The sequence below is a fragment of the Prescottella equi genome, from assembly GCF_002094305.1.
Lineage (GTDB): Bacteria > Actinomycetota > Actinomycetes > Mycobacteriales > Mycobacteriaceae > Prescottella > Prescottella equi.
In genome coordinates this window covers 287,290-344,960 of sequence record NZ_LWTX01000004.1, presented here as the reverse complement: position 1 = coordinate 344,960, position 57,671 = coordinate 287,290, and the positions used below count along the sequence as shown (strand labels likewise).

47 protein-coding genes (2 of these 47 only partly in view) are annotated in these 57,671 nt (G+C 69.7%); 19 read left to right on the top strand and 28 right to left on the bottom strand.

Annotation, left to right across the window (positions count from 1 at the left end):
* The 6 genes from A6I89_RS13695 to A6I89_RS13670 all read right to left on the bottom strand — a co-directional run.
* Window positions 1–540, bottom strand: the 5' portion of a protein-coding gene (locus A6I89_RS13695) for a hemolysin family protein (RefSeq protein ID WP_022596082.1). The gene continues 549 nt to the left of window position 1, outside the view; 540 of the gene's 1,089 nt are visible here — the first part of the coding sequence; it begins with the start codon at window positions 538–540; its stop codon lies beyond the left edge, outside the window.
* Window positions 533–1,903, bottom strand: a complete 1,371-nt coding sequence (locus A6I89_RS13690; protein ID WP_005513103.1) for a hemolysin family protein — start codon at window positions 1,901–1,903, stop codon at window positions 533–535. The genes A6I89_RS13695 and A6I89_RS13690 overlap by 8 nt, the downstream gene beginning before the upstream one ends.
* Before the next feature lie 288 nt (window positions 1,904–2,191).
* Window positions 2,192–3,628, bottom strand: a complete 1,437-nt coding sequence (locus tag A6I89_RS13685) for a GuaB1 family IMP dehydrogenase-related protein (protein WP_022596080.1) — start codon at window positions 3,626–3,628, stop codon at window positions 2,192–2,194.
* A gap of 38 nt (window positions 3,629–3,666) precedes the next feature.
* Window positions 3,667–4,692: a pirin family protein gene (locus tag A6I89_RS13680; RefSeq protein ID WP_022596078.1), complete on the bottom strand. Its 1,026-nt coding sequence runs from the start codon at window positions 4,690–4,692 to the stop codon at window positions 3,667–3,669.
* 78 nt (window positions 4,693–4,770) lie between these two features.
* On the bottom strand, window positions 4,771–5,646 hold the full coding sequence (locus A6I89_RS13675; RefSeq protein ID WP_022596076.1) for a DMT family transporter: 876 nt from the start codon (window positions 5,644–5,646) through the stop codon (window positions 4,771–4,773).
* 3 nt (window positions 5,647–5,649) lie between these two features.
* The gene (locus tag A6I89_RS13670; protein ID WP_022596074.1) at window positions 5,650–6,996 is read right to left on the bottom strand and encodes a DEAD/DEAH box helicase; all 1,347 of its coding nucleotides are present in this window, start codon (window positions 6,994–6,996) and stop codon (window positions 5,650–5,652) included.
* Between the two features lie 84 nt (window positions 6,997–7,080).
* On the opposite strand from A6I89_RS13670, the gene A6I89_RS13665 reads away from it, so the two are divergent.
* Window positions 7,081–7,581 carry a nucleoside deaminase gene (locus A6I89_RS13665; protein ID WP_022596072.1) on the top strand — a complete coding sequence of 167 codons (501 nt, stop codon included), beginning with the start codon at window positions 7,081–7,083 and terminating at the stop codon, window positions 7,579–7,581.
* 65 nt (window positions 7,582–7,646) lie between these two features.
* Here A6I89_RS13665 and gndA read toward each other — a convergent pair whose 3' ends face one another.
* The 4 genes from gndA to A6I89_RS13645 form a co-directional block, all read right to left on the bottom strand.
* Window positions 7,647–9,107, bottom strand: coding sequence for an NADP-dependent phosphogluconate dehydrogenase (gene gndA, locus A6I89_RS13660; protein WP_022596069.1), 1,461 nt, complete (start codon window positions 9,105–9,107; stop codon window positions 7,647–7,649).
* Window positions 9,108–9,258: 151 nt separating this feature from the next.
* Window positions 9,259–11,538, bottom strand: a complete 2,280-nt coding sequence (locus A6I89_RS13655; protein ID WP_087587185.1) for a DEAD/DEAH box helicase — start codon at window positions 11,536–11,538, stop codon at window positions 9,259–9,261.
* Between the two features lie 241 nt (window positions 11,539–11,779).
* Window positions 11,780–12,739, bottom strand: coding sequence for a M56 family metallopeptidase (locus A6I89_RS13650; protein WP_022596045.1), 960 nt, complete (start codon window positions 12,737–12,739; stop codon window positions 11,780–11,782).
* Window positions 12,740–12,766: 27 nt separating this feature from the next.
* The gene (locus tag A6I89_RS13645; protein WP_022596043.1) at window positions 12,767–13,219 is read right to left on the bottom strand and encodes a BlaI/MecI/CopY family transcriptional regulator; all 453 of its coding nucleotides are present in this window, start codon (window positions 13,217–13,219) and stop codon (window positions 12,767–12,769) included.
* A gap of 133 nt (window positions 13,220–13,352) precedes the next feature.
* Here A6I89_RS13645 and A6I89_RS13640 point away from each other — a divergent pair, with 133 nt between their 5' ends.
* The 4 genes from A6I89_RS13640 (at window position 13,353) to A6I89_RS13625 (ending at window position 18,435) form a co-directional block, all read left to right on the top strand.
* Window positions 13,353–14,660, top strand: coding sequence for an alpha/beta hydrolase (locus A6I89_RS13640; protein WP_022596041.1), 1,308 nt, complete (start codon window positions 13,353–13,355; stop codon window positions 14,658–14,660).
* Window positions 14,657–17,200, top strand: coding sequence for a bifunctional lysylphosphatidylglycerol flippase/synthetase MprF (locus A6I89_RS13635; RefSeq protein WP_022596039.1), 2,544 nt, complete (start codon window positions 14,657–14,659; stop codon window positions 17,198–17,200). Before A6I89_RS13640 ends, A6I89_RS13635 begins: the two co-directional genes overlap by 4 nt.
* Before the next feature lie 84 nt (window positions 17,201–17,284).
* Complete coding sequence (locus tag A6I89_RS13630) at window positions 17,285–17,818, top strand: hypothetical protein (RefSeq protein WP_022596037.1); 534 nt, start codon at window positions 17,285–17,287, stop codon at window positions 17,816–17,818.
* Window positions 17,815–18,435: an RES family NAD+ phosphorylase gene (locus A6I89_RS13625; RefSeq protein WP_044990995.1), complete on the top strand. Its 621-nt coding sequence runs from the start codon at window positions 17,815–17,817 to the stop codon at window positions 18,433–18,435. Before A6I89_RS13630 ends, A6I89_RS13625 begins: the two co-directional genes overlap by 4 nt.
* A 42-nt stretch (window positions 18,436–18,477) precedes the next feature.
* Here the strand turns inward: A6I89_RS13625 and A6I89_RS13620 are convergent, their stop codons facing one another.
* Entirely contained in the window at window positions 18,478–19,173 is a 696-nt protein-coding gene (locus A6I89_RS13620) for a helix-turn-helix transcriptional regulator (protein ID WP_022596033.1), read from the bottom strand.
* Window positions 19,174–19,245: 72 nt separating this feature from the next.
* On the opposite strand from A6I89_RS13620, the gene A6I89_RS13615 reads away from it, so the two are divergent.
* From A6I89_RS13615 to A6I89_RS13605, 3 genes are all read left to right on the top strand, one after another.
* Complete coding sequence (locus tag A6I89_RS13615) at window positions 19,246–19,989, top strand: alpha/beta fold hydrolase (RefSeq protein WP_022596031.1); 744 nt, start codon at window positions 19,246–19,248, stop codon at window positions 19,987–19,989.
* An 84-nt stretch (window positions 19,990–20,073) separates the two neighbouring features.
* Entirely contained in the window at window positions 20,074–20,685 is a 612-nt protein-coding gene (locus tag A6I89_RS13610) for an AAA family ATPase (protein ID WP_022596029.1), read from the top strand.
* A 118-nt stretch (window positions 20,686–20,803) separates the two neighbouring features.
* The gene (locus A6I89_RS13605; RefSeq protein WP_022596028.1) at window positions 20,804–22,699 is read left to right on the top strand and encodes an alkyl/aryl-sulfatase; all 1,896 of its coding nucleotides are present in this window, start codon (window positions 20,804–20,806) and stop codon (window positions 22,697–22,699) included.
* A 6-nt stretch (window positions 22,700–22,705) separates the two neighbouring features.
* Here A6I89_RS13605 and A6I89_RS13600 read toward each other — a convergent pair whose 3' ends face one another.
* The 3 genes from A6I89_RS13600 to A6I89_RS13590 form a co-directional block, all read right to left on the bottom strand.
* Complete coding sequence (locus tag A6I89_RS13600; protein ID WP_013416087.1) at window positions 22,706–23,554, bottom strand: ABC transporter ATP-binding protein; 849 nt, start codon at window positions 23,552–23,554, stop codon at window positions 22,706–22,708.
* Window positions 23,551–24,546: a FecCD family ABC transporter permease gene (locus tag A6I89_RS13595; RefSeq protein WP_226347398.1), complete on the bottom strand. Its 996-nt coding sequence runs from the start codon at window positions 24,544–24,546 to the stop codon at window positions 23,551–23,553. The genes A6I89_RS13600 and A6I89_RS13595 overlap by 4 nt, the downstream gene beginning before the upstream one ends.
* Before the next feature lie 104 nt (window positions 24,547–24,650).
* The gene (locus A6I89_RS13590) at window positions 24,651–26,129 is read right to left on the bottom strand and encodes a FecCD family ABC transporter permease (protein WP_022596026.1); all 1,479 of its coding nucleotides are present in this window, start codon (window positions 26,127–26,129) and stop codon (window positions 24,651–24,653) included.
* A 171-nt stretch (window positions 26,130–26,300) separates the two neighbouring features.
* Here A6I89_RS13590 and A6I89_RS13585 point away from each other — a divergent pair, with 171 nt between their 5' ends.
* Complete coding sequence (locus A6I89_RS13585; RefSeq protein WP_022596024.1) at window positions 26,301–27,032, top strand: hypothetical protein; 732 nt, start codon at window positions 26,301–26,303, stop codon at window positions 27,030–27,032.
* Between the two features lie 290 nt (window positions 27,033–27,322).
* On the top strand, window positions 27,323–27,784 hold the full coding sequence (locus tag A6I89_RS13580) for a PaaI family thioesterase (RefSeq protein ID WP_022596022.1): 462 nt from the start codon (window positions 27,323–27,325) through the stop codon (window positions 27,782–27,784).
* Between the two features lie 11 nt (window positions 27,785–27,795).
* On the opposite strand, the gene A6I89_RS13575 is transcribed toward A6I89_RS13580, so the two are convergent.
* From A6I89_RS13575 to A6I89_RS13565, 3 genes are all read right to left on the bottom strand, one after another.
* Entirely contained in the window at window positions 27,796–29,169 is a 1,374-nt protein-coding gene (locus A6I89_RS13575; protein ID WP_005513131.1) for an NAD(P)/FAD-dependent oxidoreductase, read from the bottom strand.
* Between the two features lie 151 nt (window positions 29,170–29,320).
* Window positions 29,321–30,694, bottom strand: coding sequence for an MFS transporter (locus A6I89_RS13570; protein ID WP_005513132.1), 1,374 nt, complete (start codon window positions 30,692–30,694; stop codon window positions 29,321–29,323).
* Window positions 30,695–31,197: 503 nt separating this feature from the next.
* Window positions 31,198–32,223: a tyrosine-type recombinase/integrase gene (locus tag A6I89_RS13565; protein WP_013416082.1), complete on the bottom strand. Its 1,026-nt coding sequence runs from the start codon at window positions 32,221–32,223 to the stop codon at window positions 31,198–31,200.
* A gap of 431 nt (window positions 32,224–32,654) precedes the next feature.
* Here A6I89_RS13565 and A6I89_RS13560 point away from each other — a divergent pair, with 431 nt between their 5' ends.
* Window positions 32,655–32,888: a hypothetical protein gene (locus A6I89_RS13560; protein ID WP_013416081.1), complete on the top strand. Its 234-nt coding sequence runs from the start codon at window positions 32,655–32,657 to the stop codon at window positions 32,886–32,888.
* A gap of 1,152 nt (window positions 32,889–34,040) precedes the next feature.
* Here the strand turns inward: A6I89_RS13560 and A6I89_RS13550 are convergent.
* Genes A6I89_RS13550 through A6I89_RS13535 form a run of 4 tightly spaced genes read right to left on the bottom strand, consistent with a single transcriptional unit; the run spans window position 34,041 to window position 37,955 of the window.
* Window positions 34,041–36,431: an ATP-binding cassette domain-containing protein gene (locus A6I89_RS13550; RefSeq protein WP_022596019.1), complete on the bottom strand. Its 2,391-nt coding sequence runs from the start codon at window positions 36,429–36,431 to the stop codon at window positions 34,041–34,043.
* Window positions 36,432–36,480: 49 nt separating this feature from the next.
* On the bottom strand, window positions 36,481–37,092 hold the full coding sequence (locus tag A6I89_RS13545) for a VOC family protein (RefSeq protein WP_022596017.1): 612 nt from the start codon (window positions 37,090–37,092) through the stop codon (window positions 36,481–36,483).
* A gap of 1 nt (window position 37,093) precedes the next feature.
* Complete coding sequence (locus tag A6I89_RS13540) at window positions 37,094–37,504, bottom strand: VOC family protein (protein WP_022596015.1); 411 nt, start codon at window positions 37,502–37,504, stop codon at window positions 37,094–37,096.
* 10 nt (window positions 37,505–37,514) lie between these two features.
* Complete coding sequence (locus A6I89_RS13535; RefSeq protein ID WP_013416077.1) at window positions 37,515–37,955, bottom strand: helix-turn-helix transcriptional regulator; 441 nt, start codon at window positions 37,953–37,955, stop codon at window positions 37,515–37,517.
* A gap of 86 nt (window positions 37,956–38,041) precedes the next feature.
* Here A6I89_RS13535 and A6I89_RS13530 point away from each other — a divergent pair, with 86 nt between their 5' ends.
* Complete coding sequence (locus tag A6I89_RS13530; protein WP_022596013.1) at window positions 38,042–40,570, top strand: glycoside hydrolase family 65 protein; 2,529 nt, start codon at window positions 38,042–38,044, stop codon at window positions 40,568–40,570.
* 9 nt (window positions 40,571–40,579) lie between these two features.
* The gene (locus tag A6I89_RS13525) at window positions 40,580–41,536 is read left to right on the top strand and encodes a universal stress protein (protein ID WP_013416075.1); all 957 of its coding nucleotides are present in this window, start codon (window positions 40,580–40,582) and stop codon (window positions 41,534–41,536) included.
* Here the strand turns inward: A6I89_RS13525 and A6I89_RS13520 are convergent.
* On the bottom strand, window positions 41,528–42,379 hold the full coding sequence (locus A6I89_RS13520; protein WP_005513141.1) for a universal stress protein: 852 nt from the start codon (window positions 42,377–42,379) through the stop codon (window positions 41,528–41,530). The genes A6I89_RS13525 and A6I89_RS13520 overlap by 9 nt on opposite strands.
* A 212-nt stretch (window positions 42,380–42,591) precedes the next feature.
* Between A6I89_RS13520 and A6I89_RS13515 the strand changes: the two genes are divergently transcribed.
* Entirely contained in the window at window positions 42,592–43,560 is a 969-nt protein-coding gene (locus A6I89_RS13515) for an Acg family FMN-binding oxidoreductase (protein WP_022596011.1), read from the top strand.
* On the opposite strand, the gene A6I89_RS13510 is transcribed toward A6I89_RS13515, so the two are convergent.
* The 3 genes from A6I89_RS13510 to A6I89_RS13500 form a co-directional block, all read right to left on the bottom strand.
* A complete protein-coding gene (locus A6I89_RS13510; protein WP_022596009.1) occupies window positions 43,557–45,038 on the bottom strand; it encodes a bifunctional aminoglycoside phosphotransferase/ATP-binding protein in 1,482 nt (493 codons plus the stop codon). The genes A6I89_RS13515 and A6I89_RS13510 overlap by 4 nt on opposite strands.
* A gap of 13 nt (window positions 45,039–45,051) precedes the next feature.
* Entirely contained in the window at window positions 45,052–45,222 is a 171-nt protein-coding gene (locus A6I89_RS13505) for a hypothetical protein (protein WP_005513144.1), read from the bottom strand.
* A gap of 100 nt (window positions 45,223–45,322) precedes the next feature.
* Window positions 45,323–45,655 (bottom strand): hypothetical protein, encoded by a 333-nt coding sequence (locus A6I89_RS13500; protein ID WP_022596007.1) that lies wholly within the window; start codon window positions 45,653–45,655, stop codon window positions 45,323–45,325.
* A 170-nt stretch (window positions 45,656–45,825) separates the two neighbouring features.
* Between A6I89_RS13500 and A6I89_RS13495 the strand changes: the two genes are divergently transcribed.
* Window positions 45,826–46,164, top strand: coding sequence for an RNA polymerase-binding protein RbpA (locus A6I89_RS13495; RefSeq protein WP_005513150.1), 339 nt, complete (start codon window positions 45,826–45,828; stop codon window positions 46,162–46,164).
* Between the two features lie 66 nt (window positions 46,165–46,230).
* Here A6I89_RS13495 and A6I89_RS13490 read toward each other — a convergent pair whose 3' ends face one another.
* Window positions 46,231–47,469 (bottom strand): lipase family protein, encoded by a 1,239-nt coding sequence (locus A6I89_RS13490; RefSeq protein ID WP_044990991.1) that lies wholly within the window; start codon window positions 47,467–47,469, stop codon window positions 46,231–46,233.
* 426 nt (window positions 47,470–47,895) lie between these two features.
* On the opposite strand from A6I89_RS13490, the gene A6I89_RS13485 reads away from it, so the two are divergent.
* The 4 genes from A6I89_RS13485 to A6I89_RS13470 are packed head-to-tail and all read left to right on the top strand — an operon-like array spanning window position 47,896 to window position 52,328.
* On the top strand, window positions 47,896–48,267 hold the full coding sequence (locus A6I89_RS13485) for a chorismate mutase family protein (RefSeq protein WP_022596002.1): 372 nt from the start codon (window positions 47,896–47,898) through the stop codon (window positions 48,265–48,267).
* A 7-nt stretch (window positions 48,268–48,274) separates the two neighbouring features.
* Window positions 48,275–50,410, top strand: a complete 2,136-nt coding sequence (pabB, locus tag A6I89_RS13480) for an aminodeoxychorismate synthase component I (protein WP_022596000.1) — start codon at window positions 48,275–48,277, stop codon at window positions 50,408–50,410.
* Window positions 50,407–51,333: an NAD-binding protein gene (locus A6I89_RS13475; protein ID WP_022595999.1), complete on the top strand. Its 927-nt coding sequence runs from the start codon at window positions 50,407–50,409 to the stop codon at window positions 51,331–51,333. Before pabB ends, A6I89_RS13475 begins: the two co-directional genes overlap by 4 nt.
* Window positions 51,330–52,328 carry an AurF N-oxygenase family protein gene (locus A6I89_RS13470; RefSeq protein WP_022595997.1) on the top strand — a complete coding sequence of 333 codons (999 nt, stop codon included), beginning with the start codon at window positions 51,330–51,332 and terminating at the stop codon, window positions 52,326–52,328. The genes A6I89_RS13475 and A6I89_RS13470 overlap by 4 nt, the downstream gene beginning before the upstream one ends.
* A 28-nt stretch (window positions 52,329–52,356) precedes the next feature.
* Here the strand turns inward: A6I89_RS13470 and A6I89_RS13465 are convergent, their stop codons facing one another.
* Together A6I89_RS13465 and A6I89_RS13460 are read right to left on the bottom strand one after the other, a co-directional pair.
* A complete protein-coding gene (locus A6I89_RS13465; RefSeq protein ID WP_022595995.1) occupies window positions 52,357–52,743 on the bottom strand; it encodes a hypothetical protein in 387 nt (128 codons plus the stop codon).
* Between the two features lie 125 nt (window positions 52,744–52,868).
* Window positions 52,869–57,671, bottom strand: the final stretch of a protein-coding gene (locus tag A6I89_RS13460; protein WP_044990988.1) for a non-ribosomal peptide synthase/polyketide synthase. The gene runs 22,002 nt beyond the window's last position; the window shows 4,803 of its 26,805 coding nt (coding positions 22,003–26,805); its start codon lies off the right edge, out of view; its stop codon occupies window positions 52,869–52,871.

Genomic DNA, 57,671 nt, shown 5'->3' with positions numbered 1-57,671 from the left:
CACCGTGGCGTCGAGCTCGTCCTTCGGTTCCACGCGCAGCATCTTCAGGATGCCGTTGGCGCTGATGTTGTAGAACGCGATGAGCGGCCTGGCGAGCTTGATGAACGCCAGGTGCGCGGGCACCAGCAGCATCGCGGTCTTCTCCGGTCCGGCGATCGCGATGTTCTTGGGGACCATCTCGCCGAGCAGGATGTGCAACACGACGACCAGACCCAGCGCGATCGTGAACGCGATCGGGTGGAGCAGGGCGTCGGGTACGCCGAGCGCGTCCATCGGGGCCTCGATGAGGTGCGCGATGGCGGGTTCGCCGACCTTACCGAGCAGGATCGAGCAGATCGTGATGCCCAATTGGGCCCCGGCGAGCATCAGCGACAGGTTCTCGCCGGCCTTGATGACGGTGGCCGCACGCTTCTTGCCCTGCGCGTGCAGCGCGTCGAGCCGGTCCCTGCGGGCGGTGATGAGCGCGAACTCGGCGCCCACGAAGAACGCGTTGCCGGCCAGAAGGACGACGGTGAGCAGAACACCGAACAGGTCACCCATGGTGCGTCACCTCCCGCGCCGGCTCGATCGCCGGCACCGGGGTGAGCAAAACCCGGTCGATGCGGCGACCGTCCATCGTCAGGACCCGGGCGATCCAGCCGCGGCCGTCGGGGCCGGCGGGCAGGCCGTTCGCGTCCGGCAGTGCCACCTCGTCGCCCTCGACCGGGATGCGGCCGAGCGACGTGAGCACCAGGCCGCCGAGCGTGTCGTACTCGCCCTCGGGAGCGAGGTAGCCGGTGGCACGGCTGACCTCGTCGGTGCGCAGCAGTCCGGAGCAGGCCCAGCTGTGGCCCACCCGCTGGACGTCGATCTCGGGTTCGTCGTGCTCGTCGCGGACGTCCCCGAGGATCTCCTCGATGAGGTCCTCCATCGTCACGACGCCGGCGGTGCCGCCGTACTCGTCGACGACGAGGGCGACCTGCATGCCGTCCGCGCGGACCTGTTCCATCACCGCGTCGCCGTCGAGCGTCGACGGCACCACCGGCACGGCCTGCGCGAGCGAATCCAGCCGGGTGGTGGAACGGCGGGCCGCGGGCACGGTGAACGCGTGCTTGATGTGAACGACACCGATCGTGTTGTCCAGATCGCCGTCGACGACCGGGAATCGCGAGAATCCGGTGCGCGAGGCGGCCTCGAGCAGATCGGTCACCGTGGCGTCGGTATCGAGTGTCTCGATCTTCACGCGGGGTGTCATCAACTCCTCGGCGCTCAGTTCGCCGAAGCGCAGCGATCGGTTCACCAGCAGCGCGGTGCCGGCGTCGAGCGATCCGCGCTCGGCGGACGTGCGGACGAGGGAGCCGAGTTCCTGTGGCGACCGGGCCGATCGCAGTTCCTCGGCGGGCTCGATGCCGAGACGGCGGACCACCCAGTTGGCGGTGCCGTTGAGCCCGTTGATCGCCCACTTGAAGATCAGCGAGAAGCCGGCCTGCAGCCCCGCGGTGGCGCGGGCGGTCGGCAGCGGCCTCGAAATCGCCAGGTTCTTGGGCACCAGCTCTCCGAAGATCATCGAGAACGACGTCGCGATGATCAGCGCGAGGGCCAGCGAGATGCCGCCGGCCGTGGCATCGGACAGCCCGACGCCGGTGAGCAGCGGGGTGATGAACCGCGCGAGCACGGGCTCGGCCAGGTAACCGGTGATCAGTGTCGTGATGGTGATGCCCAACTGGGCGCCGGACAGCTGGAACGACAGCGTGCGATGCGCGTGCTGGACCTGCCGGGCACGCCGATCGCCGCCGCGCGCGTGGGCGTCGACGGTGCTGCGCTCGAGCGCGGTCAGGGAGAATTCGGCCGCCACGAAGAGGGCGGTGCCTGCGGTCAAGGCGATGAAGCCGACCAGGCTGAGGACGGTCAGTGCGACGTTCACGTCAGCACCACCCGACCCGGGGAGGGGGAGTTGCTGGGGGCGCCGGGTTTGTCACCCGGCTCGCTAGGGGAGCCCTCGGACTCGGCGTCCGGGCCCGAAGCGGTCGCGACGGGCTGTGCGTCGGGGGGCGTGTGTATGGGTGCCTCGGGCACCGGCGTCCTCTCTGTCGGGCGGCACATGTCGTCGGTTTCAACCGAAGCAGCGCCGACGATATTTCAGGAAACGAAGCCACCACTATATCGGGCGCGAATCGAACGGGATGAAACAGACATCCCGCTCAGTGCTGGGTCACCACCCGGACGGCAGGGGACGGCCCTCGGCGAACCCGGCCGCCGACTGCACTCCCAGCACGGCCTTCTCGTGCAGTTCGTCGAGCGTGCGAGCACCCGCATACGTGCAGGTGCTGCGGACACCCGAGCAGATGTGGTCGAGTAGATCCTCGACGCCGGGACGGTGGGGGTCGAGGCGCATCCGGGAACTCGAGATGCCCTCCTCGAAAAGGCCCTTGCGGGCGCGGTCGAAAGCGGAATCCTCGACCGTGCGGGCCGCGACGGCGCGCTTCGACGCCATCCCGAAGCTCTCCTTGTAGCGATTGCCGTCCCGGTCGATCCGGAGCTCGCCCGGCGACTCGTAGGTGCCGGCGAACCACGACCCGACCATCACGTTCGACGCCCCGGCTGCGAGCGCGAGCGCCACGTCACGCGGGTGCCGCACACCCCCGTCCGCCCACACGTGCGCGCCCAGTTCGCGCGCCGCGGCCGCGCACTCGGCGACGGCGGAGAACTGGGGCCGGCCGACGCCGGTCATCATGCGGGTAGTGCACATCGCGCCCGGGCCGACGCCGACCTTGACGATGTTCGCTCCCGCGTCGATCAGATCCCGGGTGCCGCGCGCCGAGACCACGTTGCCCGCCACGAGCGGTACCCCGAGACCGAGCGCGGCGACCGCACGCAGGGCGTCGAGCATTCGCTGCTGGTGGCCGTGCGCGGTGTCGAGCACCAGCAGGTCGGCGCCGGCGTCGGCGAGGGCCTTCGCCTTCGCGGCCACGTCCCCGTTGACCCCGACGGCCGCCGCGATCCGCAGCCGGCCCCGCTCGTCGACGGCGGGGGAGTAGATGCCGGCCCGGATCGCACCGGTACCGGTGAGGACACCGGCCAGCATGCCGTCGTCGTCGACGATCACCGCGAGTGGATCGTGCCGCGACTCGAGCAGCCCGAACACCTCGCGCGGGGTCGCGGTGACCGGGGCGGTCGCGAAGTCACGCACCGCCACCGCGCCGACGCGGGTGAACCGGTCGACGTCCGCGCAGGACGACTCGGTGAGCACCCCGATCGGCTTGCCGCCGTCGACGACGACCGCCGCGCGGTGCGCCCGCTTGTGCAGCAGGGTCAGTGCGTCGGAGACGGCGTCCTCGGGGTCGAGGGTGATCGGGGTGTCCGCGACCAGGTGCCGGCTCTTGACGAACTCGACGGTTTCGGCGACCGCGGACGACGGAACGTCCTGCGGGATGACGACGAGCCCGCCGCGCCGGGCGACGGTCTCGGCCATCCGACGGCCCGCGACGGCGGTCATGTTGGCGACGACGATCGGGATCGTGGTGCCCGACCCGTCCGACGTCGCCAGGTTCACGTCGAAGCGTGACGCCACGTCGGTCCGGTTCGGGACCAGGAACACGTCGTCGTAGGTGAGGTCGTACGGCGGGCGCTGCCCTTCGAGGAACTGCACAGTCGCCGAGCGTACTGCCCGGACGGGGAGTGCGCCCGCTATCCGGCGTGTGCCGGATCCGGGCGTTCGACCCGCCCGTCGCCGTAGCGGGCGAAGCGGCCGGCGTCCCGGTCGTGCACAGGCGCGTCGTCCGGCCACGGCCAGCCTCCGAAGCCGGTGCGCCGGTAGTCGTCGTACGCCTCGAGGATCTCGCGTTCGGTGTTCATCACGAACGGGCCGCGGGCCGCGACGGGCTCCCCGATCGGGACGCCCTGCAGCAGCAGCACGGTAGCCGCCGTCTCGGCGCGCACGGTGAGCGCGGCGCCGTCGTCGGGGGCGTACCCCCAGCCGGACTCGACGTCGGTGCCGTCGACATGGACGCGGGCTCCGTCGCCGTGGACGTAGAGCACCCGGCGCGCATCCGGCGACGTGGCCGCGGGCAGCTCGACGACGGCGCCGGGCTCGAGGTCCACGAGCCAGATCGCGACGTCCGAGGTGACGTCGGACGCCCACGAGTTGGCCGGCGGCGCCGGCGCATCCTCGCCCGCGAAGCGTCCCGCGATCACCCGCACCCGCGCACCGTCGAGGGCCACGTCGGGGATGTCCTCGTTCCACTGCATCGTGAACTCGGCCGGTGCGGACTTGTCGCGCGCAGGCAGGTTCAGCCAGATCTGGTAGAGCTCGAAGTCGTTGTCGCCGTCCTGATTCAGCAGCGGAAACATCTCGGAGTGGCTGACGCCGCCGCCGGCGGTCACCCATTGCACGTCGCCACCGCCGTAGCGGGCGGACGCGCCGGTGGAGTCGGCGTGGTCGACGAAACCGCGCCGGACGACGGTGATCGTCTCGAAGCCGCGGTGCGGGTGTGCGGGGAATCCGGGCACCGTGGTGCCGTGGTACATGTTCCAGCCCGACGGGTTGCCGAAGTCCTGGCCGAGCGGGCGGTCGGAGACGTCGACGGCGGGAGTGAGATCCGCGGTCCCCTGCGGGTAGTGGTCGATGTGGTGCACGGCGAACAGGAACGGGTCCAGCGCGGGCCACGGGGTGCCGAGACGAAAGACCTGTGCCGTGCGGGCGGGGGTGCTCACGGTGCCTCCAGGAGACAGATAGTTGAAAGTTTAACTTCTCATGATCTCAACGTCCGGGCGGCGGGCAGGCATTCCCCTTCAGTTCGCGACGGACTCCGCCTCGGGTTGCAGCGTGGCCTGGTCGCGCGAGAGCGCGATCGTGGTCGCCAGCATCACGACGATCGCCGCGGCGACGACGGCCAGACCGATCCCGGAGACCTGCAGGCGCTCGTCGAGCACGGTCATGCCGAGGAAGATCGCGACCACCGGCTCGCCGATCGTCATTGCGGGCAGCGATGCCGACAGCGGCCCCACCTGGAACGCGCGCTGCTGGAGGTACACGCCGACGACCCCGGCGGCGAGCAGGGCGTAGGTCTGCCACGCGCCGAGCAGGTGTCCTACCCCGTGCTCGAGGAGGTCGGTGACGTACTTGGTGAACGCCACCGCGACTCCGTACAGCGCGCCGCTCGCCGTGCCGAGCAGCAGCGCCCGCCACCCCGGATCCATCCGCGGCGACAACCCGAGCGCGGTCGCGCCGGCGACGAGCACCACCACCGTGATCAGCGGCACCGACCACTGCGCCCACGGTGCGTCGGTGCCGCCCTCGGTGGGATTGCCGACGACGAGGAACACCGCGAGCGCGGCCGTCAGTGCGATCGCCAGCGCCCACGAACGTCGGGTGAGCCGGTGCCCGGAGAACTTCGCCGACAGCGGCAGCGCGAACAGCAGCATCGACACCAGCAGTGGCTGCACCACCAGCACCGAGCCGAGTGCGAGCGCGATCACCTGGAACAGGTAGCCTCCGCCGTCCCCGACGATTCCCGCCCACCAGCGTGGGGTGCGCACCAGAGCCGCGATGAGCGATCGGTCCTCGGGAACCTGCGCCGCCGCGGTCTGCTGGGCCACCGACGCGCACGCGAACAGGAACGCGGCGATGAGCGCGCACAGGATCGAGGCGGCGGGCAGCCCGGACATCGGTCAGCTCCCGCCGCGCCGACGGCGGCTCTGCCCGGACTCGGGACGGCCGGTCCCGTCGCGGCGTGGCCCGCCGCGTCCGCGGAACCCGCGCTGCGGACCCGGGCCCCGCCGGTCCGCGGGGGCCTCCTTCTTGGGTGCCGCGGATGCGGTCTCGGGCTCGGGCACCGGGGTTCCGCTGGGCTCGCGGGCGCCGGTCACCGCCTCCCAGCGGCGGTCGCGGCCGCCCACGGTGAGTGGGTCGACGTCCACCCCGGCGGCACGCATCACCTTCGCGGCGGGACCGCGTTCGTCCTCGGTCACCACCGTCACCACGACACCCGACTCCCCGGCGCGGGCGGTGCGGCCCGCGCGGTGCAGGTACGCCTTGGGTTCGGTGGGCGGGTCGACGTGCACGACGAGCGAGACGTCGTCGACGTGGATGCCCCGCGCTGCGACATCGGTCGCCACCAGCACCGGCAGGGTCCCGCCGGCGAACTCGGCGAGCACCCGGGTGCGGTGGCCCTGCGGCTTGTCGCCGTGCAGGCCGCCCGCCGCGATCCCGACCGCCCGCAACTCGTCGGTGAGGCGGTCCACGCCCGCCTTGGTTCGGACGAACAGCAGCGTCCGGCCCTCGCGGGCCGCGATGCGGGCGACGGTGGGGTACTTGATCTCTCGCGGCACGTGCAGCACGTGGTGCTCCATCGAGTCGACGGCGGCGACGGCCTCCGCGGTCGCGTGCGTGACCGGGTCGTGCAGGTAGCGCGCGACGAGCGTGTCCACCTCGCCGTCGAGGGTCGCCGAGAACAGCAGCCGCTGCGCGGTTTCCGGGGTGCGGTCCAGGATCTCGGTGACCTGCGGCAGGAACCCCAGCTCGGCCATGTGGTCGGCCTCGTCGACGGTGGTGATGCGGACGTCGTCGAGCGCGATCGTCCCCTGGGACACGTGGTCGGCGAGCCGGCCCGGTGTCGCGATCACGACGTCGACGGTGCGTGAGAGCTTGACAGCCTGCGCCTTGAACGGAACGCCGCCGACGATCGTGGCCGTCCGTAGACCCAGCGCGAGAGCCGGTTCGTCCAGCGCCTTCTCGATCTGTGCGGCCAGCTCGCGGGTGGGGGCCAGGACCACCGCGCGCGGACGCGACGGCCGACTCGCCCCGCCCTTGAGGCGCACCAGCAGCGGCAGACCGAACGCCAGGGTCTTGCCCGACCCGGTGGGGCCGCGACCGAGAACGTCACGTCCGGCGAGGATGTCGGGAATGGTGGCAGCCTGGATCGGGAACGGCGCCGAAACACCCGCGCGGCCGAGGGCGTGCACCAGTATCGGGGGCAGACCGAGCTGCGCGAAGGTGGGGAGGGGACGGTCGGACATGGGTGGCGCGGGCCTTCCGGTCGTGAAGTCACAGGCTACCGCGGGGTGGGACAATCGCGGTTCCGTGCGAAAGAGGAGGTACTGGTGTCCGAAACGGGAAGTTCCGAACTGGTCAGCGAGGTCGAGTTCCGGCATCTGCAGCGCTGCGTCGAGCTCGCGGCGGAGGCGCTGCTGGCCGGTGACGAGCCGTTCGGGTCGGTGCTCGCGACCGCCGACGGCACCGCGGTGGCGGAGGATCGCAACCGCATCGCCGACGGCGACAGCACGCGGCATCCCGAGTTCGAACTGGCCCGTTGGGCCGCCGAGAACCTGAGCGCCGAGGATCGGGCCGGCGCGACGGTGTACACGTCGGGGGAGCACTGCCCGATGTGCGCGGCCGCGCACGCCTGGGTGGGCCTGGGCCGCATCGTCTACGTCGCCTCCACCGCGCAACTGGTGTCGTGGCTCGATGAGATGGGAGTGCCGCCGGCACCCGTCCGTCCGCTGCCGATCCAGGACATCGCGCCCGGGGTGACCGTCGTCGGACCGATCCCGGAACTGGTCGACGACGTGCATCTGCTGCACCGCCGGCTCCACCAGGGCTAGTCGTCACAGACGGATCGGGGCGGACGCCGCAGCGTCCGCCCCGATCCGTCAGTAGGCAGGGCTGCTCAGGCCTCGATCTCGGAGCGGTCGCCGCTCCAGAGGGTGTGGAACTTGCCCGGCATGTCGACGCGCTCGTACGTGTGGGCGCCGAAGAAGTCGCGCTGGCCCTGGGTCAGTGCGGCCGGCAGACGCTCGGCGCGCAGACCGTCGTAGTACGACAGCGACGACGCGAACGCCGGCACCGGGATCCCCAGCGTGGTCGCCGTGACGACGACCCGACGCCAGCTGTCGATCGCGTTCTCGATGGCCTCACGGAAATAGGGCTCGACGATCAGCGACGTCAGCTCCGGATTGGTGTCGTACGCCTCCTTGATCCGGTTGAGGAAGCGGGCGCGGATGATGCAGCCACCGCGCCAGATCGTGGCCATGTCGCCGGGCGTCAGGTCCCAGCCGTACTCGTCGCTGCCGGCACGGATCTGGTCGAAGCCCTGCGCGTACGCGACGATCTTCGACGCGTACAGCGCGCGGCGGATGTCCTCGGTGAACTGCGCGACATCGGTCGGCTTGGCGCCCAGCTCACCGGACGCCAGTCCCTGCGCGGCCTTGCGCTGCTCGCGCGACCCGGACAGCGCACGGGCGAAGACGGCCTCGGCGATGCCGGTGACCGGCACACCCAGATCCAGTGCGGACTTGACCGTCCAGCGGCCGGTGCCCTTCTGCTCGGCGGCGTCGACGATCACGTCGACGAGCGCCTTGCCGGTCTTGGCGTCCTTCTGGCGCAGCACCTCGGCGGTGATCTCCACCAGGTAGCTCTCGAGATCGCCGCCGTTCCACTCGGTGAACACGTCGGCGACCTGCTCGGCGTCGAAGCCGAGCGCGTCACGGAACAGGTTGTAGGCCTCGCCGATGAGCTGCATGTCGGCGTACTCGATGCCGTTGTGCACCATCTTCACGAAGTGACCGGAGCCGTCCGGGCCGATGTGGGTGCAGCACGGGGTGCCGTCGACGTGCGCCGAGATCGACTCGAGCAGCGGGCCGAGCGCCGCGTACGACTCCTTGGGCCCACCCGGCATGATCGACGGGCCGTTGAGGGCGCCCTCCTCGCCACCGGAGATGCCGGCGCCGACGAAGTGCAGTCCGCGCTCACGCAGCGCCGCCTCGCGGCGGATGGTGTCGGTGTAGAGCGCGTTGCCACCGTCGATGATGATGTCGCCGGGCTCCATCGCGTCGGCGAGCTCCTCGATGACCGCGTCGGTCGCGTCGCCCGCCTTGACCATGATCAGCACGCGTCGCGGCTTCTGCAGCGCGCCGACGAACTCCTCGATGGTCTCGGTGCGGACGAAGTCGCCCTCGTCGCCGTGCTCGGCCAGAAGCGCGTCAGTCTTCGCGATGCTGCGGTTGTGCAGGGCCACCGTGTGTCCGTGGCGGGCGAAGTTGCGGGCGATGTTGGATCCCATGACGGCGAGCCCGGTGACGCCGATCTGGGCGCGGGCAGCCTCGGTGCTGGCAGAAGTCTCTGAGGTCATGGTTACAGCTTCCCCCGAGACCCCACCGTGACGCGAACCGGCCCCGCTGTTCGGGGCGTGACACCGGACACGCATTCGGCCCCGGATGCCCTGCGTAGGGCGGCCGGGGCCGAATGTGGTTCACGGGCGGTCGATCACCTCGACCCGTGCACTATGCGTTGCGGTTGCGGTGCGGACCGTCGAAGCCGTCGTAGCTGCGACGCTCGGTGCGGCTACGGAAACCGTTGCTGCGCTGCTCGGACGGACCCGAGGAGTTGCGTCGGTCGCCGAACGACCGGTTGTCCCGGTCGCCGAAGTCCCGACGCGGGCCGCGGTCGTCGCGGTTCCCGCGGAAACCGCCACCGTCGCCGTCCCGGCGGGGGCCACGGTTGTCGAAGTCCCGGCGGGGGCCGCGGTCGTCGCGGTTGCCGAAGGAACGGTTGTCGCGGTCGCCGCGGAACCCGTTGCTGCGCGAATCGCCTCCACGAGAATCGTTTCCGCGGAAGCCGCCCTCGCTGCGACGGTCGCCGGAATCGCGGCGCGAGCCGCGGTCGTCGCGGTTGCCGAACGAGCGGTTGTCCCGGTCGCCGAAGTCCCGACGCGGGCCACGGTCGTTACGGTCGTCGCGATTGCCGCGGAAACCGCCACCGTCGCCGTCGCGGCGGGGAGCGCGATTGTCCCGGTCGCCGAAGTCGCGGCGCGGGCCGCGGTCGTCGCGGTTGCCGAACGCGCGGTTGTCCCGGTCGCCGAAATCACGACGGGGCCCGCGGTCGTCGCGGTTACCGCGGAAACCGCCACCGTCGCCGTCGCGGCGGGGAGCGCGATTGTCCCGGTCGCCGAAGTCCCGGCGCGGGCCGCGGTCGTCGCGGTTGCCGAACGCGCGGTTGTCGCGGTCGCCGAAGCTGCGCTCGCCCCGGCCACGGTCCCCGAAGTCGCGACGCGGACCACGGTCGTCGCGATTGCCGCGGAAACCACCACCGTCGCCGTCCCGGCGCGGGCCACGGTCGCCGAAGTCGCGGCGCGGACCCCGGTCGTCCCGGTTGCCCCGGAAGCCGCCCTCGCGGCGGGGACCGCGATCACCGAAGGAGCGCTCACGGCGATCGCCACGGCTGTCGCGCTCGCTGCGGAAGTAGCTGTCGCGCACCGGCTCACCGCTCGGCGCCTGCGCGCCCGTGATGGTCGCCAGTTCCTCCGAGCCGGGGAACACCGGGACGGCGGTCGCATTCACCCCGGCCATACCCGTCAGACGGCGGAACATGCGTCGCTGGTTCGGGAGCACGATCGCCGCGACGACGCCCGCCTCGCCCGCGCGGGCGGTGCGGCCGGCGCGGTGCAGGTAGTCCTTGTGATCCTGCGGCGGATCGACATGCACGACGAGGTCGATACCGTCGACGTGGATTCCGCGCGCCGCGACGTCGGTGGCCACGAGCACCGGGGTGCGGCCCGTCTTGAAGCGCTCGAGCACGCGGGTGCGCTGGTTCTGGGCTTTGCCGCCGTGCAGGGCCTCGGCCGCGACACCCTTCTCACGCAGGCGCTCGGTGATGCCCTCGGCGCCCAGCTTGGTGCGCGCGAACATGATCGTGCGGCCGCCCTCGCGGGAGGCGATCTCGGCGAGCACCGCGTCCTTGTCGCCGCGGTCGACGAGCAGCACGTAGTGGTCCATCGTGGTGACCGAGGCGCGGCCGTCCTGCGTCGAATGCAATTCGTGCTCGGGCAGGAACTCCCGCACCAGCGTCTTGACGTCGTTGTCGAGCGTCGCCGAGAACAGCAGGCGCTGGCTGTCGTTCGGCGTGTCGGCGAGCAGCGTGCGGACCTCGGGCAGGAAGCCCATGTCGGCCATCTGATCGGCCTCGTCGAGCGCGGTCATCTCGATCTCGCCGAGGACGCACGTGTTCTGCCGCAGGTGGTCGCCGAGGCGGCCGGGGGTGGCAACGAGGATGTCGACGCCGCGGCGCAGCTGGTCGACCTGCTTGGTGAACGGGGTGCCGCCGACGGCGGCGCGCACGTTGAGTCCGAGCGAACCGGCGTACGGGGTGAGCGAATCGACGACCTGGAATGCGAGTTCGCGGGTCGGCACGAGAACCAGCGCGCGCGGACGCTTGGGCGCCGGGCGGTCCTCGTGGCGAGCCAGGCGTGCCAGCATGGGCAGACCGAACGCGAGCGTCTTACCCGAACCGGTCTGCGCGCGACCGAGGATGTTCTTGCCGGCGATGGCATCCGGGATGGCCATCGCCTGGATCGGGGACGGCACCGTGATCGAGTTGCGGGCCAGCGCGGCGACGACGGGTTCGGGCAGGCCGATCTCGGCGAACGTCACCTCGGCGGTGGCGCCTTCGGTCTCGATGGTTTCAGGAGACTCGTCGACCTCGGGGGATACGGTTTCGACGGAGGCCGGGACGACGATGTCGTCCTGGCTCTCCTGTACCGACGAATCTTGGGCAGCAGTGGTCACGCGGAATTACCTCTCCGGACGTAGGGCGCGTCGCGGAGCGGGCTGTCATGCAGCCGCACGAAGAGACGAGCCAGGGCACATGTCACCTTGGCCATCCGAAACGCGTCTTGCGGGAGAGATGGGGCTGTGTGCCGCACAATTAGTTGATCGGGCCGCGACAGCGGCCGCATTCGAGTGTACGCGACGACGTCGGCAGTGGACGATCCGCGGCGGCAGGTGTGACCAGTGCTACTTCGGTGGCTCAGGGTTGCGCGGCCGAGAACAGCCGGCTGAGCTCCACCAACCAGGGCACCGCGACGGCGATGGTCGGTACCACGAGGATGGCGGCCGCGCAGACGTACGCGGCCGCGGCGATCCGGATGTCGCCGACCGAGTCGGTGAGGCGCTGGACCCGCACCAGTGTGCTGGGCCCGCCGGCCGCCATCGCCCCGCGGGGCGCGGTGGAGCCGGCACACGCGACCAGCGCGCGGGCGAGTGGGCCGGGGCCGGTGACCTTGAGGGCCGAGTCGTCGGCGAGGAGTTCGACGAGCAACTGCACCGAGCCGAGCGCGGACTTCGAGCGCACCACCCGCGGGAAGGCGTGGTGGACGGCGGTGAATGCTTCGAGCACCAGATCGTGCCGGGCCCGCAGGTGCGAACGCTCGTGGGTGAGGATCGCAGTGACCTCGGCGTCGTTGAGCGAATTCAACGTGCCCTCGCTGAGCACCACCCGTTGACGGAGACCCGGAAGGCAGTAGGCGATCGGCTCCGCGGCGTTGAGCACCCGAACGCCCGGGAAGGTTCCGAGCGCGGTCGAGATGTCGCCGCGGTCGAGAAGGTCGACCAGCATGCGGTGGCGGGCACGCCGGCGGCGGGTGTGCACACCCACCCGCACCATCGAGAAGATCAGCTTGGCGCCGATCAGGAGGGTGAGACCGAACACGACGACGTACAGGATCCACAGGGGGAGCCCGAGCGCGTCGATCTCGGCGGTCGGCTCCGTCGTGGGGCGGCCGTCGGGGCCGGGCACCAGTAGCTGGCTCGCGATCGCGAGGCCCGAGCTGAACGCGGACAACACCGCTGCGAGCGCAATCGCCTGCCAGAGCACGAGAGCGGCCCGAGGGGCGCGGAACGGCCACCGCGCGCGACTGAGCAGCGCCGGTACGGGACCGGTGAGAGCGAGCGCGAGCAGCCCGAAGGCCAGCGCCGTGGTGGCGTTCATCGTCGACAGGTCATGGCAGCGGGGGCCTCAGCTCGCTCGCCCGGTGCCCGGGCGCAACCCGGTGGGACGAACGGGATCCCCGACCTGAGTCACCGGCTCGGACTTCGCGTCTTCGGCAGCCTCGAGTGCGGCGAGGGCCTCACGCAGTGCGGCCGCCTCGTCGGCGCCGACCTGGCCCACGAAATGGACCAGCGCGGCAGCACGCTCACCGGACGCGTCGGCCTGCTGCAGGGCGTCGACCATGAGGCTCGCGACCAGTTCGTCGCGGCCGTGCATCGGGAGGTAGCGGTGCGCGCGGTCGTCGCGCTGCTGGATCACCAGGTGCTTCTTGGCAAGTCGCTGCAGCACTGTCATCACCGTGGTGTACGCGAGTTCGCGCCGGGTCGCCAGCGCCTCGTGTACCTGTCGCACAGTCTGAGGCTCCGTCACCGACCACAGATGGTCCATCACCGCACGTTCGAGCTCGCCGAGTCCAGCCATGCTCCGATTCTACGGACCGCCCTCCCGGAATGGTTACTACTGGCGGTAGTAACTTCGGGAAGTTCGGTGTGGTATCGGTCTCACCGCGGCGCCGGGCGGTATACCGGTGGGGAAACGACAGCGCGGAGGTCCGATGTTCGGGTGGCTCGATCGACTGTCGCTGGTCTCCGGGCCGTTGCCGGTCGTCCTCGCGGTCTGCGGAATCGCCGGTGCCGGCTGGTTGCTCGCGAGTCGGCGACGCTGGTTCCTGCGCTGGGCGCTGCCCGCGGCGGTGGTTGGAGCGGTCGCCGCGACACTGCTGCTGTGGGTGATCGTCGAGAAGGTGTGGAAGCCGTTCCCCGACCCCATCGAGACGTCGGTGTACGTGTGGATCGGCATCGGGCTGTGGGCGGCGCTGCTGGCGCTCCCGCGCGCCTTCACCACTCGCAAGTGGTGGGTGCCGATCACGGTGCTCGCGGCGGGGGCCGTCGTGCTCGCGGTCGCCGTGCAGATCAACCTGGTGTTCTACGCCTATCCCACGGTGGGGACCGCGCTGGGGCTGCCGGACCCGGACCGGATCGACTTCGCCGAGGTACCTCCGCCGACGGACCCCGTCGTCACCGGTAGGCCCCTCGAGGATGCGTGGGCGCCGCAGGCTCCCACCGATCTACCGGCCAGCGGCCGCTACACGACCGTGGCCATCCCCGGCGCGACGTCGGGGTTCGCCGCGCGCGACGCCGTCGTCTATCTGCCACCCGCCTACTTCGCGAACCCGCGGCCCCTGCTGCCGGTGCTGGTGATGCTCGCCGGGCAACCCGGATCCCCGGAGGACTGGCTCAACGGCGGCAAGCTCGCGATGACGATGGACGCGTTCGCGCGCGAACACCACGGACTCGCCCCGGTGGTCGTCGTTCCGGACGGCACGGGTTCGCAGCTGGCCAACCCGTTGTGTCTCGACTCGCAGCTGGGGAAGGTCGCCAGCTACCTCGCAGTGGATGTACCGACCTGGATCAAGACGCACCTGCAGGTCGACCCCGATCCGCGGTCCTGGGCGGTCGGCGGATTGTCCTACGGCGGAACGTGTTCGCTGCAGTTGGCGACCAACCATCCCGACGTGTACCCGACGTTCCTCGACCTGTCCGGTCAGGAGGAGCCGACGCTCGGCGACCGCCGACGGACCGTCGACCAGGCGTTCGGCGGTGACGAGGCCGCGTTCGTCGCGGTGAATCCGTTGGATCTGATGAAGTCGCGACGCTATCCGGACACGGCGGGGATCATCGTCGTGGGCACGCGCGACGACGCCTATCGCGGCGGCGCCCAGAAGGTCTTCGCGGCAGCGCGGGACGCGGGCATGGACGTGCAGTACGTGGAGGTGCCGGGCAGCCACAGTTTCGCGGTGTGGTCGGCGGGGCTACGGCAGGAGATGGATTGGCTGGCCGAGAGGATGGGACTGATCTCGTGACAACGCTCCGCCGTTACGCGCGCCGGACATACGAGCTGCTCCGCTACGGAGCTGCCGGAGCACCGGTCAGCATCACCCTGCTCGCCGTCATGTGGGTACTCGGCTTCGCGACCGACTCCATCGTCCACGGTCCCGGTCAGTTCGTCGACCGGCATCTCGCCGTCGGGATCGGTCCCATCGAGCACTGGCGGTTGTGGACCAGTCTCAGTGCGGGTCTGTGGGCACCCGGGCTCGCCGGCTACCTCGGCGCCACCGTGCTCGTCTTCCTGGTCGCCGCCCCGCTCGAGCGCCGGATGGGGTCGGGGCGCTTCGCACTCGCGGCGCTGATCACCCAGGTAGCCGGCGCGCTGGTGGGCCTGGCCGTCGCGTCGGCGGTGAAACTGCTCGACGCCGACTGGGGCTTCCGGCTGCACATCGGGACCGCGGTAGGCCCGACGACATGGATCGCGGGCGCCGCGATGGCGGCGAGCGCCTCGATGGACACGCTGTGGCGCAGACGGATCCGCGTGAGCCTGCTGGCTCTCACGATCACGCTGGTGTTGTTCGCCGGACAGTTGCAGGACGTGATCCGACTCGGCGCGGTGATCGTGGGCCTGTGTATCGGTCCGTGGATCGTCCACCGGTCCGCCCGCGGCGCGCGGATCTCCGGGACCCGGCGCGAGGGCCGGGTCCTGGTCGCGATCGTCGTGGCCGCCACCTCGATCGGCACGATGCTCGCGGCGCTGTCGCCGCACGCGGTCGGGCCGCTGTCGGTGTTGCGTGACCTGTTCCGCGGGGTGCCCTGGACGACCGCCGAGGTCCGCGAGATCTGCGCGGAGTCCTCGTCGTCCCTCGACTGTCGGCGGGGTGAACTCGACCTGCGCCTGTCCGGGCTCGGCCCGACCCTGCTCAGCCTGATGCCGTCGGTGTTCCTACTGGTGCTGTGCGACGGGCTGCGCCGCGGCCGCCGGTTCGCGTGGATCGCCTCGCTCGTCGCGCAGTTGCTGCTGCTGGCGCTGTCGCTGCTGAACTTCGCGGTCCGCTACATCGACGTCGCCGACGAGGAGTCGCTCTTCTACGGCCTCGACGCCCCCAACGTGTACCGGACACTGACGCCTTTCCTGACGCCGCTCGCGCTGCTGGTGCTGCTGTTGGCGACCCGCAAACTGTTCGACGTGCAGGCGCCGTCGAAGACCTATCGCAGGCTCGCCGGCAAACTCGCCGTGCTGATCGCGGGTCTCGGTGTGCTGTACGTACTCGGGGGCCTGTGGGCGCGCAACGGTTTCGACCGTCGCCCCACCGCCTGGACGCTGCTCGCGGACTTCCCGGAGCGGCTGGTGCCGCCGGTGTACCTGCAGATGCTCGACCCGCGTCTGCTGCCCGACGACTGGGCGTCGACACTGCTCTACGAGTGGACCGGCGTCGTGTTCTGGGTCGTGGTGTGCGTGCTCGTCGGCGCCACGTTCCTGCGGCCCGCGCACGGCGCCGACACCGGCGCCGCCGAACGGGCACGGGAGATCCTCGTGCACGGATCGGGTAGTGCGCTGGCCTGGATGACGACGTGGCGCGGCAACTCCTACTGGTTCGGCGCCGGAGCAGACAGCTACGTCGCCTACCGGGTGATCGGCGGTGTGGCGCTCACGACGGGCGGGCCGGTGGGCCGACCGGATCGGGTGCGTGACGACGTCGTCGGGTTCGCGGAGTTCGCGGCGTCGAACGGCTGGGTGCCGTGCTTCTACTCGGTGACCGGGGACGTACGGGACGCGGCGACCGCACAGGGCTGGGTGGGCGTGCAGGTGGCCGAGGAGACGGTCCTCGATCTCGGCTCGATCGCGTTCACCGGCAAGAAGTTCCAGGACGTGCGCACCGCACTGAACAAGGCGGCGAAGTCGGGGATCACCGCCGAATGGGTGAGCTTCCCCACGGCGCCGCTCGCGATCACCGACCAGATCACCGCGATCTCCGAGGAATGGGTGGCCGACAAGGGCATGCCCGAGATGGGGTTCACGCTCGGCGGCCTGCAGGAAATGGACGACCCCGAGGTGCGTTGCCTCATCGCGGTCGACGAGCAGCGCACCGTGCACGGGGTGACGTCGTGGCTGCCGGTGTACCGGGACGGCCGGGTGGTCGGATGGACGCTGGACTTCATGCGTCGGCGCGGCACCCCCGAGGCCTTCCGCCCGGCGATGGAGTTCCTCATCGCGTCGGCGGCGTTGCTCCTCGAGCAGGAGGGCGCCGAGTTCGTGAGCCTGTCCGGGGCCCCGCTGGCGACCGTGCGCGACGGCGAGCAGGCGGACGTGCCTAGCGAGGTGCGGCCCGGGCTGTCGGAGGCGATGGACTCGTTGCTCGACGTGCTCGGCCAGACTCTCGAACCGGTGTACGGGTTCCGGTCGCTGCTGGCGTTCAAGTCGAAGTTCCAGCCGCGGTACGAGCCGATGTACATGTGTTTCCCGGACCCTGTCGCCCTGCCGAGCATCGGCAATGCGATCGGCCGCGCCTACTTGCCGGACGTGTCGCTGGGGCAGAGCGTGCGCCTGGTGCGGACGCTGATCAAGCGCTGACGCACCTCCGATCGGTGGTTGACGTGGTTGACTTGCTGGTGGCAGGGTGAGGTTGACAAGGTTGACGCGCGAGAGGGCTGGGCCATGACGACACGGGCATCGCTGATCGAGCAGGAGCACGAGTTGATGGCGCTGTTGAAGCAGCGGGTACACGACACGTTCGCCGCGGCCGCCGAGGCCGGAGTCCCCGCCGAGACGTTCGCCGATGTCGAGGCGATCGCCGACGCCATGTCCGCGGCGTTGCCCACCAGTCACGTGTACGACCAGATCGTGGGTCCCTTCTACGACACCGCGGGACTGACCCGGTGGTGGCGGGTGAGTCGGCAGGCGGTCAGCAAGAAGGTCGCGACCAACGCGGTCATCGCGTGCCGATTGGACGACGGCCAATGGGTGTACCCGACATGGCAGTTCACCGATGGCGGCGCCGTGCACCCGGCACTCGTCGAGGTGTGGCGCATCCTGCGCGCCGCCGCGGACCCGTGGACGGCCGCGCTGTGGCTGTGCACCCCGCAGTACGGGTTGGACGGCCGGTCCGCGGCCGACTGGCTCACCGGGGGCGGGCCGATCGACCCGGTCCGGGCCGTCGCCCGCGCCGACGCGCAGCGGTGGGCTGCATGACCCGTGAGGTAATCGCGCTCGGCTCGCCCGAAAACCGTTCCCTCACAGGATTCCCCACCTGGTCGTTGACCACCCGCCGGCAGCTGTGGCGTGGACACAAGGCCGGCAACGGTCCGTGGTGGTTCGCGTCGTCGGGGCGAGGCCGCTTCGATCTCGTCGAACCGCGCGGCACCTGCTACGTCGCGTTCGACGAGCGCACCGCGATCCGGGAGACGGTCGGCGAGGTGCTTGCGACCACCGGCATCATCTCCCGCGAGTTCGCCGACGAACGGGTGCTGTCCCGCCTGCGCATCCCCGCCCGCCGGACCCTGGCCGACACCTGCGCCGAGGCGGCCGCGGACTACGGACTCACCCGCGAATTGTGCACCGTCACTCCGTACACGATCCCGCAGCAGTGGGCTGTCGCGCTCGCGCGATCGTGCGACGGCCTGCGCTACCAGACCCGGTTCACCACCGGCACGGCCGCGAACGCGGCCGCACTGTTCGACGACGCGGGCGCGCGGGAAGCCTGGGCTGTGGACGACGCCCCGGAGCCGTTCGCGGCCGCCGCGCGCCGCTGCGGGTTCGCCGTCGGGTCGGTGCCGCGCACCGTACGGATCGTGCAGCCGCCGGGTTGACCGATCGTCCGGCGGGCCGGTCGCAGACGCCGATCGAGCGCCTCACTCACCGTGGCCGTTCACGGGGCGTGCCGTCGGAGGAGGCGTGCCGATCTCGTCGATGCCGTGGCCGCTGCACGGGATGCGGGTTGCGGTGGCGTGCTCGATCCGGGGCACCAGGAACCACCGCATCTCACTGCGCAGTCGGCACCACCCGATCAGGTACCACTGCCCGTTCCTGGCGGCGAACATCACCGGTTCGACGTCCCGGGTGGTCGTGTCGCCGTCGCGGGAGGTGTAGCGGATGCGCACCACATGCTGCTCGGACATCGCTTCCTCCAGCGCCGACTTGATCGTGCGCGGCGTAGGAGGGGCGTCGACCCAGATGCGACCGGCGAGCTCGTCGGCCTTCGCCCGGGTCCGCGGATCGAGTACGTCCATGATCTTTCGGATGCCGGCCGCGGCGAGATCGGCGTAGGGGGCATCGGGGGCGGCGGAGACCGCCGTCAGCAGCGCCACTGCCTGCGCGGGGGACAGGCTCACCGGTGGCAGGGTGCTTCGGGCAACCAGCCCGTAGCCGCCGCCGGGGCCCGGGCGTGACCAGAGCAGCGCGCCACTGTTCTCGAGCGCGGCGAGGTCTCTCTTGACCGTCCGCACGGACACACCGAACTCGGTGGCGAGTCGTTCGGCGGTGCATCCCCGTGGTCCGCTGCGGCGCAGCATCTCGGACAGGGCGTGGAGCCGCTCGGCCCTCTTCACTGCTCAGCCCGACGAAAAATCATGCCAAAATGGTGACATACCGTTGTCCAGCAGGCCTGAGAGCATCGTCGTGTGACGACAAACGCGAATAGCCCGACCCTCATTCTGATCGCCGGCCACTGGCTGGGCGCCTGGGCGTGGGACGAGGTGCTGGAACACCTCACTGCCGATGGCTGGCGCGCCCTCCCGATGACGCTTCCCGGGCTCGACGGACAGGACCCCGACCGTGCATCCAGGACGCTCGACGACCAGGTTGCCGCGATCGAACGGGTTCTGACCCAGGCTTCGGCCTCCACGGCCCGGCCGGTGGTCATCGTGGCGCACAGCGGAGCCAACGCGCCGGTGAGTCTCGTCCTCGATCGGCATCCTGAACTCGTCCGCCGAGTGGTGTGGGTCGACAGCGGCCCCGTCGCCGACGGCAGTGTCTTCGCCCCGGATACGCCCGAAGACCTGACCGAGTTCCCACTGCCGCCGTTCGAGGAGCTCGGCCGGCAGGCCAGCCTCGAGGGCCTGAGCGCCGCGGCACTCGAGCGCTTTCGCGACAGGGCCGTTCCGGAACCGGGCCCAGTGCTGCGCCGACAAGTGACGCTCACCAACGATGCGCGTCTTGCTGTCCCGACCACCCTGGTGTGCTGCTCGATCCCGAGCGCGCAGGTGATGGAGTGGGCCGACGCGGGTCACCCCATGTTCGCCGAGGTGTCGAAACTCGACCACGTCGATGTCGTCGACCTCCCGACCGGGCATTGGCCCATGTGGAGCCGGCCCGGCGACCTCGCCCGCATCGTCGCCGCAGCAGCGACGTCACCGGTCGACTGATCTCAGGCGGCCCATCGCATACGCGGTTCTGCGGCGGTCGTCTCGGTGGGTGGCTCCCCGAACGTCCACCGCTACGCTCGGCCCATGCTGGTGTGGATCAACGGCGCCTTCGGTGCGGGTAAGACGCAGACCGCGTTCGAGTTGCACCGTCGGATCCCGGGCTCGCACGTGGCCGATCCCGAACTCATCGGATTCGCGATTCACAAGATGCTGCCGGCGGCCGCGCGGGACGACTTCCAGGACCGAGCCCAGTGGCGGTCGGCGGTCATTGCCACCCTCGCCGACGCGGTGACCGCGCACGCCGGTCCGGTGATCGTGCCGATGACGTTGGTGAACTCCGACTACTTCGACGAGATCACGACCGGCCTGGCGGCAGAAGAGGTGGACGTCCGGCACTTCACGCTCGTCGCATCGCCCGAAACGCTCCGGCGTCGGCTCCGGACGCGCGGCGGGCACTGGCTCGGGCGCGCCGTCGGCCGAGACGAAACCTGGGCCATGCAGCAGATAGACCGGTGTGTGACCGCACTCGCCGCCGACCGATTCGCAGAGCACGTCGACACCGACACCCGAACCGTCGACGAGATCGTGGAGCACCTGGGCGACAGGCTGAATCTGCAGCTCGAACGCCCTCGCCTGCATCCGGTGCGCTATCAGTTGCGCCGGGCGGCGGTCGGGATCCGACACGTCAGGTTGTGAGATGGGCTGCCGAGCGCTGGACTGCGCCTGTTCACCCGTGCCGGGTGAGGCGTCGACCGCGCCCGAGATGTCACGCTGCGACTGCGTTCGGATACAGCGGTGCGGCGGAAGGGAACTCATGACCGATCAGGGACAGGCCACGGCGACCGTGCAGGCCCGGCACGCGGAGTCGCTGAAGGTGATGCCGTTCGACGAGGACCAGGACTTCGCCGACGCGCAGCGCGGCTTCGTTGCCGCGCTGGAGCCGGGAGTCGTGAAGAACGCCGACGGTGCGGTGGTCTGGGACAGTGGCTCGTTCGCCTTCCTCGACGAGGACTGCCCCGAGACGGTTCATCCGAGTCTGTGGCGTCAGTCCCGGCTCTGCGCGATGCAGGGCCTGTACGAGGTCACCGACGGGATCTATCAGGTCCGGGGCCTGGACCTGTCGAACATGACGCTGGTGGAGGGCGACACCGGGGTGATCGTGATCGATCCGCTGATCTCCGAGGAGACCGCGGCCGCGGGTCTGGCCCTGTACCGCTCGCACCGCGGCGACCGTGCCGTGGTGGGGGTGATCTTCTCGCATTCGCACATCGACCACTTCGGCGGCGTCAAGGGCGTCACCACCGCCGAGTACGTCGCGGCGGGCCGGTGCCCGATCCTGGCCCCGGTCGGGTTCGTCGAGCACGCGGTGGCCGAGAACGTCTACGCGGGCACGGCGATGGGGCGGCGGGCGGCCTACATGTACGGGGCCGCTCTACCGCGCGGACCGCTCGGCGCCGTCGGCGCGGGTCTGGGCCCCACCACCTCCACCGGGACACCGACCCTCCTCACTCCGACCGTGGACATCGACCACACGGGACAGACCGCCACCATCGACGGGGTCCGCATCGAGTTCCAGATGACGCCCGGCACCGAGGCGCCGTCGGAGATGAACTTCTACTTCCCGGACCGCCGGGCACTGTGCATGGCGGAGAACGCCACCCACACGCTGCACAACCTGCTCACGTTGCGCGGCGCACTCGTGCGTGACCCGCACGTGTGGTCGAAGTACCTCACCGAGTCGATCAACCGGTACGCGGCGCACTCGGACGTGCTGTTCGCGTCGCACCACTGGCCGACGTGGGGTACCGAGCGGCTCACCGAGTTCCTGTCGCTGCAACGCGACCTGTACGGGTATCTGCACGATCAGACGCTGCGGGCTCTCAACCAGGGCGCCACCGGTATCGAAATTGCCGAGAACTTGGAGCTGCCACCGGCGGTGGCGCGGGCCTGGCACACGCACGGCTACTACGGGTCGGTCAGCCACAACGTCAAGGCCGTCTACCAGCGCTACATGGGCTGGTTCGACGGCAACCCGGCCACCCTGTGGGAGCATCCTCCCGTCGATGCGGCGAGACGGCACGTCGAGTTCATGGGAGGCGCCGACGAGGTGGTGGCGAAGGCCCGGAAGTCGTACGCGGAGGGCGACTTCCGCTGGGTCGCGCAGGTCCTCAACTACGTGATCTTCGCCCAGCCGGATCATGCCGAGGCGCGGACGCTGCAGGCGGACACCCTGGAACAGTTGGGCTTCGGCTCGGAGAACGGGACGTGGCGGAACTTCTTCCTCATGGGCGCCTACGAGCTGCGCAACGGGCCGGTGGGCACGCCCACGCGGACGGACGCCCCGGACATCGCGGCGGCCCTGTCGGTGGAGCAGGTCTTCGACGCGATCGCGCTGCGCATCGACGGGCCCCGCGCATGGGACGCCGACATCACCATCGACTGGCGGATCACCGACGAGGGCATCGACCACCGCACCCACCTCCGGAACGGGTTGCTCGTGCACTACGACCTCGACGGTGAAGCGTCCGAGCCCGACGTCCGACTGTCGCTGTCCCGCCCGGACCTGATCGCCGCCGTCGTCGGGGGCGGCGACGTTGCCGGGATGGTCGGCGCCGGCCGGATCGGGGTCGAGGGCGACGCCGCGAAGCTCACCGAGCTGATCGGCTACCTCGACGCCCCGGATCCGGATTTCGCGATCGTCACGCCCTGACGAGACTCACCGTTCGCGGTGCGGGCCGCCCACCGCGCCGTACACGTGCCGGGTACCGATCGGGACGATCAGCGGACGATCCGAGACCGGGTCGTCGATGACGGTGGCCTCGAGCCCGAAGACGTCCGCGAGGAGTTCGGCGGAGATGACGTCCTGCGGCTTGCCGGACGCGACGATCCGGCCTTCGGACATGACGATCAGATGATCGCTGTAGCGGACGGCGAGGTTGAGATCGTGGAGCACCATGATCACGGTGCGGCCCATCTCCTCGTGCATCCGGTCGACGAGGTCGAGTACCTCCACCGAGTGCGACAGATCGAGGTAGGTGGTGGGCTCGTCGAGCAGCAGGATGTCGGTGCCCTGCGCGAGCGCCATCGAGATCCAGGCCCGCTGGCGCTGGCCGCCGGACAGCTGGTCGACGGGACGGTCCGCGAGGTCGGCGACGCCGGTGAGGGCCAGTGCGTGCGCGACCTCGGTCTCGTCGTCGGACGACCACTGCCGGATCCACGACTGGTGTGGGTGCCGGCCCCGGGCGACGAGGTCGGCGACGGTGAGCCCCTCGGGGGCGACGGGGGCCTGCGGCAGCATGCCGAGCGTGCGGGCCACGTCCTTGGTGCGCATGGTCGTGATGGCCTTGCCGTCGAGCAGGACCGTGCCCGAGCGCGGCTTGAGGAGGCGGCCGAGCGCGCGGAGCATCGTCGACTTGCCACAGCCGTTGGGGCCGATGACGGTCGTGATGACGCCGCTGGGGATCTCGACGTCGAGTCCCTCGACGATCACCCGGTCGCCGTAGCCGAGGGTGAGGTTCTCGGCGACGAGGCGCGGCGCGGGAGCGGGGTGAGCCGTGGTGGTCATGCCGAGACCTTCCGGTTGTTGCGGACGAGCAGATACAGGAGGAACGGGCCGCCGAGCGCCGACGTCACGATGCCGACGGGCAGTTCGACGGGCAGGATCGTGCGGGCGATGATGTCGCTGCCGACGACCAGCACCGCGCCGGTGAGCGCCGACGCGATGATCGGCGGGCCGGGGGAGCGGACCAGGCGCATCGCGACCTGCGGGGCGGCGAGCGCGACGAAACCGACCGGGCCGGCGGCAGCGGTGGCCACGGCCGCGAGGATCACCGACGCGAGTAGCAGCTTCGCCTGTGCGGACTGCTGCCGGACGCCGAGCGAGCGGGCGTTGTCGTCGCCGAGGCGCAGTGCTCCGAGGGTGAACGTCGCGATGATCGCCCAGCCGCCGATGATCGCGAGTGCGATCGCCACCGGCCACACCTGGCCCCACCCGGCGCCGTTGATGGAACCGTTGAGCCAGACCTTGGCGCGGGAGACGTCGTTGATGTCGGCGGAGATGAGCAGCCACCCGGTGACGGCGATGAGCATGGCGTTGATCCCGATACCGATCAGGATCAGGCGGTAACCCTCGACACCGTTCCGCCATGCCAGCAGGTAGATTACCGCGGCGGTGAGCAGGCCACCGGCCAGTGCCGCCAGCGGGATGCCGAGTGTCGCGAGCAGACCCACGAACGAGCCCCCGCCGCCGAGCACGATCAGCGCGACCGCCGCCGCGCTGGCGCCCGAAGTGATGCCCAGGATGTCGGGGCTCGCGAGCGCGTTGCGGGCGATCGACTGGGTGATGGCTCCGGAGATGCCGAGCGCGATGCCGATCAGGACCGCGACCAACGCTCGCGGGAGGCGCAGATCCATGACGATGAACCGCTGCACCTTGGAGCCGCCGCCGAAGAGGACGTTGGTGACCTCCGCGATCGACAGCGGGAAGTCGCCGCGGCCGATGCCGATGCACACGAGCAGGAAGAGCAGCACCAGCAGGGCCACGTTCACGACGATCATGAACGGTCGCAGTACCAGGGACAGGGGACCGATGCGCAGCGCCGGGCGGGACGGCACCTTGGCGCTGTCGCCGGCCGCGGATTGGGGCAGAGAATTCAGGACGCTCACAGGCTGGCCAGCTTCCTGCGCCGCACGAGCGCGATGAAGAACGGGGCGCCGACCACGGCCAGCACGATGCCGACCTGCAGTTCGCCGGGACGGACCACGACGCGGCCGATGACGTCGGACATCACCAGCATCAAGCCGCCGAGCAGTCCGGCGTACGGCACCAGCCAGCGGTAGTCGGGACCGGTGATGGCCCGGGCCACGTGCGGGACGACCAGGCCGATGAACGCGATCGGACCGCAGGCCGCGGTCGCCGCGCCGGTCAACAACGTGATCGCGACGATGCCGATCGTGCGGGACATTGCGATGTTGGTGCCGAGCGACCGGGCGACGTCCTCGCCGAGGCTGATCACGTTGAGGCTGGGCGTGCTCGCGATCGCGATCACCAGGCCGACGATCAGGAACGGCAGCACCTGCCAGAAGATGTCGAAGCCGCGGCCCGCGACCGAGCCGACGACCCAGAAGCGGTAGCCGTCGAGCGTGGTCTGATCGAGGATGACGACGGCGTTGGTCATGGCCTGGAGGAAGAACGCGACGGCGGCGCCGGCGAGCGCCAGGCTCAGCGGACTGGCTTTGCCGTTGCCGATCGACGACAGCCCGAACACGGTGATCGAGGCGAGCGCCGATCCCGCGAAAGCGAACCACAGGTACTGGCTCGGCGCGGTGAGGCCGAATGCGTAGATCGCGATGACGACGAGGAAGGCCGCACCGGCGTTGAGGCCGAGCAGACCGGCGTCGGCGAGCGGGTTGCGGGTATGTCCCTGGATGAGGGCACCCGCGACTCCGAGGGCGATGCCGACGACGAGCCCGAGCAGCGTCCGCGGAATCCGCAACGTGTGGACGATGATGTCGGTCTCGCTGTCGGTGGACGAGAACAGCGCGTGGAACACCTCGGCGAACGACAGTGGCCGCGCGCCGACGGCGACACTCGCGAACAACACGAGCACCAGCAGGGCGGCGAGCACTGCCAGGCCGAGGAGTCTGCGGCGGCGGACCGCCGCGAGCGAGGAGTCCGGCACGACCGGCGTGAACCCGTCGGCGCGGGCGGTCGCCTCGTGGACCACCTCGGCGCCGGACGAGCGCCATGGCCGTCGGCGCAGCGCGCGCCGCACTCCGATCGGAGCACCCGTCGCGGCGTCCCGGGTGACGAGACTGCACCAGCCCTTGCCGACGGTGGTGCCGGCATTGCCCTCCCGGAAGCCCCGATTCCACACCAGCAGGGCCACCGCGATCAGCAGTGCGGCGCCTCCGAACACGACCCGATCGGCCTGGCCGCCGCCCTTCGCGTCGCCGAGGGAGTCGACGAGGTACCAACCGATGACGATCGGGATGGCCACGACGCCGAGATCGAGCAGGTCGGCCAGCAGTCGACGGGACCGGGGCGCCGGGCCTTCCGGAATCACTTCCTTGCCGTATGCGCTCGGCACACGGTGCTTCGACGCATCCGAGGTCACGTCCGGGAGGCGGGTCGTCGACACGTGCAGGGTGCTCCTATGAGAGGTAACGCTATCGAGCGTCAGGTTACGGAAGCCTAACCGAACGCGCGAGGGCGGTATCCGCTGTGCGGCACATGTGGACCCCTCGGTCGCATCCTAGGTAAGGGTAGCCTACGCTTCTGTTGATCAACTCGAACTCTCGATGGAGGCACGATGGCCGCGACTGCGCATATCCAGTTCAGTTCGGAGACGACAGCGCTCGACGCCTCGTGTTGCCGCCTACGGGATATCTCTCCCGACTACCCGCGCGTCTACGCCGTCGCGACCATGGCCCATCAAGGCAAGCGGCGCTGGTGGCCGATCGCGTCCTGCGTCGCCGGCTCCGACCATCAGCCGGCGCATCGCGTGGACCGCATGTTCGCGCGCGTGCTGGAGGATCTGCATTCGCCCGATGCCGCCGCCCTTCAGGTGGCCGCTGCGCTGGTGCACGCGATCGTCGGACGCGTCGCCGCTCTGGTCGTGACCGAGGGGAGGGCGTGGGATCCCGGAGTCGACAACCTGTGGGTCCACATGGACAGCGACAACGGCATCGACTGGGCCGCTGTCGTCGACACCACGCTGCGGGTGCTTCCCGACGACGAGCTGGCGCACACGCGGGGAGTCGTGACGCTCCCGTGCGAGCGTGCGCTCCACGTCTGGACCGCGCATCGATGCCTTACCTCACTCACCGCGGTGCGCCGCGCGCTCGAGCTGTGTGCTCCGGTCGACACGTCGCGCTTTGCGATGCTGGTGGCGGATGCGGTGCTGAGTGCGGTGACGCGGATCCCGTTGGCGACGGGAATGTCGAATGCGGTGGCAGTACGCCGCGGTCAGGGTCTGCTGGACGCGTTCGAGGCCGCGGGCATTCCGGTGCGCACCCGCACGGCCCTGGCGATGGCCTGCTGAAGGGGTTGCGAGATTAGGGCAGCCTTTCCTATAATCGAGACATCGAAACGCTGGACCGTGCCGGAGTCCTGAGGGCTGCAGTGACTCCCGGTCCCTTCCTCGGCGGGTTCCGCGCACAACGCGCGGAACCCGCCGAATCTTTTGTCTGCGGGTACGCCCCCGACCGGGGATCGCCACCGACTCCGGCGGGTCGCGCGTGCGGCCTCGACACGGGTGGATCACTATGACGAGGTACATATTCGGTCGACGGCCCGTATTCGGGCCGTCCGTGTGAAGCGATGGAGCAGGTCATGGCGAGCGATGCAGAGCGGGCACTGGGGTTGAGCGACGGATCCGACCCCGCCGAGGTGAACGCCTTCCTGAACAAGGGCTTCGGCGAGGCACTCGGGCTCGAATTCACCGAACTGACCGCGGACCGTGTCCGCGCCCAGTGGAAGGTGACCCCGGCGCTGTACCAGCCGTGGGGCATCATGCACGGCGGCGTCCACTGCGCAGTGATCGAATCCGTCGCCAGCATCGCCGCCAGCCTCTGGCTCGGCAACAAGGGCCACGTCGTCGGTGTCAACAACAACACCGACTTCCTGCGCGCGTCACGCGAGGGCACGCTCTACGCCGAGGCGAACCCCGTGCACCGCGGTCGGACCCAGCAGCTGTGGGCCGTCACCGTCACCGACGAGCAGGACCGTCTCGTGGCGCGCGGACAGGTGCGCCTGCAGAACATCACCGAGACGTCGGCGCTCGGCGGCAAGTGACCCGAGCGGATTCAGCCCGCTTCGCGTGATTCGGTCGCGTGACGCGTTCGATTCTGCTCTTGCAGGACGTCGATCGCGTTGCGCGCGAACACCTGCTGCTCGGTCGAGGCCATCTGAGCGCGGCCGCGCCCGAGGAAACTCACCGTCCACGAGATCACCGTCGACAAGCGACTCCGGAAACCGATCAGGTACATCAGATGGATCACGAGCCACATGATCCAGCCGATGAAGCCACTGATCTCGAGCTTGCCGACCTTGGCGACGGCGCTGTGCCGCGAGATCGTCGCCATCGACCCCTTGTCGAAGTACTTGAACGGCTGTCGATCCTGCGGTTGCGCTCCGTCGAGCCCCGCCCGGATCTCCTTGGCCGCGTACTTGCCACCCTGCATCGCGACCTGGGCGAGGCCGGGCAGCTTGTCGAGGGACATCATGTCGCCGATCACGAACACGTTCGGGTAGCCCGGCAGCGTCAGGTCCGGATTGACGTGGACGCGACCGGCCCGATCGACCTCCGCGCCCGTCTGCTCGCCCAGCTGTCGGCCCAGCGGACTGGCCTGCACGCCGGCCGACCACACCTTGCACTGGGCCTCGATCCGCGTCTCGTTGCCGTCCTTGTCCTTGACGACCAACCCGTTCACGTCGACGTTGGTCACCATCGCGTTCAGCTGGATCTCCACGCCGAGCTTCTCGAGGCGCTCGGCGGCCTTGCGGCTGAGCTTGCCGCCGTACACGGGGAGCACGGCCGGCGCGCCGTCGACGAGGATCACCCGGGCGTCACGCGGATCGATCCGCCGGAACGCTCCGGCCAGCGTGCGGTTCGCGAGTTCGGCGATCTGGCCGGCCATCTCGACGCCCGTGGGCCCCGCACCGACCACGACGAACGTGAGCAGGCGACGCCGTTCCTCCGGATCGTCGGACAGCTCGGCCTGCTCGAAAGCGCCGAGGATGCGGCCGCGCAACTCCAGCGCGTCGTCGATCGTCTTCATACCCGGTGCGAACTCGGCGAAATGGTCGTTGCCGAAGTACGACTGCCCGGCGCCCGCCGCCACGATGAGCGAATCGAACTCGGTGACGGTTTCGCGTTCGAGCAGGCGGGAGGTGACCTTGCCTGCAGCGAGGTCGATCGACTCCACGTCGCCGAGCAGTACCTCGACGTTCTTCTGCTTCCGCAACACCATCCGGGTCGCCGGCGCGATGTCGCCGACCGACAGGATGCCGGTGGCCACCTGGTACAGCAGGGGCTGGAACAGATGATGGGTGGTTCTGGCGACCAGGGTGATGTCCACGTCCGCGCGTTTGAGCGCCTGCGTGGCGAACAGGCCGCCGAAACCGGATCCGATGACGACGACTCGGTGCCGTCCGGGTCGTGCCGAGGGGTTGCTCATCCCACGCTCCTCGAAGCTCGTCGAAACGTGCTGTCTCTTGTCACCGTAGCCGCCACCCGGTCCATCGTCCTGCCAACTCGGCGGACCTCCGGATACGACGATGGGCGGTGGGAGAACCCACCGCCCATCGCGGAATGTCACAGCCTGTGCGTCACGCGTCCTTGAAGACGCTGCCGCGGCGGATCAGGAAGGTGAAGCCGAACGTCACCAGACCCAGGACGACCATCATCGTCGCCACCGTGTTGAGGCCGCTGACAGTCGGCGCCACGCCCCCGGCCGCAGTCGCGGACGACGCCAGGAGCATCGTCGCGATCGAGGTGCCGATGCCCTGACCACCGGTGCGCAACACCGAGTTGGTTCCGGTCGCCTCGCTGGTGTTGCTCTCCGGGACGGCTTCGACGATCAGGTTCGGCAACGCCGTGTAGGCGAACGCCGTGGCGACCGAGACCGTGATGATCATCGCCACCATGCCGACCACCGAGTCGTGGAAGACGATGAGCATCGCGCTGCCGAGCGTGAACAGTGCCGTGCCGAGCAGCATCGAGGCCCGAGCTCCCACGGCCCGCGAGATGCGTCCGCTGAGCGGGGTGCAGACGAAACCGAACATTGAGCCGATGAACGACAGCCAGCCGGCGTTCGTGGCCGAGATACCGAGACCGAACGGCGCCGTGGTGGGCGACTGCAGGATCATCGGGATGATCATGGTGCTGATACCCATCGGGCCCACCGCGATCGCCATGGTCGCGACCATCGTCAGGGCGACCTTGCGGTCGGTGAACAGGCGCACGTTGACGATCGGATCCGTCACCCGCAGCTCCCACAGCACCCACAGCGCCAGGACGACGAGACCACCGATGATCAGACCCAGGGTCTTGATGTCGGTCCAACCCCACGCGCCGGACTTGTTGATACCCAGCAGCACCGCCGCGATGGCCGGCGCGAACGCGATCGTGCCGAGGTAGTCCACCTTCTGCGTGGTGCCCGTCGGCGGACGCCACGGCAGGACGAACAGCACCAGGAGCAGCGCCAGCACCGCGTACACGGCGGCGACGACGAAGATCATGTGCCAGCTGGCGTGGTCGAGCATGACGCCGGCCACGAGCAGGGACGCCGATCCGGCCGCGACCGCGGAACCGGAGATGATCGCGATCGCGACGGGAACCTTCTTCGCCGGCAGGTGTTCGCGGGCAAGCCCGATGCACAGCGGCAGGATCGCACCTGCCACGCCCTGGATGGCGCGGCCGACGATGATGCTGCCGATGCTGTCACCGATCGCGCTGATGAACGAACCGATCGCGGCGGCGCCGAGGAGCACGACCAGGACGCGCTCACGTCCGTACATGTCGCCGAGGCGGCCGCAGACCGCTGCCGAGGCGGCTGCGACGAGGAGGAACGCCGTGACGGCCCAGCCGACCGTGGCCGCGTCGCTGTGGAACTCCCGGATGAACGTCGGGATGGCGGCGTACACCATCGACGTCTCGAATGCGCTGATGATCTCGACCAACACGAGGACGGTGATGATCACCCAAGCCGGTCGCTGCCGGTTGTACCGCCCACGGCCCGTGGCGGCGGGGACCGCGGACGGACCGCGGGTATCTGCAGTAGCTGTCACTGAAGTAGTTGTCCAGACTCTTGACTCGCCCGAATGCCGGGCTGTGCTGCGTGAATTCGAAAATCCGCGAGATCGTCGCGTTTACACGGATTCCGGCGGCCGTGGGTGGGCTGGTCCTGTTCCGTTGGTCACAGAGTGTGGCGCGTCACTGAGGGGGCATCGGAGTGATGTGCACTGAGTGGGACCGATGGGTGACCGGCGCAACACAGCGAACCTGGGGAAACGGGGAAACTGCCTGGTAGCGGGCCTGAGCAGCAGCTGGCCGACACGGCGGCGTGGTCCCGTTCAACGGGACGCCCTGTCCGCTCCGGGTCGTCTCGTGCGTAGCGGATACCGCAACCGGACGATCGGTCCGAGTGTCTCAGGGAAAAGCACCCGATGAGGGCGGAACAGCTGAAATCGGTGAAAACAAACGGTCAGGCCCCATCGAGGAACCGGTACAGGGGATTGCGGGCGGCGGCCTCGCGCACGCCGGTGCCCGCCCCCTCGGTGTACACCTGCGTCGTGTTCATGGACTCGTGCCCGAGCATCCGCATGAGCGTGAAGATGCTGACGTTCTCGTCGGCCATGTTGGTGGCGAACGTGTGCCGGAACTGGTGCGTCAGCGCACCCTTGGCGCGCTCACCGTTGATCCCGGCCCTGCGGTAGGCGCGCAGCACCCGGTATTGCAGTGTGCCCCGAGTGATCCGGGTCCCGTCCGCACCGACGAACAGGGGATCGGTGGAACGGAAATGCTGCCACGGCGTGGCGCCCGAGGGCACGCGGCGCTTCGTGGTCTCCGGGAACCGCGCGATGCGCGACTCCAGATAGCCGGTGAGCGTCGCCACCAGGGCGGGCTCCGCGGTTGCCACACGGTCCTTGCTGCCCTTGCCTCGCACCCGGATGACGCGCGCCGAGCCACCGCTCGGATCAGGAGCGCTGCGCACGTCGCCGAGATCGACCGCGATCAGCTCCGACGACCGCATTCCCGTCAGCAGAGCCGTGAGGATGATGGCGAAGTCCCGCTCGCCCCACGGCCGGACCCCGTCGGTGTCGTCTTCCTGCAAGGTCTGGATGAGCCGCGTGACGGCGTCCGCCGGCAACGCCTTGGGGATGCGTTTGGGGGCTTTCGGGCGCAGCACCGCAGACATCGGGTTGGCCACGATGGTGTCGATCGAGAACAGGTAGTCGCACAGCGTGTTCCAAGTGGACCAGCAGCGGCGGATCGACGCGACCTCGTGCGTGGCGGCGAACGACGCGAAAGCCTGCTGCATGGAGGGTTTGGTGATCGCTTCCACGGACAACGCGGATACGGGCACCCCGGTCTGTTCGGAGAGGAACCCGCTGATCGCCGCGAAATCCTGGCGGTACGCCTTGAGGGTGTGCGGGGACGGCTTCGCCGTGCTGCGATGCAGCAGGAATTCGGCGAACCAGGCCTCGAGTAGTCGTCGATCGTCGCTCACGTGGGCCTGCTCCAATGTCCTTCCGCGGCTGCGTCGTGCGCGGAGCCGGGGGCGGGCTCGCGTCCGAACAAGCTTATCGGCAGGCTACGACAACGAGTGGCGACGCCGGGGGACGACGTAACTTCGCTTCCCGGCGAACAATTCGCGCACGACGGATCGCGGGACGGGCAGGCTTCACCCTCGATTTCACCCCATTGCGCCTTTTCCTGACCGCGCGGTATGGATATTTTGAAGGAGGTCAGGCGCACCCCCCGACGTGTGCCTGACCATCTACTTCCGGAACCCCCGCCGCAGACTCATCGCGGCGGGGGTTCCGTCGTTCTCGGCCGGTGTCGCCGATGCATGGAGCGCGGTGGTTGCGGGTAGCCCGACAAGTGCAGGGCCCCCGGCGGCACGGTGCCAGTCGGGCGCGGCCCGGGTGGAGGCGTGTGATGGCGAAATGTGAGACGTGCGGCAACGACTATGACAAGACCTTCACGGTGGTGATGGGGGACCGGCGTGGAGTGTTCGACAGTTTCGAATGCGCCGCCCACGCGATGGCGCCGGTGTGCGCCCACTGCGGCTGCCGGATCCTCGGGCACGGCGTGGAGGACGAGAGCCGCATCTTCTGCTGTGCGAACTGCGCGCGAACCGCCGGCCACGAGCAACTCGTCGACCGCGCCTGACGAGAGGCATGGGGCGCCCCGGGTATGCGCCGAGCGGGGAGGGGAGTGACCGAGGACTCGGCCGCGGACGTGCACTGCCGACTTCTGGATCGGCGGCGGCCGCGGGCTTGGGCGGGTTCGTGCAGGCAGCGGGATGTGGCGTCGTCACGGCGACGCAGCCCAGCGGGACGGTGGATATCCGGGTCGCTCGGGGTGAACCGGCGCAAAACGTCGGGGATCGCGAAACCTTTTCGCGAACATGGATATTCGTCATTATCCATGACGGTGGTGGAGGTGTCCGCCGGAACCGGCGGGGCAGCGTGGTCGGATCTCATGACACAGTACAGCGACCGGTGCGAGTGCGCTGCGCGGATTGCGTACGCGATGTCGTGCTTGTGCGCGGGCGCGTTTTCGCCGGGTGTCGTCGCAGAGCGCAGGCGTCTGGGCGACGCCGCCGACTCGGGCGCGCGCGATATCGGGCCATGAGCGTCGGTGGCCGTCGGGGCCGCCGGTGAGCGGCACCGACCCGCGGTGGGTGGGCCGCCGCGCGCAGGTTGACGTCCCGCCCGCGCAGTTGTGCACGCGGGAGGCCAGGATCCCCGCGGGGTCCGTCGGACCGCGTGTGTGGGCCGGCGCTGCGCGCGCAAGCTGGACCGCACCGGTTGCCGATCAGGATCCACCCGGCTCCCGTGGAGAGCCCCGAATCTCGATTACTTGACATAATGTGGATTATCGGCGAAACGGGAAGCTGGGATAACGCGGCATGAATATCGCGGATGAGCCCGCCGGACTTCACGATTCTGCCTGCGCAGCCGGATCGACCTGATGGCAACTGCGTGACCGAACCGTGCCGCCGTGTGGTCGGCTGCGCGCTGCAGGTGTCCGGCACGCACGCCCGGGCGGATCGCAGGCGCGCGCCGTGCGCAGCCGGCATCGTCACCGAGTGGCCGCACCGGGTAGCCAATGCTGCCCGGCTGTCGAGATCCGACGATCCTTCGGGACGGTCGACCTCGCCGTCCATTGCCATGCCACGTTTGCGCCGGCCGAGTCGAGTTCGCGGCGCATCGGCGGGCCGTCCGGTGGTCGACCCCGTCCGCTGGGCGCTCTCCTGCCGTCCCGGTAGCTACCCATCAATACGTCACGGTGACGTATTGATGGGTAGGACGTGGATGCTCAACTACCGACGTACTCCGCGAGATGCTTGCCGGTGAGGGTCGAACGGTCCGCGATGAGGTCCGCGGGCGTGCCCTCGAAGACGATGCGGCCGCCGTCGTGGCCGGCGCCGGGACCCAGATCGATGATCCAGTCGGCGTGGGCCATGACAGCCTGGTGATGTTCGATGACGATGACCGTCTTACCGGAGTCGACGAGCCGGTCCAGCAGGCCGAGTAGATTCTCGACGTCGGCGAGATGCAGACCGGTCGTCGGCTCGTCGAGGATGTAGACGTCGCCCTTCTCCCCCATATGTGTCGCGAGCTTGAGGCGTTGGCGCTCGCCGCCGGACAGCGTGGTGAGCGGCTGACCGATCTTGATGTAGCCGAGCCCGACGTCCACCAGACGTGCCAGGATCTTGTGGGCGGCAGGTAGTTTCGCGTCCCCGGCGCCGAAGAATTCCTCGGCCTGGGCCACCGACATGGTGAGGACCTCGTTGATGTCCTTGCCGCCGAACTTGTAGTCGAGCACTTCGGCCTGGAACCGCTTGCCCTCGCACACCTCGCACGGGGTGGACACACCGGCCATCATCGCCAGGTCCGAGTACACGACGCCGGCGCCGTTGCAGTTGGGGCAGGCGCCCTCGGAGTTGGCGCTGAACAGGCCCGGCTTGACGCCGTTGGCCTTCGCGAATGCCTTGCGGATCGGCTCGAGCAGGCCCGTGTACGTGGCCGGGTTGCTGCGGCGTGAGCCTTTGATCGCGCCCTGATCGATCGAGACCACACCGTCCCGGCCCACCACCGAGCCGCCGATGAGCGAGCTCTTTCCGGATCCGGCGACGCCGGTGACCACGGTGAGCACCCCGAGCGGAATGTCGACGTCGACGTCCCTGAGGTTGTGGATGTCGGCGCCTCGCACCTCGAGGACGCCCGACGCCGTCCGGACCGAGGTCTTGACCGACGCGCGGTCGTCGAGGTGTTTGCCGGTGAGGGTGCCGGACGTGCGCAGTTCGTCGACGGAACCTTCGAACACGATTTCACCGCCCTCGGTCCCGGCGCGCGGCCCGAGGTCCACGACGTGGTCGGCGATCGCGATGGCCTCTGGCTTGTGCTCGACGACCAGGACTGTGTTGCCCTTGTCGCGCAACTGCAGCAGCAGGTCGTTCATCCGCGCGATGTCGTGTGGGTGCAGGCCGATGGTGGGTTCGTCGAAGACGTAGGTGACGTCCGTGAGTGACGAGCCGAGATGTCGGATCAGCTTGGTGCGCTGCGCTTCTCCGCCGGACAGCGTGCCGGCGGGTCGGTCGAGGCTGAGGTAGCCGAGCCCGATCTCGACGAACGAGTCGAGTGTCTCCCCCAGCGATTTCAGCAGTGGGGCCATCGACGGCTCGTCGAGGCCACGGACCCACTCGGCGAGGTCGCTGATCTGCATGGCGCAGACGTCGGCGATGCTGAGCCCGGCGATCTTGGAGGACCGTGCCTCCGCGCTCAGGCGGGTGCCCTCGCAGTCGGGGCAGATCTGGAAGGTGATCGCGCGGTCCACGAATGCCCGGATGTGGGGCTGCATCGCCTCCCGGTCCTTGGACAGGAACGACTTCTGGATCTTCGGGATCAGGCCCTCGTACGTGACGTTGACCCCGTCGACCTTGACCTTGGTGGGTTCCTTGTACAGCAGGTCGTTCAACTGCTTCTTGGTGAACTTGGCGATCGGCTTGTCGGGGTCGAAGAAGCCGCAGCCGCGGAAGATCCGTCCGTACCAGCCGTCCATGCTGTAGCCGGGGATGGTCAGCGCCCCCTCTTCGAGGGACTTGCTGTCGTCGTACAGCGCGGTGAGGTCGAAGTCCGAGACCTTGCCCATGCCCTCGCACCGCGGGCACATGCCGCCGGTGATCGAGAAGCTGCGCCGCTCCTTGACGGTGCGCCCGGACTTCTCGACGGTGACCGCCCCGGCGCCGCTGATCGATGCGACGTTGAACGAGAACGCCTGCTGCGAGCCGATGTGCGGTTGACCGAGACGGCTGAACAGGATGCGCAGCATCGCGTTGGCGTCGGTTGCGGTGCCGACGGTGGAGCGCGGGTTGGCGCCCATCCGTTCCTGATCGACGATGATCGCGGTGGTCAGGCCCTCGAGGACGTCGACGTCCGGCCTCGCCAGGGTCGGCATGAAGCCCTGGACGAAGGCGCTGTACGTCTCGTTGATCATCCGCTGCGATTCGGCGGCGATCGTGGCGAAGACCAGGGAGCTCTTACCCGAGCCGGACACTCCGGTGAACACGGTCAGCCGACGCTTCGGCAGCTCCACGCTGACGTTCTTGAGGTTGTTCTCCCGCGCTCCGTGGACGCGGATCAGGTCGTGGCTGTCGGCTGTGTGCCGCGTCGGTGACTGCGTGGCCGGCCGGGCGGTCGTGGTCATCGTGTCTCCCTCTGTGGTGTGCGGCCTCCATGTCTACCGGAGGGTGCCGTCATCGCGCGGTGGTCTCCCATATGAAGCCGTCCAGGTCGGTGAAGGCCGGGAGGTCGCTGCCGATGGCGATCCCGTGGGCGCCGGTTCCGGCCTCCGCGACTCCGGCGTCCTTGGCGAGGGCGCGACGCCCGTACAGCGCCAGTTTGACGGTGCCTGGTTCGGTGGCGAACTCGACGTACTTGCGTCCGTAGCTCTTCGCTACCTTCAGCCCCCGGTCGACGTAGAACTGCTTGCTCGCCTTGACGTCGTCGACGCCGAGCAGCAGGACGATGTCGTCGAACCGTCGTTCGGCGGGCCCGGTGTTCTTCTTCGACGACGTCGCGACCTTCCAGATCGCCCCGTCGGGGGCCTGTACGACGCCGCCGTACCCCCACAGGCTCTTCTTCACCGGTTTCAGAACGGTGGCGCCGCCGCCGAGTGCGGCCTCGACGAACGCGTCCACGATGTTCGGCTGGGACACCACGAGCGAGAGGGTGTAGCCGCGGAACCCGGTGCCGGGCGTCGGCGCCTCGGCGACGGACACGTGGGCGTCGACCCCGAGTTGGTTGTAGAAGGACTTCGCGGCCGACGTGTCCGGTACGTCGAGGGTGACGGATCTGATGGTGACCATGTCAGCGCACCTCGTTGATGCGGAGCAGGTTGCCTGCGGGGTCGCGGACGGCGAAGTCGCGGATGCCGTAGGGCTGCTCGATCGGTTCCTGGACGATTTCGGCGCCGCCGGCCGCGAGCTTCTCGAAGGTGCCGTCGAGGTCGGGGGTGGCGAGCGTGAGGATCGCGTAGGTGCCCTTCGCCATCATCTCGGTGATGGTGCGGCGCTCGTCGTCGGTGATGCCGGGGTCGGCGGCCGGCGGATGCAGTACCAGCGAGGTGTCGGGCTGGTCGGGGTGGCCGACGGTGATCCAGTACATGTCGTTGTATCCCACTTCCTTCCGGACCTCGAACCCGAGGAGGTCGCGGTAGAAGGCGAGGGCCGCGTCGCGGTCGGTGTGCGGGAGGAAGGCGGAGTGAATGGTGATGTTCATGACGATCACGCTAGGCGGGGCGTGAGGTCTGCGCTTCTCGATTCCTGATCGGTCTGGTGACGTGCTTGGCCACGCACGACGGCATCTCCTCGTCGGCGCGCACCTGGTCGCGATACGCGCTGGGCGAGATGCCGACGAGTTCGGTGAAGCGGGTGCTGAAGGTGCCCAGGGACGAGCATCCGACCTCGAAGCACACCTCGGTGACGCTCAGGTCGCCGCGGCGCAGCAGTGCCATCGCGCGTTCGATGCGGCGGGTCATCAGGTAGGCGTACGGCGGTTCGCCGTATGCGCGTTTGAACTGGCGGCTGAGGTGCCCGGCGGACATGTTGACGCCGCGCGCCAGCGCCTCGACGTCCAGCGGTTGCGCGTACTCCCGGTCGATCCGATCCCGGACACGGCGTAGCTGCGCGAGGTCGCGCAGTTGTTGTTCTGCGACGGGTCTGCTGGCCACGTGCGTGATGCTGCCACGTCGGGTCGCGGCTTGCCCAGGGCTCCGCACATCCGGCCGGGCGCGGGTTCGCGTGGGAGAATGACGCCGTGTCCGCCGTCGGTGCACGACCCGATCCCGGGTGCGACCTGTGTTCGCTCACGGCGTCGGACGGGGACAGCGGGGCGTGGCTGCTGACGTATCTCGGGTTCGATCCCCTCGTGGAGGGCCGGCGCGAGGCGCTGCTCACGCTCGCGAACGGTTACCAGGGCGTCCGGGGTGCGCTGTCGGAGTCCCACGCCGACGGGGTGCACTACCCCGGCGCGTACGTCGCCGGCTGCTACAACCGTCTCGACTCGATGATCGACGACGTCCGGCACGAGGACGAGAGCATCGTCAATCTGCCGAACTGGGTGGGCGTGACGTTCCGGATCGACGACGGGGCGTGGTTCTCCCCCGGTGGCGGCGACGCCGTCGCTCACCACCATGTGGGTCTGGACGTCCGGGGCGGCCTGTTGCTGCGGGAGACGGTGCTGGTCGACGCGGCGGGACGCCGGACGCGGTTGCGGCAGCGTCGCCTGGTGTCGATGGCGGACCCGCATCTCGGGGTGGTCGACACGCTGCTGCGGCCGGAGAACTGGTCCGGCCGGCTGACCATCCGGTCGACGCTGGACGGGACCGTCCGGAACACGAACGTCCCGGATCTGGCCCGGTTCGCGGATCGGCATCTGACCGAGGTGACGACGGGGCCGTCGGGCACGGATGTGGTGTGGCTGCATGCGGAGACCAGCCAGTCCCGTCTCCGCATCGCGCAGGCGGCCCGCACGCGGGTGCGGGTGGACGGGATGTTCGTGGAGGTCGACCGGCGCCGCTGTTTCGAAGCGGACGCCGTTGCCGACGAGATCTCCCTGACCGTCGAGGCGGGCCGGAGTATCGAGATCGAGAAGACGGTCGCGATGTTCACCTCGCACGATCGGGCGATCTCGGAGCCGGGGCTGGCGGCGCGGGAGGCCGCGCAGGGTGCGTGCGCGTTCGAGCGCATCCTGGCCGATCACGTGGCGGCCTGGGCGTCGCTGTGGCGGCGGTTCGAGGTGGCCGTCGACGCCGATGTGCGTACCCGGCTGGCGGCGAACGTGCAGATTTTCCATGTGCTGCAGACGCTTTCGCCGCACACCGCGGATCTCGACGTCGGGGTGCCGGCCCGAGGACTGCACGGTGAGGGATATCGCGGGCACATCTTCTGGGACGAGATCTTCGTGTTCGGGTTCCTGAATCTTCGGTTGCCCGAGCTGACCCGGGCGCTGCTGCTGTACCGGTTCCGGCGACTGCCGCAGGCCCGGAGGTTGGCCCAGGCTCAGGGCTTGCGGGGAGCGTTGTTCCCGTGGCAGAGCGGGAGCGACGGCCGGGAGGAGACACCGCGACTGTTCTTCAACCCTCGTTCCGGCCGCTGGATGGCGGACCATTCGCGGCGGCAGTACCACGTGGGGCTCGCGGTCGCCTACAACGTGTGGCACTACTGGGAGGCGTCCGCGGACCTGGGCTTCCTCGCGAGTTTCGGCGCCGAGATGCTGGTGGAGAACGCGCGGCTGTGGGCGAGTCTGGCGGTGTACGACCCCACCGACGATCGGTTCGACATCCGCGGGGTGATGGGTCCGGACGAGTTCCACGACGGCTATCCGGATCGGCCGGGCGGCGGCATCGACAACAGCGCGTACGTCAACGTCATGACGTCGTGGGCCCTGGCCCGGGCGCTCGACGCCTACCGGATCCTCGGTGAGAACGAGGCTGCCGGCGTGTGGGAGCGGCTGTGTGTGACGGCCGAGGAGATCGAGCACTGGGACTATCTGCGACGGCGGCTGCGGTTGTGTTTCCTCGACAACGGGTTACCGGCCCAGTTCGAGGGGTACGAGTCGCTGCGCGAACTGGACTGGGCGGGCTACCGGGCCCGGTACGGGAACATCGGCCGGCTGGATCTGATCCTCGAGGCCGAGGGCGACACCTGTCGGCGGTACCGCGCTTCCAAGCAGGCGGACGTGTTGATGCTGCTGTACCTGTTCTCGGCCGAGGAACTGGCGGCGCTGGTGCGCGACATGGGCTATCGGTTCGATCCGGGGTCGATCCCGGCCACCGTCGAGTTCTATCTGGCGCGGACGTCGCACGGGTCGACGCTCAGCCGGGTGACGCACGCGTGGGTGCTGGTTCGGGGTGATCGGCGCGGGTCGTGGCAGATGCTCGGTGAGGCACTCGAATCGGATCTGTCCGACACGCAGGGCGGCACGACCCGAGAGGGCATCCATCTGGGCGCGATGGCGGGCAGCATCGACATCCTGCAGCGCTGCTATTCGGGTTTCGAGATCCGTGGCGGAGTTCTGCGGCTGCATCCGCAACTGCCCGACGAGCTGCGAACCCTTGAGTTCGACATCCGCTATCGCGGGCACTGGATCGACGTGCGGTGCGACCACGCGTCGGTGACGGTTTCGACGCGCCGCAGTCAGGCTGCGCCGATCCGACTCGACATCGACGGCACCGAACACGTCCTCGCGTCGGGCACCCGGGTGCGGGTGCCGCGCGGACCGGACGGAAGGTCCCGCACCGACGCCGTCGTCGATGGCACGCTGGAGCCCACACCGGACGCGTGAGGAGGTTCGATGGAGATCGATCCGGAGACGGACTTCGCCGAGGGTGCGGTGGTGGCCGCGGTAGACGGGTCGCCGTCGTCGTTCGATGCGCTGCGGTGGGCGGCGCAATTGGCTCGGCGCCGAACCGCTCCCCTGCACGTCGTGCACGTGCTCCCCAGCCCAGGGGTGTATCTGAGTGAAGCGGCAGTGCTGATCCAGGCGCAGTTCACCGAGAAACTCGAATCGGACTCGGAGGGCATGCTGCGTCGCGCCCGTGAGGTGGTGAGCGCCGAGTTCGCCGACGTCGATTCGACGTTCGCGCAGTATCCGGGCCCACCGGCCGCGACGCTTCTCGATCTGAGCGCGCGCGCCGGTCTGCTGGTCCTGGGGGCGACGGGAGCGGGCACGGTGGGCGCGATGCTGGTGGGTTCGACGGGCCAGCGCGTAGCCAATCACGCCCGGTGCCCGGTGTTGGTGTGCCGGGGCGGGGCGCCGGCGGCAACCGACGACCGTCCGATCGTCGTCGGTGTGGACGGCAGCGAGTTGAGCATCCGCGCGGTGGGCGTGGCGTACGAGTACGCGGCGGTGCTGGGTGCGCGGCTGGTGGCCGTACACGCGTGGGGTCCGGCGCGGACGGTCCAGCGGTACGGGGCTTTTCGGCTCGTCGACTGGTCGGCTGTCGAGGCAGAGGAACGCGCGCTCGTGGCGGAGAGTCTGTCCGGCCACTCGGCGGCGTGGCCGGACGTCCCGGTGGAGACGGTCCTCGAGCAGAACAGTGCGGGGCGAACGCTGCTCGAGTACGCCGGTCGCGCGCGATTCGTGGTGGTGGGCAGCCGGGGCCGGAGCCGGATCACCGGGGCGCTGCTCGGTTCGACCAGTCAGAATCTGTTACACCACGCGCCGTGCCCGGTGATGATCTGTCGCGGCGAGCGGAGCAGCTCCGACGGTGTGAGCGACGGCGAAGTCTGGACCGGCGACTCAGTGTGAGCGCACCACCATCAACGGGATGGTGACGGTGCGCAGCAGTGCCGCGCTGGTGGATCCGAGGGTCATGCCGTGGAAACCGCCGCGGCCGCGACTGCCGACGACGATCAGTCTCGCACCGGCGCCGCGCGTCAGCAGGTTCCGCGCCGGACGGTCTTGCACGATCACCTGTTTGACGCGCACCTCCGGATACTTGTCCCGCCACGGTGCCAACCGCTCGGTGAGCCGGCTCTGTTCGGTGGCGGCGATGTCGGACCAGGAGCCGGCGAGCGTTCCCTCGGGGACCGCACGATCGGACCATGCGTGCAGGGCCACCAGCTCGGCTCCGTGCAGCGCCGCTTCGGTGAACGCGGCTTCGACCGCGGGTTCGCTGGTCTCGGTGCCGTCCACCCCGACGACGACCGGGCCGTCGAAGTCCGGCTCGCCCGGCCGCGGCCACCCCGCCACGACGACGACAGGGCAGGCGGCGTGGTGGACGATCGCGGAGGTGACCGACCCGATCAGTCCGCCGGTGAACTCCCCCAGGCCACGGGTACCGAGCACGATCATGCGGGCGGTGCCCTCGTGGTTCATCAAGGCGTGGACGGGGGTGAGCGTCACCATCTCCGTCGACGTCGCGGTCTGCCCGACGGCCGCGGCCAGACTCACGGCCTCCGCGAGCGCGTGTTCGCCACCGATGCGCAGGTCGTCGGTGAACGGCGACGACATCCCGATGCCGCCGGTGGTGACGCTCGTGACCAGCAGCAGCGGATCACCACGCACGGACGCCTCGGACGCGGCCCAGCGCACCGCGTCACGGGCACTCGCGGAGCCGTCGACGCCGACGACGATCGGTGCAGTTCCCATGCGGACCCCCTCGACGAAGACTTTTCGGTCGACTCCTCCTAGGAAACACCCGGGACGAGGTCCCCACAGCGGTTTCCGGCATCGCGCGGCGGGTCATGCCCATCGGTGCCGGAATCGACCGATAGTTCCTTTCCCGATTCCGTGACGCCCTCGACGGACTGTTGCGCCGCGCGGATCTTGCCGCGACACGCCGGTGGGACCACACTCGATGCATGGGCACCCGAACGGCTCCCGAGCCGATCCGGGCGGCGGTTTCCGTCGCCTGTCGGGCTCCGTCGGTGCACAACAGCCAGCCGTGGTCGTGGGTGTTCAGTTGCGGGAGCCTGGAACTGCATGCCGACCGGATGCGGGCGCTGCCGGTCGTCGATCCGTTGGCTCGGCAGATGGTGATCAGTTGCGGCACGGCTCTGCATCATCTCGAGGTCGCGGTCGCCGAGCACGGGCTCGGCGTGGTGATCGATCGGCTGCCCGATCCGGGGAATCCGATGTTGCTGGCATCCGTCGGGTTCGTCTCGGGCACCGATTCGGTGCGCACCCGGTCGCTACGGCAAGCGATCCCGGGCCGGTGGACGGACCGCCGGGCGTTCGGTCCGCCCACTCCGGATGCACTCGCGGGCCTCGCTGATGTGCTCGGTCGCCACGACGTCGCGATCACGTTCCTCGGGGCGGACGGTCCGTCCCGGCTGGCCGAAGCCACCCGAAGCGGTGCCGACGTGCGCCGTCACGACGCCGCGTACCGGGCCGAGTTGTTCTGGTGGACAGGGCATTCCTGTGACGAGACGGGAGTCCCCGCGAGTGTGTTGCCGGACGGTGGCACGGTGCCGGTCGGCCGGGAGTTCCCGCGGGGAGCCCTGGAGCCGCCCGGGACGGCGGATCGCGCTGCGCTGGCGGTCCTGAGCACCGACACCGACACCCGGCTGGACTGGCTGCGATGCGGCGAGGCGCTGTCGGAGTTGCTGCTCGAGGCGACGGCCCGGGGACTGGCGACGTGCCCGCTCACCCACGTCACGGAGATAGCGACCAGCCGGGAGATGGTGCGCGAGGCTGCGACGGCGTCCGGAGCTCGCGGTAGGTTCCCGCAGGTCGTGGTGCGGTTGGGGACGCCGTCGGCCGACGAGTACGAGGTGCCGCGGACGGGTCGGCGCCGGGTCGACGACGTGTGGCGGGACGCCGGAATCTAGCCCGGGGCGCGGTCCCATTCCGCCGCGGCGACGGAGAGCGACGCATCGAGCGGTCCGGAGGTGTCGACCCGTGTGGCGGCGGGCCAGGAGTCGGCGTCGTGGGCCATCGCGACCGCCACCGCGGGCGTCGCCTCGGAGTCGTGGTCCCGGCGGGAAGCGGCCCGCTCCCGCAGCCGGTGCTCGGTCAGCTCGGCGGGCGCTGTGCACTGGAGTTGCACCAGGTCGGCACACACCGCCACGGCCGTCTCGGCGGCGCGCAGTCGGTGTTCCCGATGGGTCCAGGACGCGTCGAGGACCACGGAGCGGCCCCCGGCGAGCAACTCTCGGGCCCGGTCGAGCATCGAGTCGTAGACGCGGCCGGTGGAGTCGGGCGAGTACCGGCCGCTGCGGTAGCCGGGATCGGGCGTCGCGGTGCGGTCGGCGGCGAACAAGTGGCGTCGGACGTGGTCGCTCGAGATCAGTTCCGCGCCGACGGTCTCGGCCAGTCGCGCCGCGACGGTGGACTTGCCCGTGGCCGGCAAACCGCCGACGAGGACCAGGCGGCAGCGCGCGCGATCGAGGTGCTGTTCGGCGAGCGCGGTGTGGCGCGCCGCGTCGTCCGCGGACGCCGCACGGCCCTGCAGATGCCGGACGCAGTCGACCTTGGCGCGCATGAACGCGCGGTAGGCGATGTAGTGGTGCACGAGCGAGTCGGGAGCGGTCTCGGTGAGGGCGTCGCGGTAGCGGAGCACCAGTCGCCGGGCGAGGTCGGGCCTGCCCTGGAACTCGAGATCCATAGCCAGGCAGGCGATGTCGTCGATCCGGTCGAGGTAGCGGAGTCGGGCGTCGAACTCGAGGCAGTCGAGGATGCGGGGGCCGTCCTCGAGGCAGAAGATGTCGTCGCTGAGCAGGTCGGCGTGACCGTCGACGATGCAGCCGTCGGCGATCCGCTGCGCGAAGAGCGGGCCGCGTCCGTCGAGGTAGCGGTCGACGGTCCGCTCGATCGCGGCCAGGCGGTCCTCGGCGATGACGGCGCGGGGCAGCTCTCGGGTCTCGCGGATGTTGTCGTGCCAGCGCCGACGTACCGCGTCGGCGGTCCCCTCCCGGTCGATCCGGGGTCCGCGGGCCGCGCGGCGGTGGAAGTCGGCGACGATCCGGGCGATCGCATCGACCGCGGACGGGCATTGGGTCGACGACGCGCGGGCCAGGGTCGACAGCCGCGCTGATTCCGGCATCCGCCGCATCACGACCGTCGGTTCCCCGTCGCCGCCCTCCGGGTCGCCGAGCTCCCCCACCCCGAGATACACGTCGGGCGCCAGGCGGCGGTTGAGCTCGACCTCGTTCCGGCACGCCGCGAGGCGCGCCTCACGGCTGCGGAAGTCGAGGAACTCCGTACGGATCGGCTTCTTGATCTTGTAGACGCGGTCGCCGAGGAGGATCACCACTCCGGAGTGGGTCTCGTGCAGCCCGGCGAACGGCTGGTCCGGTTGTGCGGTCAACGACGCTGCGGACTCAGTCGGCTTCGCCGTGCTCGTCGTAGTGGCCCTCGTGCTCGGCATGGCGGTGCCCGTCGTGCAGGTAGTCGACATGGTCGCCGTGCTGGACCGTCTCGTGTCCACAGTCCTTGCCGTGGACGTGGGGATGATCGGCCGGATCGTGCGGGTGATGCTCGGGGGTCGTCATGATTCTTCCCTCCGGTCGGTTCCGGGCTGACATCTCCCACGGTAGTGCGGTTCGGGAAGCGCGGGCGCATTTCCGGGCGCGCGTGCCGGGACGGTCGGGTTCAGCGGAACCGTTCGGCGTCGCGAGCCATCGCGACCAGGCGCTCGGTGAGCGCGGACAGCTCACGCCCCTCGGCGCCCTCCGCGACGGCGGTGGCGACGTCCTCGGCGGCGCAGCGCAGCTCGAACAGCCGGTCGGACAGCGCGGAGGCCTCCTCCACACTGAGCACCACGGCGTCGGCGGGAATCGACGTGCCCTTGACCGCGTTGCGCTGCTCGTACGCGCGCTGGCGGCAGGACTGGCGGCAGTAGCGGCGGCGCCGTCCGATGCCGGCCGGGGCGACCTCCCGACCGCACCACACACACGATTCGGGTCTCCGGGACGCTGCGGCCATGAACGCACACCTTACTGCGGGTCGCGGGACGGCTGCCCGGTAAGATGGTGCGGCCGCATCCACGGAGTCTCGGGAACGATCCGGGAGTCCGGGACGTTGTAGATGGTTGTGAACGCTCGGTGCGCCCCCCGGCGAACTGGCGCGGCGGAAGAACGAAGAGAGGACACACCATGGCAGATCGCGTACTTCGAGGTAGTCGACTCGGAGCGGTGAGCTACGAGACCGATCGTGACCACGACCTGGCGCCCCGCCGCATCGCACGCTACCGGTGCGACAACGGCGAGGAGTTCGACGTCCCCTTCGCCGACGAGGCCGAGATCCCCGGCACGTGGCTGTGCAAGAACGGTCTCGAGGGCACTCTGGTCGAGGGCGCTGCGCCCGAGGTCAAGAAGGTCAAGCCCCCGCGTACGCACTGGGACATGCTGCTCGAGCGTCGTTCCGTCGAGGAGCTCGAGGACCTTCTGAAGGAGCGGCTGGACCTGCTCAAGGCCAAGCGCCGCGGAGCGTAGTCGGCTCCCTCTCCACCCTGATCGTCTCGGCGCCGCCACTACCTGTCGTGGCGGCGCCGTCGCGTGTCAGCAGGTGCTCGGCGCCGGTTCGCCGCGGAAGCGGGCGTCGAGGTAGTCCAGCGCCCGCGGCGCGCCGAGGACCGCGGTGGTGAGGTGGTCCGGGCTCGGGAACAGTTCCGACTCGACCCGCGCCCCGGCCCGGCAGTACCGCTGCAGCGTGGCGTCGATCGAGTCGACCGGGATGAGGGCGTCCGTCGGACTGTGCCATTCGAACAGCGGCGCGGTCGGCACTCCCGGATAGTCCTCGATGCTGTTGTCGGACAGCACATCCTGGGCCGTCGGGCTGGACAGCAGATCGGTGGTAGTGGCGATCTCCGACGCGCTGTGCCCGGCACCGGTGAGCAGGATGCCGTTGGTGCAGGCGTCCGCGACCGCGTCCCGCATGGCGAGTCCCTGCGCGTTCAACTGCTCGCTCACCGGCAGGCGGTCCGGGTACTCGCGTTCGAGGCCGAGGGCCGCGGCGAGCGCGAGACCGAATGCGGGGTGCGGCGCCGTCCCGAGTCCTCGTGCCATCTTGCCGAGATTCATCGGCACCCCGCCCGCCGCGGCACCGACGATGTCCAGTTCCGGGGCGTACGACGGAGCGAGCGCCGCCGCGAACGCCGTGGCCATTCCGCCGCCGGAGTACCCGGCCATGCCGACCGGGCTCGTCGCCAGCCCCAGTTCCGGGACGCGTTGCGCGGCCCGGATGCCGTCGAGGGTGATCTGACCGCCGAGCCTGGCCGCGCCGTACGCACTGGACGGGCCGAGGTGATCGGGCAGGGCGACCGTCCACCCGCGGGCGAGGGCGATGTTGAGCGCCGGCGCCTCCCGGATCGTGAGGTCGGGGTCGGCGGTGTAGAGCGTCCGGGACGGGGCGCAGTGGGTGCCGAGCGCGTTGATGATGTGCTGGTAGGACAGCAGCGGACCGGACGGTGGACGCACGTCGGGGACGAGGATCGTGGTCACCGCGGCGATCGGGCGACCCTCCGAGCCCGTCGACCGGAACTGGACCTGCCAGACCGTGGTGCCCGGGAACTGCGGGAGAGCCGGCATGCGGCGTGCCGCCAGCACGTCTCCGGGCGCGTGGTCGCCGACGTCGGTCGGTTGGCCGTAGAAGGGGTCGGGATCGGCCGCCACCGGGGCGGGTGCGGCGGTGACCGGCGCAGCTGCCGTGACGAGCACCCCGATCGCGATTGCGGCTGCCGCCGCCACGCGACCGGCGGGTCCGACGCGTCGCGGCGGCAGGAGTGGAGTTGACGACATCGAAGATCCCCCTCGAAAAGCACGGCACCACAAATGGTTCATGTCCGCCGAAACCACGCTTTTCAGATCGCCCCGAGAATCCGATGACGGGTGCGATTCGGCCGAACGGCGACCCAGCATATGCGACGTCGGTGTGCGGTCGCGGGGGTTCGGGTGAACCACGCTGAGGCGCCCACTGATTCGTTGGCGGATACCTTGCGATCGCGTGCGCTGCAATCGAATCCGGACACATCACGAGGTTCGTGACCGCATCGAAACCGAACCGTTCGCGGGCCCGGTTCGGGCTCCTCGGAATATCGGCGAAGATTCGCCACGCCCCAGCCCCCGTGCAATCATGAAGAGAACGCACGCAGCTAGCGGATCCGGCTGACGCGATGGCTCGCAGAACTACCGCGAAGGTCCAGTAGACGTAAGGCGAGGTGGCGTATGGACGACACCAGCGGCCCGATCACGGCCGACACCTCAGAAGAATCCACGGGAACCTTTCCGGTCGACGAGCCGGAGCTCGTTCGGCTTCGCGCCGAACTCGACGAGATCGACCGTCGGTTCCTCGAGGACGTCCGTGCACGGATCGACGTGTGCGTCCGGATCGCGGAGGTCAAGCGCCATCGGAGCATCCCGATGATGCAGCCCCAGCGGGTGAATCTGGTGCAGGACCGGGCGGAGGAGTTCGCTCGCTCCCACGGACTGTCACCGGGCTTTCTGCGCAGGCTGTACGAGGTGATGATCGGCGAGACCTGCCGGGTCGAGGACCTGGTCATCGGGACGGCCGACGACACGAATCGCGCGACGGGCTGATGGCGTCATGGGCACCCGCACGCTCCTGATCGACAACTACGACTCGTTCACCTACAACCTCTACAGCCTGCTGTCCGAGGTCAACGGGGAACCGCCGGTCGTGGTGCACAACGACGCCGACTGGGCGTCGGTGCCGCTCGTCGACTTCGACAACATCGTCATCTCGCCCGGCCCGGGCCGGCCGGACCGCAAACGGGACTTCGGGATCAGCGCGCGGGCGATCGCGAACCGCGAGATCCCGGTGCTCGGGGTGTGCCTGGGGCACCAGGGCTTGTGTCACCTGTTCGGTGGCAGCGTCGGTCTGGCGCCGGTACCGATGCACGGCAGGATCTCGTCGATCCGGCATACCGGGACCGGCATCTTCCAAGGTATTCCGTCGCCCTTCCCGGCGGTGCGCTACCACTCGCTCATCGTCGATTCCATGCCTCCGGAGTTGGAGGAGCAGGCGTGGACAGAGGACGGGCTGGTCATGGCCGCCGCGCACCGGACGCACCCGTTGTGGGGGGTGCAGTTCCACCCCGAGTCGATCTGCACCCGGTACGGACGGGAACTGCTCGGCAACTTCCGGGATCTGACCCCGTCGCGATCCGGGCGTCGGCCGACCCGACCGGCGACACCTGCCGCGGCGGCCACGCCGTCGGAGGCCGCCGGGCCGCAGCCGCGCTATCACGTGTCGAGCACCCGGATCGACCGGGCGGTCGATCCGCACGCGGTGTACGGGAGCCTGTTCGCGGACGGACCGAACAGCTTCTGGCTCGACGGCAGCGCCGCGCTGGAGCCCGAGTCGCAGTTCTCGGTGATGGGCGACTGTTCGGGACCGCTCGCCGAGTACATCACCTACCGGGTCGCCGAGACCACGGTGCGTGTGCAGCGGCAGGGCCGGCCGGACGAGCTGTTGCATCGGCGGTTCTTCGACTACATCGACGAGCAGCTCCGCATCCGCGCGGTGCCGCCGAACCCGGAGTTGCCGTTCGCCTTCGGGCTCGGCTACGTCGGCTACCTCGGGTACGAACTCAAGGCTGACGCCGGCAGCCAGCTGGTCCACACCTCCCCGACTGCGGACGCTGCGTTCGTGTTCGCGGACCGCGCGGTGGTGATCGACCACGTCGGTGGCGCCTGCCACCTGCTCGCGTTGAGTGAGGAGCCGGACGATCCCGGAGTCGCGAAATGGTTCGCGGACACCGAGACCCGCATCCGGCAGTTGGACGAGGCCGTTGAGCCGCCGCCGCCGCACCCACTGGTGAAGCTCGAGGACGACACCAAACCCCATCTGCGACATGGCCGCGCCGAGTACCTGGCACTGGTCGGCCAGTGCCTCGACGAGATCCGTTCCGGCGAGTCGTACGAGGTGTGCCTGACCAATGCCGCGACCGTCGACCGGGTGATCGATCCACTGCAGAGCTACGAGACGCTCCGGGAGATCAGTCCCACCCCGTACAGTGCGCTGCTGCAGTTCTCGGGAGTATCGGTGCTGAGTGCCTCACCGGAGCGATTCCTGCGGATCGGCGCGGACCGGGTGGTCGACTCGAAACCGATCAAGGGCACCCGCCCCCGGCACGCGTCGCCGGAGCAGGACGCCGCGCTCCGCCAGGACCTGCTCGACAGCGAGAAGGACCGGGCCGAGAACCTGATGATCGTCGATCTGGTGCGCAACGACCTGTCGCGGGTGTGCGTCCCCGGTTCGGTACACGTCCCCAAGCTGTTCGACGTCGAGACGTACGCTCCCGTCCATCAACTGGTGTCGACGGTGCGTGGCACGCTCCGGGACGACGTGTCGTCCGTCGAATGCGTGCGGGCGGCGTTCCCGGGCGGGTCGATGACGGGTGCGCCGAAGCTGAGGACGATGGAGATCATCGACAAGCTCGAGGAGGGGCCTCGCGGCGTGTACTCGGGGGCGATCGGTTACTTCTCGATCAACGGGACTGCCGACTTCTCCATCGTGATCCGCACGATGGTGGCGACCGCCGATCGGGTGACTTTCGGTGTGGGCGGGGCGATCGTCGCGCTGTCGGACCCCGAAGAGGAACTCGAGGAGACGATGGTCAAGGCGGTCACGATGCGGCGTTGCCTGTCGGTGACCTCCGCGGACGACGCCGAAGGCGAGCCGGACGACCCGACCGGGGACGGGGCGGGTGATCGATGACCACGCCCCCCGACACGACGACGTGCGCGCTGGTGATCGTCGGCGGGGCCGGTGCGGTGGGCGCCATGCTCGCGGAATCTGCTCGCGCCGAGGGCGACTCGGTGACCGTGGTGGACCCGGCGGCAGCGCCCATCCCGGGCGTCGACGGTGTGTGCGGTGACGTCACCGACCCCGACCCGCAGGTGCGGGCGCTGCTCGCCGAGGCGGATGTGGTGATCCTCGCGGTCCCGGAGGCGGTCGCGGTGGCGGCGGTCCCCGTCGTCGACGGAGCGATGAAACCCGGCGCGGTACTGGTGGAGACGCTGTCGGTGAAGTCCGAGATCCATCGCGTGCTGCGGGACCGCGCGTCGACCCGGCCCGCCGTGGGGATCAACCCGCTGTTCGCGCCGGGCCTCGGGATGGCCGGGCGCGCCGTCGCGGCGGTGATCCACCACGACTCCCCCGCCGTCGGACGATTCCTCGGTGCCGTGACCGGTTGGGGCGCACGGGTGGTCGCGATGAGCGCGGACGAGCACGATCGGACCGCCGCGGCGACGCAGGCGCTCACCCACGCCGCGATCCTCGCGTTCGGGCTGGCGCTCGGTGATCTCGGCATCGACGCGGACACCCTCGTCGATGCCGCGACCCCGCCGCACACGACGCTGCTGGCGCTGCTCGGGCGGGTCGCCGCGGGGCAGGCCGAGGTCTATCACGACATCCAGGCCGGCAACCCGCAGGCCGCGGCGGCCCGCGCTGCCCTCGCCGCCGCGCTGCGGCGGCTGTCCGAGGCCGTCGAACACGGCGGTCCACGCGAATTCGGGGACGTGATGGCGGCGGCGCGCGCACCGCTCGGTGACCACCTCGACCGGTACCGGGCCCTGTGTGCGGACCTGTTCACGGGGCCCCTCGCACCGGAACGACGATCGGGAGGAGGAACGCCTTGACCGACAACGCATTCGGAGACGAGGCCGCGGTGCACGAGGAGTTGCTGCGGTTGCCGTCGCTACCGCCGTTCGATCCGGCCGATCCCGTGGAGAGCGCGATCATCAGCAGCCTCGCCGGCAGTTGGCCGCGCCGCGCCGTGGTCAAGCGTCCCGAGCCCGACCTCGACGACCTGTTCGACGCGGAGAAGGCGGACTATCCCGAGTCGCTGATTCCGTTCCGCGACCACGACGTCTTCACCCGGCTCGACGAACCGGTACGGCGTCGGATCCTGGCGTGGGCGTGGATCGCCTACAACAAGAACGTGATGGACGTCGAACAGTACGTGGTCAACCCGGGCTTCCGACTGTTGTCACAGGACGCGTTCGGTACCGGGCTGGGCGACACGCTCACCGTCGCGACGATGCAGGCCATGGTCGACGAGCAGTACCACACGCTCATGCACCTGAACGCGAGCGCGCTGACCCGGCGTCGACGGGGGTGGGACCTGCCCGAGCGCCGGCTCCCCTACGGGCCCACGGTCCGCCGCCATCAGCAGGCCGTGGACGCGGCCGAGACGCCGCGCGAGTCGGCACTGGTGTCGCTCGCGTTCACGACCGTGGCCGAGACCTCGATCAGTTCGTACCTGGGACTGATGACCGACGACGAGGACCTGCAGCCGGTGAACCGGGCCACGGTGGTGCTGCACCGTCGGGACGAGTACTGCCACTCGTCGATCGCCGGCGAACTCCTGAAGATCGTGTTCGAGCGTCTGGACGGAGACGACCGGCGACTCCTGCTCGCCGGCCTCGCGGACGGGCTCGAGGCGTTCCGGTCCAACGACTTCTCCACCTGGTCGGCGGTGCTGGACCACGAACAGGTGCGCGGCGCGCACCGGATCGTGGCCGACGCCGCCCACGACTCCGGTCGACGGAACCTGGTGCAGGACTGCACCGCGATCCGGCGGCTGTGCGACGACCTCGGGGTCACCGAGGAGGTCCCCTACGAGTGGTCGTGAAACCGCTCGCCGGGGACCCGGCCCGATGTCACGGTGTGGCGTTGAGCCATTCGTAGAACGCCGGCTGGACGTTCGGGTTGGCCCCGGTGATGCCGTTGTAGGCGCCGATACCGGCACCGATGCCGGTGCCGAGGATGCAGCCGGCGATGAAGTTCGGGAAGATCGACACACAGCCGATCGCGAGCCCGACGCCGGCGCCGGTCGCCATCGCGGCGGGACCCCCGCGTTCCCACCCGATTCCGATCTCGCGTAGCAGATTGTCCTGTGCCGTCTGCTTGTCGACGACGGGTTGGACGAGGGGCGCGGAGACGTCGCCGGGGGCGGTTCCCGCGTACGCGGTGCCGGCTCCCGTTCCGAGCGCCGCAACGGCGAGAACGGATGCAGCAGCGGCCTTCGATGCCTTCGAAAGGTTCATGACGCTCTCCAAACGGTGTGGAAGATCGCAGTCCAGTCGTTCCGACGCTAGTCCTTGCACCCCGCCTTCGCAGTGGATCCGGGTGGACGGTCATCTATGCGAAGTTTGTTGCGGCAGGACCGATTTCAGTGCGAAGCCAGATACTCTTCGAGGAGCGGTCCGATCGCGGACAGTGCCTCGGGCTCGATCATCTGGTTGTGCTCGCAGTCGATCGTGAACTCACGGATGCGTCCGGTGATCGCGGGCTGCCACACCTGGGGTGAATGCCGGGGGGTGGACTGCGCACTGCCGTCACCGCGTCCGGCGGTGAAGAACAGCAGGTCGCCGTCGAACACATCGGGTGCGTAGCGGTTCATGATCCGAGCCGAGGTGGTGAACCCCTCGTTGATGCGTTCGAGGTGCGCAGGGGTGAGACCCGTGTCCTGACCGAGGGATTCGTTGAGCAGATCGACCGCCTGCGCGTACGTCAGGTCCCGGACGTCGCCGTACGGGGCAAGATCGAGGCCCAACCCCTCGAGCAGTTCGACCACGGTCAGATGCCCTGGTTCCTCCTCCCCCTCGGTGAGGTAGCTGTCCATGATCGCCAGGGTGGCGACCTCCTCACCGGCGCCCCGCAGTTCGACGGCCATCGCGTGGGCGATCACACCGCCGAGCGACCAGCCGAGCAGGTGGTACGGCCCGTGCGGCTGCACCGTCCGGATCTCCTCGACGTACCGGTGCGCGAGCTGCTGCACCGACCCGAAGTCCGGACCGCCGCTCAGCAACGGCAATTGCAGACCGAACGCCGGACGGTCCTTCGCGAGGTACTGCACGAGGCCCGCGTAGCCCCAGGACAGGCCGATGCCGGGATGGATGCAGAACAGCGGTGGTCGTTCGCCGTTGGGGCGCAGCGGGATCACCACACCCAGGGCGTCGTCGACCGGGGAATCGCTGCGTCCCAGGTATCCCACCGGCAGGTCGATCCGCTTGGCCAGGCCCGACGGGGTCGGATCCAGGAACATCGTCTGCAGCGGCAGCTGCCGGCCGAGTCGGGCCTGCAGCTCCGACATGATGCGCGTGGCGATGATCGAGTTGCCGCCGAGATCGAAGAAGCTGTCGTCGATGCCGACGTGGTCGACCCCGAGGACGTCGGCGAACACCTCCGTCACCGCACGCTCGGTGGCGGTCGACGGTGGCCGGAACTCGGTGGTCAGAGACGTGAATTCCGGTGTCGGCAGGGCCCGGCGGTCGAGCTTGCCGACCGGCGTCAGCGGGATCTCGTCGAGTACCACCACCGCGGACGGCACCATGTGCGCGGGCAGTTGCGCCGCGACGTGCGCTCGGAGCTCACGGGCTTCGACGGAGTGCCCCTCCACCGGCCGGACGTACGACGCGAGCAGGGTGTCCCCGGACGGCCCCGTGTGGCCCAGCGTCGCCGCGAACGTGATCGCGGGATGCCGGGTGAGGACGGCGTCGATCTCGCCGAGCTCGATGCGGAAGCCGCGGACCTTCACCTGGAAGTCCGACCGGCCGATGTACTCGATCGTGTCGTCGTGGCGCCACCGGACCACGTCGCCCGTGCGGTACATCCGGGATCCGGGCGGGCCGAACGGGTTCGCGACGAACCGTTCGGCGGTCAGTCCGGGCCGGTTGTGGTAGCCGCGGGCCAGGCCGGGGCCGGAGATGTACAGCTCGCCGGGCACTCCGACGGGGACCGGGCGCAGGCGGCCGTCGAGGACGGCCTCCTCGAATCCGATCGCCGGTCCACCGATGTTGACGGTCTCGCCGGGCTGCATCGGGGCGCTGACACTGGCCTGGATGGTGGTCTCGGTGGGACCGTACCCGTTGAACATTCGGCGGCCGGGCGCCCACTTGGCGACGAGTTCGGGTGGGCACGCCTCCCCCGCCACCGCGAGGATCCGCAGCGACTCGAGTCCCTCGTCCTCGATCGAGGCCAGGGCGGTGGGGGTGATGAAGCCGTGCGTGACACCTTCCCGCGAGAGCAGGTCGGTCAGTTCGGCGCCGCCGTAGACGGTGGGCGGCACGATCACCAGGCGTGCGCCGGCGCTGAACGCCATCATCATCTCGAACACGGAGGCGTCGAAGCTCGGCGAGGCCAGGTGCGATACCCGGGCGTCGGGGGTGACCGAGAACCTCTGGCGTTCCTCCTCGGTGAGGTTCGCGATGCCCAGGTGCGTGACGATGACGCCCTTGGGTCGGCCCGTCGATCCCGACGTGTAGATGAGGTACGCCGGATGTGTGAGGTGCAGCGGCGCCGTTCGGTCGGCGTCGGTCACCGGCACGGGTGAGGCGTCCGCGAGCCGAGCCGCGATCGCGTCGTCGTCGAGGACCAGCCACGGCACCGTGTCCGGAAGTCGTTCGCGCAGTGCCGACGTCGTGAGCCCGAGGCGCGCACCCGAATCGGTGAGCATGTGCGCGATGCGTTCGGCCGGGTAGTTCGGATCGACCGGAACGAATGCCGCACCCGATTTCGCGACCGCCCAGATGGACACGATCTCGTCGATCGAGCGGGGCATCCCGAGGGCGACGAACGTCTCCGGGCCGACGCCGCGTCCGGCGAGGACACGGGCGAGCCGGTTGGACCGTTCGTCGAGCTGCCGGTAGGTGAGGGTGCGGCCGAGGTAGGACAGGGCCACCGCGTCCGGGTTCACGGCCGCCGCCGACTCGAGCAGTTCCGGCCACACGTGGGGTGAGACGTCGCTGCCGCCGTGCGCGGGTGCCAAGGCCGCGAGTTCGCCGGAGTCGAGGATCTCGATGTCGCCCACGGCGCGTGCCGGGTCGGCGACGACCGCCTCGAGGACGCGGATGAACCGGTGGGCGATGCCGCGCACGGTGGATTCGTCGAACAGGTCGGTGGCGAAGTCCAGCGACGCCAGGACCCCGGCCGGATCGCCGGTGTCGGTGAACTCCTCGGCGAGCACCAACTCGAGGTCTTCCTTGGCGACCTGGGCATCGATCCCGACTCCCTCGACGGTCAGGCCGGGCAGCTCGAGTCGCGGTCGCTCGTTGTTCTGGAACTCGATCGACACCTGGAACAGCGGCGAGTAGGACGTGGACCGGGGCGGATTGATCTCCTCCACCAGGCGCTCGAACGGCACCTCGGCGTGCCCGAACGCGGCCAGATCCGACTCGCGGACCTGCTGCAGCAGCGCGTCGAAGGAGGTGTCGTGGTCGATCCGGGTCCGCAGCACCAGCGTGTTGACGAACATGCCGACGAGCTCGTCGAGGGCCATCTCGCCGCGGCCCGCGATCGGGGTGCCGATCGCGATGTCGTCGGTGTCGGCCAGTCGCGCCAACACGGTGGCGAGTGCGGCGTGCATCGCCATGAACATGCTCGCGCCGTGCCGGTGCGCGAGTTCGGTGATGCGAGTGTGCAGTTCGGCAGGTACCCGGAACTCGACCCGGCCACCGCGGAACGTCTGCTGCACGGGACGGGGGCGGTCGGTGGGCAACTGGATGACGTCGGGCAGGCCCGCGAGCTCCTCGGTCCAGAACCGCAGCTGCCGCGAGATCAGCGAGTCGGGATCGGTGTCGGTCCCCAGCATCTCGTGCTGCCAGAGGGTGTAGTCGGCGTACTGCACCGGCAGCGGCGCCCACTGGGGACTCGTCCCCGCGGCCCGAGCGGTGTACGCGGCCATCAGGTCCCGGCCGAGCGGCGCCATCGAGTAGCCGTCGGCGCAGATGTGGTGCACGACGATGACCAGGACGTGGTGCTCGTCGTCGATCTCGAGGAGTTCGGCGCGCACCGGCGGTGCGGCGGTGACGTCGAACCCGTGCGAGGCGAAGGCGGTGATCTGCCGGCGCAGCTCGGCGTCGTCGTCGACCGGGACGGGCGTCAGGTCGGTGAGCACGTCGCCGACCGGCCAGACCTCCTGCGTCGGCTCCTGGTCGACGATCGGGTAGGCGGTGCGCAGCGACTCGTGCCGTTCGAGGACGTCGCCGACCGCGTCGCGCAGTGCGTCGGTGTCGAGTGCCCCGGTGAGGTTCACCGCCATCGGGATGTTGTAGGCGGCGGACGCGGTGTCGAACTGGTTGATGAACCACATGCGCTGCTGCGCGAGCGACAGCGGGATACGGTCCGGCCGTTCGCGACGGCCGAGCTCCGGCCGGGTGTGCCCGGTGCCGGCGCCGCGTTCGCGCGCGACCCACTGTGCGAGCGCGTGGATCGTCGGCGCCTCGAACAGTGCCCGCACCGGGATGTCGGCGTCGAGCAGGCCGCTGAGCCGGGCGGTGACGCGGGTGGCGATGAGCGAGTTACCGCCGAGATCGAAGAAGCTGTCGTCGATGCCGATCCGGTCGATGCCGAGCACCTCGGTGAACACGTCGGACAGCGTGTATTCGAGGGGGTTGGTCGGGGCGCGGAACTCGCCGCTGGTGAACGCGAACTCGGGTTCGGGCAACGCGGCGCGATCGAGCTTGCCGACCGGGGTCAGCGGGATCTCGTCGAGCACGGTCACCGCGGCGGGCACCATGTGGGACGGCAACTGTTCCGACAGCCGGTCGAGCAGGGCGCCCGTCTCGACGGTGGCCCCGGTCGTGGGGACCACGTACGACGCGAGCACGGTGTCGCCGGCCGGTCCGGGCACGCCGAGGGTGACCGCGAACCCGACCGTGGGATCGGCGGCCAACGCGGCGTCGATCTCGCCGAGTTCGATGCGGAACCCGCGGACCTTCACCTGGAAGTCCGAGCGGCCGACGTATTCGATCGTCAGGTCGGGGCGCCAGCGCACGATGTCGCCGGTGCGGTACATCCGTTCGCCCGGCTTACCGAACGGGTTCGCCACGAAGCGTTCCGCGGACAGTCCCGGACGCCGGTGGTAGCCGCGGGCCAGTCCGAGGCCGGCGATGTACAGCTCGCCGGGCACCCCGACCGGCACCGGTTGCAGGCGCCCGTCGAGAACCACCTCGTGGACACCGCGGATGGGGCC

Excerpts from the sequence above, each read along its gene's own strand:
- gndA (WP_022596069.1), bottom strand. The coding sequence starts at position 9,107 with ATGACCTCAGAGACTTCTGCCAGCACCGAGGCTGCCCGCGCCCAGATC.
- A6I89_RS13650 (WP_022596045.1), bottom strand. The coding sequence starts at position 12,739 with ATGAACGCCACCACGGCGCTGGCCTTCGGGCTGCTCGCGCTCGCTCTC.
- A6I89_RS13540 (WP_022596015.1), bottom strand. The coding sequence starts at position 37,504 with ATGAACATCACCATTCACTCCGCCTTCCTCCCGCACACCGACCGCGAC.
- A6I89_RS13545 (WP_022596017.1), bottom strand. The coding sequence starts at position 37,092 with ATGGTCACCATCAGATCCGTCACCCTCGACGTACCGGACACGTCGGCC.
- A6I89_RS13630 (WP_022596037.1), top strand. The coding sequence starts at position 17,285 with ATGACGACACGGGCATCGCTGATCGAGCAGGAGCACGAGTTGATGGCG.
- A6I89_RS13550 (WP_022596019.1), bottom strand. The coding sequence starts at position 36,431 with ATGACCACGACCGCCCGGCCGGCCACGCAGTCACCGACGCGGCACACA.
- A6I89_RS13610 (WP_022596029.1), top strand. The coding sequence starts at position 20,074 with ATGCTGGTGTGGATCAACGGCGCCTTCGGTGCGGGTAAGACGCAGACC.
- A6I89_RS13575 (WP_005513131.1), bottom strand. The coding sequence starts at position 29,169 with ATGAGCAACCCCTCGGCACGACCCGGACGGCACCGAGTCGTCGTCATC.
- A6I89_RS13580 (WP_022596022.1), top strand. The coding sequence starts at position 27,323 with ATGGCGAGCGATGCAGAGCGGGCACTGGGGTTGAGCGACGGATCCGAC.
- A6I89_RS13495 (WP_005513150.1), top strand. The coding sequence starts at position 45,826 with ATGGCAGATCGCGTACTTCGAGGTAGTCGACTCGGAGCGGTGAGCTAC.
- A6I89_RS13515 (WP_022596011.1), top strand. The coding sequence starts at position 42,592 with ATGGGCACCCGAACGGCTCCCGAGCCGATCCGGGCGGCGGTTTCCGTC.
- A6I89_RS13560 (WP_013416081.1), top strand. The coding sequence starts at position 32,655 with ATGGCGAAATGTGAGACGTGCGGCAACGACTATGACAAGACCTTCACG.
- A6I89_RS13485 (WP_022596002.1), top strand. The coding sequence starts at position 47,896 with ATGGACGACACCAGCGGCCCGATCACGGCCGACACCTCAGAAGAATCC.
- A6I89_RS13490 (WP_044990991.1), bottom strand. The coding sequence starts at position 47,469 with ATGTCGTCAACTCCACTCCTGCCGCCGCGACGCGTCGGACCCGCCGGT.
- A6I89_RS13600 (WP_013416087.1), bottom strand. The coding sequence starts at position 23,554 with ATGACCACCACGGCTCACCCCGCTCCCGCGCCGCGCCTCGTCGCCGAG.
- A6I89_RS13525 (WP_013416075.1), top strand. The coding sequence starts at position 40,580 with ATGGAGATCGATCCGGAGACGGACTTCGCCGAGGGTGCGGTGGTGGCC.
- A6I89_RS13625 (WP_044990995.1), top strand. The coding sequence starts at position 17,815 with ATGACCCGTGAGGTAATCGCGCTCGGCTCGCCCGAAAACCGTTCCCTC.
- A6I89_RS13675 (WP_022596076.1), bottom strand. The coding sequence starts at position 5,646 with ATGTCCGGGCTGCCCGCCGCCTCGATCCTGTGCGCGCTCATCGCCGCG.
- A6I89_RS13585 (WP_022596024.1), top strand. The coding sequence starts at position 26,301 with ATGGCCGCGACTGCGCATATCCAGTTCAGTTCGGAGACGACAGCGCTC.
- A6I89_RS13670 (WP_022596074.1), bottom strand. The coding sequence starts at position 6,996 with ATGTCCGACCGTCCCCTCCCCACCTTCGCGCAGCTCGGTCTGCCCCCG.
- A6I89_RS13475 (WP_022595999.1), top strand. The coding sequence starts at position 50,407 with ATGACCACGCCCCCCGACACGACGACGTGCGCGCTGGTGATCGTCGGC.
- A6I89_RS13640 (WP_022596041.1), top strand. The coding sequence starts at position 13,353 with ATGTTCGGGTGGCTCGATCGACTGTCGCTGGTCTCCGGGCCGTTGCCG.
- A6I89_RS13505 (WP_005513144.1), bottom strand. The coding sequence starts at position 45,222 with ATGACGACCCCCGAGCATCACCCGCACGATCCGGCCGATCATCCCCAC.
- A6I89_RS13520 (WP_005513141.1), bottom strand. The coding sequence starts at position 42,379 with ATGGGAACTGCACCGATCGTCGTCGGCGTCGACGGCTCCGCGAGTGCC.
- A6I89_RS13500 (WP_022596007.1), bottom strand. The coding sequence starts at position 45,655 with ATGGCCGCAGCGTCCCGGAGACCCGAATCGTGTGTGTGGTGCGGTCGG.
- A6I89_RS13645 (WP_022596043.1), bottom strand. The coding sequence starts at position 13,219 with ATGGCTGGACTCGGCGAGCTCGAACGTGCGGTGATGGACCATCTGTGG.
- A6I89_RS13605 (WP_022596028.1), top strand. The coding sequence starts at position 20,804 with ATGACCGATCAGGGACAGGCCACGGCGACCGTGCAGGCCCGGCACGCG.
- A6I89_RS13465 (WP_022595995.1), bottom strand. The coding sequence starts at position 52,743 with ATGAACCTTTCGAAGGCATCGAAGGCCGCTGCTGCATCCGTTCTCGCC.
- pabB (WP_022596000.1), top strand. The coding sequence starts at position 48,275 with ATGGGCACCCGCACGCTCCTGATCGACAACTACGACTCGTTCACCTAC.
- A6I89_RS13595 (WP_226347398.1), bottom strand. The coding sequence starts at position 24,546 with ATGATCGTCGTGAACGTGGCCCTGCTGGTGCTGCTCTTCCTGCTCGTG.